Annotated in this window: 57 protein-coding genes and 1 riboswitch (1 of these 58 running past the window's edge); of the genes, 24 read left to right on the top strand and 33 right to left on the bottom strand. The window is 57.7% G+C overall.

What is annotated here, in order from left to right:
• From GFB49_RS13180 to pdeM, 9 genes are all read left to right on the top strand, one after another.
• On the top strand, window positions 1-550 hold the final stretch of the coding sequence (locus GFB49_RS13180; protein ID WP_153216355.1) for a TadA family conjugal transfer-associated ATPase. 893 nt of this gene lie to the left of the window's left edge; only the last 550 of its 1,443 coding nucleotides appear in the window; the start codon falls outside the window, past its left edge; its stop codon occupies window positions 548-550.
• A complete protein-coding gene (locus GFB49_RS13175; protein ID WP_153216354.1) occupies window positions 550-1,518 on the top strand; it encodes a type II secretion system F family protein in 969 nt (322 codons plus the stop codon). Before GFB49_RS13180 ends, GFB49_RS13175 begins: the two co-directional genes overlap by 1 nt.
• A gap of 12 nt (window positions 1,519-1,530) precedes the next feature.
• The gene (locus GFB49_RS13170) at window positions 1,531-2,511 is read left to right on the top strand and encodes a type II secretion system F family protein (protein WP_153216353.1); all 981 of its coding nucleotides are present in this window, start codon (window positions 1,531-1,533) and stop codon (window positions 2,509-2,511) included.
• A 72-nt stretch (window positions 2,512-2,583) separates the two neighbouring features.
• A complete protein-coding gene (locus GFB49_RS13165; RefSeq protein WP_246149722.1) occupies window positions 2,584-3,216 on the top strand; it encodes a tetratricopeptide repeat protein in 633 nt (210 codons plus the stop codon).
• Between the two features lie 25 nt (window positions 3,217-3,241).
• On the top strand, window positions 3,242-4,090 hold the full coding sequence (locus tag GFB49_RS13160; protein ID WP_153216352.1) for a tetratricopeptide repeat protein: 849 nt from the start codon (window positions 3,242-3,244) through the stop codon (window positions 4,088-4,090).
• Window positions 4,091-4,178: 88 nt separating this feature from the next.
• Window positions 4,179-4,616 (top strand): hypothetical protein, encoded by a 438-nt coding sequence (locus GFB49_RS13155; RefSeq protein ID WP_425505222.1) that lies wholly within the window; start codon window positions 4,179-4,181, stop codon window positions 4,614-4,616.
• Window positions 4,617-4,749: 133 nt separating this feature from the next.
• The gene (locus tag GFB49_RS13150; RefSeq protein WP_153216351.1) at window positions 4,750-6,069 is read left to right on the top strand and encodes a P-loop NTPase family protein; all 1,320 of its coding nucleotides are present in this window, start codon (window positions 4,750-4,752) and stop codon (window positions 6,067-6,069) included.
• 248 nt (window positions 6,070-6,317) lie between these two features.
• On the top strand, window positions 6,318-8,738 hold the full coding sequence (locus GFB49_RS13145) for a ligase-associated DNA damage response DEXH box helicase (protein ID WP_153216350.1): 2,421 nt from the start codon (window positions 6,318-6,320) through the stop codon (window positions 8,736-8,738).
• Window positions 8,739-8,769: 31 nt separating this feature from the next.
• A complete protein-coding gene (gene pdeM, locus GFB49_RS13140; protein WP_153216349.1) occupies window positions 8,770-9,420 on the top strand; it encodes a ligase-associated DNA damage response endonuclease PdeM in 651 nt (216 codons plus the stop codon).
• 86 nt (window positions 9,421-9,506) lie between these two features.
• On the opposite strand, the gene folD is transcribed toward pdeM, so the two are convergent.
• The 18 genes from folD to ruvC form a co-directional block, all read right to left on the bottom strand.
• Window positions 9,507-10,409, bottom strand: a complete 903-nt coding sequence (gene folD, locus GFB49_RS13135; protein ID WP_153216348.1) for a bifunctional methylenetetrahydrofolate dehydrogenase/methenyltetrahydrofolate cyclohydrolase FolD — start codon at window positions 10,407-10,409, stop codon at window positions 9,507-9,509.
• 49 nt (window positions 10,410-10,458) lie between these two features.
• Window positions 10,459-10,764, bottom strand: coding sequence for a chorismate mutase (locus GFB49_RS13130; protein WP_153216347.1), 306 nt, complete (start codon window positions 10,762-10,764; stop codon window positions 10,459-10,461).
• Window positions 10,765-10,830: 66 nt separating this feature from the next.
• Window positions 10,831-12,507, bottom strand: a complete 1,677-nt coding sequence (locus GFB49_RS13125) for a formate--tetrahydrofolate ligase (RefSeq protein WP_153216346.1) — start codon at window positions 12,505-12,507, stop codon at window positions 10,831-10,833.
• Between the two features lie 220 nt (window positions 12,508-12,727).
• Window positions 12,728-14,641, bottom strand: a complete 1,914-nt coding sequence (ftsH, locus tag GFB49_RS13120; RefSeq protein WP_153216345.1) for an ATP-dependent zinc metalloprotease FtsH — start codon at window positions 14,639-14,641, stop codon at window positions 12,728-12,730.
• 78 nt (window positions 14,642-14,719) lie between these two features.
• A complete protein-coding gene (gene tilS, locus GFB49_RS13115; RefSeq protein WP_246149721.1) occupies window positions 14,720-16,015 on the bottom strand; it encodes a tRNA lysidine(34) synthetase TilS in 1,296 nt (431 codons plus the stop codon).
• Window positions 16,006-16,824 (bottom strand): tol-pal system protein YbgF, encoded by an 819-nt coding sequence (gene ybgF, locus GFB49_RS13110; protein ID WP_153216344.1) that lies wholly within the window; start codon window positions 16,822-16,824, stop codon window positions 16,006-16,008. Before ybgF ends, tilS begins: the two co-directional genes overlap by 10 nt.
• A gap of 11 nt (window positions 16,825-16,835) precedes the next feature.
• The gene (pal, locus tag GFB49_RS13105) at window positions 16,836-17,357 is read right to left on the bottom strand and encodes a peptidoglycan-associated lipoprotein Pal (protein WP_343032582.1); all 522 of its coding nucleotides are present in this window, start codon (window positions 17,355-17,357) and stop codon (window positions 16,836-16,838) included.
• A gap of 118 nt (window positions 17,358-17,475) precedes the next feature.
• Entirely contained in the window at window positions 17,476-18,801 is a 1,326-nt protein-coding gene (gene tolB / locus GFB49_RS13100) for a Tol-Pal system beta propeller repeat protein TolB (RefSeq protein WP_153216342.1), read from the bottom strand.
• A complete protein-coding gene (locus tag GFB49_RS13095; RefSeq protein ID WP_343032570.1) occupies window positions 18,798-19,973 on the bottom strand; it encodes an energy transducer TonB in 1,176 nt (391 codons plus the stop codon). The genes tolB and GFB49_RS13095 overlap by 4 nt, the downstream gene beginning before the upstream one ends.
• Before the next feature lie 2 nt (window positions 19,974-19,975).
• A complete protein-coding gene (gene tolR / locus GFB49_RS13090) occupies window positions 19,976-20,458 on the bottom strand; it encodes a protein TolR (protein ID WP_153216340.1) in 483 nt (160 codons plus the stop codon).
• Between the two features lie 15 nt (window positions 20,459-20,473).
• Window positions 20,474-21,166: a protein TolQ gene (gene tolQ / locus GFB49_RS13085; RefSeq protein WP_153216339.1), complete on the bottom strand. Its 693-nt coding sequence runs from the start codon at window positions 21,164-21,166 to the stop codon at window positions 20,474-20,476.
• A gap of 105 nt (window positions 21,167-21,271) precedes the next feature.
• Entirely contained in the window at window positions 21,272-21,670 is a 399-nt protein-coding gene (gene ybgC, locus GFB49_RS13080) for a tol-pal system-associated acyl-CoA thioesterase (protein ID WP_153216338.1), read from the bottom strand.
• A 31-nt stretch (window positions 21,671-21,701) separates the two neighbouring features.
• On the bottom strand, window positions 21,702-22,247 hold the full coding sequence (gene thpR / locus GFB49_RS13075; protein ID WP_153216337.1) for an RNA 2',3'-cyclic phosphodiesterase: 546 nt from the start codon (window positions 22,245-22,247) through the stop codon (window positions 21,702-21,704).
• Window positions 22,248-22,255: 8 nt separating this feature from the next.
• Window positions 22,256-22,921 (bottom strand): hypothetical protein, encoded by a 666-nt coding sequence (locus tag GFB49_RS13070; RefSeq protein WP_343032569.1) that lies wholly within the window; start codon window positions 22,919-22,921, stop codon window positions 22,256-22,258.
• Window positions 22,922-23,222: 301 nt separating this feature from the next.
• Window positions 23,223-23,528, bottom strand: coding sequence for a nucleoside triphosphate pyrophosphohydrolase family protein (locus tag GFB49_RS13065; protein ID WP_153216336.1), 306 nt, complete (start codon window positions 23,526-23,528; stop codon window positions 23,223-23,225).
• Between the two features lie 8 nt (window positions 23,529-23,536).
• On the bottom strand, window positions 23,537-24,571 hold the full coding sequence (gene ruvB / locus GFB49_RS13060) for a Holliday junction branch migration DNA helicase RuvB (RefSeq protein ID WP_153216335.1): 1,035 nt from the start codon (window positions 24,569-24,571) through the stop codon (window positions 23,537-23,539).
• 6 nt (window positions 24,572-24,577) lie between these two features.
• On the bottom strand, window positions 24,578-25,267 hold the full coding sequence (gene ruvA / locus GFB49_RS13055; protein ID WP_153216334.1) for a Holliday junction branch migration protein RuvA: 690 nt from the start codon (window positions 25,265-25,267) through the stop codon (window positions 24,578-24,580).
• Window positions 25,264-25,761, bottom strand: a complete 498-nt coding sequence (gene ruvC / locus GFB49_RS13050; RefSeq protein WP_153216333.1) for a crossover junction endodeoxyribonuclease RuvC — start codon at window positions 25,759-25,761, stop codon at window positions 25,264-25,266. Before ruvC ends, ruvA begins: the two co-directional genes overlap by 4 nt.
• Before the next feature lie 239 nt (window positions 25,762-26,000).
• Here ruvC and GFB49_RS13045 point away from each other — a divergent pair, with 239 nt between their 5' ends.
• Window positions 26,001-26,219: a DUF1127 domain-containing protein gene (locus GFB49_RS13045; protein ID WP_214644962.1), complete on the top strand. Its 219-nt coding sequence runs from the start codon at window positions 26,001-26,003 to the stop codon at window positions 26,217-26,219.
• A gap of 144 nt (window positions 26,220-26,363) precedes the next feature.
• On the opposite strand, the gene GFB49_RS13040 is transcribed toward GFB49_RS13045, so the two are convergent.
• The 4 genes from GFB49_RS13040 to GFB49_RS13025 form a co-directional block, all read right to left on the bottom strand.
• The gene (locus GFB49_RS13040) at window positions 26,364-26,708 is read right to left on the bottom strand and encodes a hypothetical protein (RefSeq protein ID WP_153216331.1); all 345 of its coding nucleotides are present in this window, start codon (window positions 26,706-26,708) and stop codon (window positions 26,364-26,366) included.
• A 109-nt stretch (window positions 26,709-26,817) separates the two neighbouring features.
• Window positions 26,818-27,684, bottom strand: coding sequence for a 50S ribosomal protein L11 methyltransferase (locus GFB49_RS13035; RefSeq protein WP_153216330.1), 867 nt, complete (start codon window positions 27,682-27,684; stop codon window positions 26,818-26,820).
• A 67-nt stretch (window positions 27,685-27,751) separates the two neighbouring features.
• The gene (locus GFB49_RS13030) at window positions 27,752-28,987 is read right to left on the bottom strand and encodes an MFS transporter (protein WP_153216329.1); all 1,236 of its coding nucleotides are present in this window, start codon (window positions 28,985-28,987) and stop codon (window positions 27,752-27,754) included.
• 172 nt (window positions 28,988-29,159) lie between these two features.
• Complete coding sequence (locus GFB49_RS13025; RefSeq protein ID WP_153216328.1) at window positions 29,160-29,744, bottom strand: hypothetical protein; 585 nt, start codon at window positions 29,742-29,744, stop codon at window positions 29,160-29,162.
• 218 nt (window positions 29,745-29,962) lie between these two features.
• Here GFB49_RS13025 and GFB49_RS13020 point away from each other — a divergent pair, with 218 nt between their 5' ends.
• On the top strand, window positions 29,963-30,391 hold the full coding sequence (locus tag GFB49_RS13020; protein ID WP_153216327.1) for a hypothetical protein: 429 nt from the start codon (window positions 29,963-29,965) through the stop codon (window positions 30,389-30,391).
• Window positions 30,392-30,443: 52 nt separating this feature from the next.
• On the opposite strand, the gene GFB49_RS13015 is transcribed toward GFB49_RS13020, so the two are convergent.
• Complete coding sequence (locus GFB49_RS13015) at window positions 30,444-32,654, bottom strand: primosomal protein N' (RefSeq protein WP_246149720.1); 2,211 nt, start codon at window positions 32,652-32,654, stop codon at window positions 30,444-30,446.
• 180 nt (window positions 32,655-32,834) lie between these two features.
• On the opposite strand from GFB49_RS13015, the gene fsa reads away from it, so the two are divergent.
• From fsa to GFB49_RS12990, 5 genes are all read left to right on the top strand, one after another.
• Window positions 32,835-33,488, top strand: coding sequence for a fructose-6-phosphate aldolase (gene fsa / locus GFB49_RS13010; protein ID WP_153216325.1), 654 nt, complete (start codon window positions 32,835-32,837; stop codon window positions 33,486-33,488).
• Between the two features lie 274 nt (window positions 33,489-33,762).
• A complete protein-coding gene (locus GFB49_RS13005) occupies window positions 33,763-34,470 on the top strand; it encodes a DUF484 family protein (protein WP_153216324.1) in 708 nt (235 codons plus the stop codon).
• Window positions 34,467-35,402, top strand: a complete 936-nt coding sequence (locus GFB49_RS13000; protein ID WP_153216323.1) for a tyrosine recombinase XerC — start codon at window positions 34,467-34,469, stop codon at window positions 35,400-35,402. Before GFB49_RS13005 ends, GFB49_RS13000 begins: the two co-directional genes overlap by 4 nt.
• 111 nt (window positions 35,403-35,513) lie before the next feature.
• Window positions 35,514-35,729: a hypothetical protein gene (locus tag GFB49_RS12995; protein ID WP_153216322.1), complete on the top strand. Its 216-nt coding sequence runs from the start codon at window positions 35,514-35,516 to the stop codon at window positions 35,727-35,729.
• 122 nt (window positions 35,730-35,851) lie between these two features.
• Window positions 35,852-36,544 carry a CDP-alcohol phosphatidyltransferase family protein gene (locus GFB49_RS12990; RefSeq protein ID WP_153216321.1) on the top strand — a complete coding sequence of 231 codons (693 nt, stop codon included), beginning with the start codon at window positions 35,852-35,854 and terminating at the stop codon, window positions 36,542-36,544.
• Here the strand turns inward: GFB49_RS12990 and GFB49_RS12985 are convergent.
• Window positions 36,541-36,993 carry a methylated-DNA--[protein]-cysteine S-methyltransferase gene (locus GFB49_RS12985; protein WP_153216320.1) on the bottom strand — a complete coding sequence of 151 codons (453 nt, stop codon included), beginning with the start codon at window positions 36,991-36,993 and terminating at the stop codon, window positions 36,541-36,543. The genes GFB49_RS12990 and GFB49_RS12985 overlap by 4 nt on opposite strands.
• Window positions 36,994-37,209: 216 nt before the next feature.
• On the opposite strand from GFB49_RS12985, the gene GFB49_RS12980 reads away from it, so the two are divergent.
• Entirely contained in the window at window positions 37,210-37,614 is a 405-nt protein-coding gene (locus tag GFB49_RS12980) for a hypothetical protein (protein WP_153216319.1), read from the top strand.
• A 30-nt stretch (window positions 37,615-37,644) separates the two neighbouring features.
• Here GFB49_RS12980 and GFB49_RS12975 read toward each other — a convergent pair whose 3' ends face one another.
• The 4 genes from GFB49_RS12975 to ileS form a co-directional block, all read right to left on the bottom strand.
• Entirely contained in the window at window positions 37,645-38,712 is a 1,068-nt protein-coding gene (locus GFB49_RS12975; RefSeq protein WP_153216318.1) for a transporter substrate-binding domain-containing protein, read from the bottom strand.
• Between the two features lie 11 nt (window positions 38,713-38,723).
• Entirely contained in the window at window positions 38,724-39,803 is a 1,080-nt protein-coding gene (locus tag GFB49_RS12970) for a LysM peptidoglycan-binding domain-containing protein (protein ID WP_153216317.1), read from the bottom strand.
• Window positions 39,804-39,902: 99 nt separating this feature from the next.
• Complete coding sequence (locus tag GFB49_RS12965) at window positions 39,903-41,087, bottom strand: hypothetical protein (protein WP_153216316.1); 1,185 nt, start codon at window positions 41,085-41,087, stop codon at window positions 39,903-39,905.
• Window positions 41,088-41,301: 214 nt separating this feature from the next.
• On the bottom strand, window positions 41,302-44,298 hold the full coding sequence (ileS, locus tag GFB49_RS12960) for an isoleucine--tRNA ligase (protein WP_153216315.1): 2,997 nt from the start codon (window positions 44,296-44,298) through the stop codon (window positions 41,302-41,304).
• A gap of 367 nt (window positions 44,299-44,665) precedes the next feature.
• On the opposite strand from ileS, the gene GFB49_RS12955 reads away from it, so the two are divergent.
• The 4 genes from GFB49_RS12955 (at window position 44,666) to GFB49_RS12940 (ending at window position 47,440) form a co-directional block, all read left to right on the top strand.
• Window positions 44,666-45,367, top strand: coding sequence for an FMN-dependent NADH-azoreductase (locus tag GFB49_RS12955; RefSeq protein WP_194269343.1), 702 nt, complete (start codon window positions 44,666-44,668; stop codon window positions 45,365-45,367).
• 167 nt (window positions 45,368-45,534) lie between these two features.
• Window positions 45,535-46,119, top strand: coding sequence for a TetR/AcrR family transcriptional regulator (locus GFB49_RS12950; protein WP_194269342.1), 585 nt, complete (start codon window positions 45,535-45,537; stop codon window positions 46,117-46,119).
• A 149-nt stretch (window positions 46,120-46,268) separates the two neighbouring features.
• A complete protein-coding gene (locus GFB49_RS12945; RefSeq protein ID WP_153216312.1) occupies window positions 46,269-46,820 on the top strand; it encodes a carboxymuconolactone decarboxylase family protein in 552 nt (183 codons plus the stop codon).
• 71 nt (window positions 46,821-46,891) lie between these two features.
• Window positions 46,892-47,440, top strand: a complete 549-nt coding sequence (locus GFB49_RS12940) for a thioredoxin family protein (RefSeq protein ID WP_153216311.1) — start codon at window positions 46,892-46,894, stop codon at window positions 47,438-47,440.
• A gap of 98 nt (window positions 47,441-47,538) precedes the next feature.
• Here GFB49_RS12940 and GFB49_RS12935 read toward each other — a convergent pair whose 3' ends face one another.
• Window positions 47,539-47,979 carry an ion channel gene (locus GFB49_RS12935; protein ID WP_153216310.1) on the bottom strand — a complete coding sequence of 147 codons (441 nt, stop codon included), beginning with the start codon at window positions 47,977-47,979 and terminating at the stop codon, window positions 47,539-47,541.
• Window positions 47,980-48,055: 76 nt separating this feature from the next.
• Here GFB49_RS12935 and GFB49_RS12930 point away from each other — a divergent pair, with 76 nt between their 5' ends.
• On the top strand, window positions 48,056-49,303 hold the full coding sequence (locus tag GFB49_RS12930; RefSeq protein WP_153216309.1) for an efflux RND transporter periplasmic adaptor subunit: 1,248 nt from the start codon (window positions 48,056-48,058) through the stop codon (window positions 49,301-49,303).
• A gap of 3 nt (window positions 49,304-49,306) precedes the next feature.
• The gene (locus GFB49_RS12925) at window positions 49,307-52,360 is read left to right on the top strand and encodes an efflux RND transporter permease subunit (RefSeq protein ID WP_153216308.1); all 3,054 of its coding nucleotides are present in this window, start codon (window positions 49,307-49,309) and stop codon (window positions 52,358-52,360) included.
• Window positions 52,361-52,463: 103 nt separating this feature from the next.
• On the opposite strand, the gene nrdF is transcribed toward GFB49_RS12925, so the two are convergent.
• The 4 genes from nrdF to nrdH all read right to left on the bottom strand — a co-directional run bounded on the left by nrdF (window position 52,464) and on the right by nrdH (window position 56,318).
• Window positions 52,464-53,435: a class 1b ribonucleoside-diphosphate reductase subunit beta gene (gene nrdF / locus GFB49_RS12920; RefSeq protein WP_153216481.1), complete on the bottom strand. Its 972-nt coding sequence runs from the start codon at window positions 53,433-53,435 to the stop codon at window positions 52,464-52,466.
• Window positions 53,436-53,556: 121 nt separating this feature from the next.
• Entirely contained in the window at window positions 53,557-55,680 is a 2,124-nt protein-coding gene (nrdE, locus tag GFB49_RS12915; protein ID WP_153216307.1) for a class 1b ribonucleoside-diphosphate reductase subunit alpha, read from the bottom strand.
• Window positions 55,662-56,072 (bottom strand): class Ib ribonucleoside-diphosphate reductase assembly flavoprotein NrdI, encoded by a 411-nt coding sequence (nrdI, locus tag GFB49_RS12910; RefSeq protein ID WP_343032581.1) that lies wholly within the window; start codon window positions 56,070-56,072, stop codon window positions 55,662-55,664. The genes nrdE and nrdI overlap by 19 nt, the downstream gene beginning before the upstream one ends.
• A 21-nt stretch (window positions 56,073-56,093) precedes the next feature.
• Entirely contained in the window at window positions 56,094-56,318 is a 225-nt protein-coding gene (gene nrdH / locus GFB49_RS12905) for a glutaredoxin-like protein NrdH (RefSeq protein WP_153216306.1), read from the bottom strand.
• Between the two features lie 85 nt (window positions 56,319-56,403).
• Window positions 56,404-56,596, bottom strand: a riboswitch (cobalamin riboswitch).
• A gap of 50 nt (window positions 56,597-56,646) precedes the next feature.
• On the opposite strand from nrdH, the gene GFB49_RS12900 reads away from it, so the two are divergent.
• Window positions 56,647-56,934, top strand: a complete 288-nt coding sequence (locus tag GFB49_RS12900; protein WP_153216305.1) for a hypothetical protein — start codon at window positions 56,647-56,649, stop codon at window positions 56,932-56,934.
• Window positions 56,935-56,966: the final 32 nt, after the last annotated feature.

Below are 56,966 nucleotides of genomic sequence, written 5' to 3'. Positions count from 1 at the left end.
CCGGATGGAAAGCCGGCCGCCAAACGTCGAAGGCAAAGGTGAGGTTTCTCCTCGGGACTGTCTGAAAAACGCCCTGCGGATGCGCCCGGATCGCATCATCGTGGGTGAAACGCGCGGCGAGGAGGTCATCGACATGTTGCAGGCCATGAACACGGGCCACGATGGATCCATGACCACAATCCACGCAAACTCGGCACGCGATGGGGTTTCCCGACTAGAAAACATGATTGCCATGGCCGGGATCGAAATGCCGATCAAAGCGGTCCGTAGCCAGATTTCCTCGGCTGTGAATGTCATCGTGCAGGCCTCGCGTCTGCAGGATGGTTCGCGCCGGATGACATCGATCACCGAAATCACTGGGATGGAGGGCGATGTGATCTCGATGCAGGAAATCTTCCGTTATCAACGTGTCGGCCTAACCCCGGATAATAAAATTATCGGCCATTTCACCGCCTCAGGCGTGCGCTCGAACTATTCCGAGCGGTTCCGTCTGTGGGGTTATGACCTGCCCGCCTCCATTTATGAACCCACCACGATGGAGAGCTTCTGATGCAACTGCCCATCGAACCCATTATCTATGGTCTGATCTTCCTGGCTGTTCTTGCCCTGGTTGAAGGCGTCTATCTCGTCAGTTTTGGCAAATCCATCAGCCTCAACAGCAAGGTGAACCGTCGCCTTGATATGTTGGAAAAGGGTGGCAATCGCGAACAGGTCCTGGAACAGCTCCGCAAGGAGATGAGCCAGCACATGAACTCAAAGTCCATCCCGCTTTATTCTCTGCTGGCGGAGCGGGCTCAAAAAGCGGCCATTGCCTTTAGCCCGAAACAGCTGATGCTGATCATGGTTGGTGTAAGTGTTCTGGCCTTTCTGGGCCTGTCGGTGGGCACCCAAACCGGGATCGAGATCCGCGCCATGGGATCCGTGATTATCGGCGTTGGTGCAGTGTTCTTTTGGGTCAACAGCAAGGCCAAGAAACGCATCGCCAAGATCGAAGAACAGCTGCCAGATGCGGTCGAACTCATGGTGCGCTCATTGCGCGTGGGGCATCCGTTTACCTCGGCCGTCCAAATCGTCGCCAGGGAGGTCGAAGACCCGCTGGCCACCGAGTTTGGTATAATCGCCGATGAAAGCGCTTATGGCCGTGATGTCGGCGAAGCGCTCAAAGACATGGCGGAACGCCTCGGCATTCAGGACATGCGGTTTTTGGCCGTGGCCGTGACCATCCAACAGCAGTCAGGTGGCAATCTGGCCGAAGTTCTGGCTGGTTTGGCCAAGGTGATCCGGGCCCGGTTCCGCTTGTTCCGCCGAGTGAAGGCGATTACGGCCGAAGCGCAATGGTCGGGTCGTTTTCTCTCAGCCTTTCCGCTGCTCGCCCTGATCGGGATCCTGGTGAATGACCCGCATTACTATGACGGCGTGTTGGACCACCCGTGGTTTATTCCGGCCTGTTTCATCGTGGGTGGTATGTTGACCGCCAACCTTTTTGTCATGCGTATGCTGACCAATATCGAAGTCTAAGGAGCGGCTATTATGGAGCTGTTGAACGCGCTGCAAAACGCCCTGATCGCCCGATTTGGTGAGCTTGGCCCTCTGATCGCAATTGGTGGGCTCGGTCTGATTTGTGTCCTCGTTGCAGCTTATATGCTGCTGAACGAGCAGGAAGATCCCCTGAAAAAACTGCAGCGAGATCTGGCCAGCCAAACACCCAAGAAACAGCGCGAAAGCCTACGCCAGACGAATCGCAATGAACAGCTACAGAAATTTGCGTCCTTCTTGGAGCCACAAAACGCCGAAGAATTGTCGGCGATGGAGCTCAAACTGCGCCAGGCGGGGTATCACTCGCGCGATGCTGTGCGCATTTTCTTCTTTGCGCAGATGGTTTTGGGTCTCATTGGTTTGGTTCTGGGGCTGGTGTTTGTCTATGTGCTAAACGCAGATGTCGAATATGACAGCCAGCAGATGGCAATCCGTATTCTTGGACCTGGTGGCGCTGCATATTTCTTGCCCAAATATTGGGTGACGCGCCGAGTGGAAGAGCGCAAGAAAGAGATCACCAAGGGCTTTCCCGACGCGCTGGATATGATGCTGGTCTGTGTTGAGGCTGGTCAATCGCTTGAACAATCCATCATCCGCGTTTCGACCGAGCTTGCAGCCTCCTACCCTGCATTGTCCGAAGAGTTTCAGATCGTTTCTCAAGAGATGAAAGCGGGCAAAGACAAAGAGCGCGTTCTGCGCGACATGGGCACGCGGTGCGGTGTTCAGGATATCGCGTCATTTACAACCGTAATGATCCAGTCTCAAAGCTTTGGTACCTCCATTGCCGAAGCCCTGCGTGTCTATGCCGGAGAGATGCGGGACAAACGCGTGATGCGCGCTGAAGAAGCCGCGAACAAACTGCCCGTGAAAATGACACTGGCGACCATGATGCTGACGGTTCCACCGCTCTTGATCATCCTGATCGGCCCCTCGGTCACAAGCATTCAGAACCTGGGCGCCCCTCCAGGCGGCTAAAGAGCTTGTCATCGACATATGAGGCCCGCATTCTGTCTCAGAGCGGGCCTTTCTCATGGCGCATGCGCATTGATGCTTCACCCTTTGGTCGCGGATGCGGTAGAAGACGGGCACCGAAGTCATGACATCTTGGACGCTATGCCCCGCAGCGCTTTTTGGACCCTCACTTTCCTGTGCCTTGGCCTTTTGGGCTGCAGCCGTTCTGACTTTGACGAGCTGCCCGACAACCCTTTTGCCCCGGGTGTGGACATTCGCAAAGAGAACACACAGCCCCTGGAAGCCGGCCACCGGCTGATGGCAGCAGGGGAATACCAGCTGGCCTATGAAAGCTTTACACTGGCCGCCGTCGATGAAGGGCTGACGCCTGAAATTCTCTCAAGCCTGGGGAGCGCCAATTTGGGACTTGGCCGTTTAGGACAAGCTGAAGAATTGCTACGCGCGGCGGTCAAGAAACAGCCGGACTGGCCCGAAAGTCTGAACAATCTGGGCGTTGTTCTAATGGAACGGCAAAAATTCGCCGAAGCAGAGCAATTCCTGCGCCGTGCCGTGGCTTTGGACAATGGCGAAAGTGACGCAATTCGTGAAAATCTGCGTGTGGCCCTCGCAAAACTTGACGCGACAGATCATAGTGAGCCGCAAGAGACACAACCATATAACTTGGTGCAGCGCGGCGGGGGCAGTTACCTTCTGCGGAGAACACCATAAGTCTGAGCAGTAAAGGACGCGCCCCATGCGCCAGCATCTCGTGCTTTTGGCATGGCTGATTGCCGCTTTTGGCCTGTCGGCCTGTGCCCCAGGTGAGAAAATCGATGTTAACGAAACGCTCGAAGAGCTAAACGTCATCGACGAGACCAACCTCAATGACGTTTATCTGACCGTTGCGGACCCCAACGAGGCCGTAAGCTATTTTGCCCGCGCCGCCCAACAGACCCCGGACCGTATCGATCTGCAACGTGGCCTGGCGCAATCCTTGATCCGCGCCAAGCGCAATTCAGAAGGTGCAAGCGCCTGGACCCGCGTGGTCTCTATGGAAGGCGCCACGCCGCAGGACAGATTGGGGCTGGCGGATGCGCAGATCCGCACCAACGACTGGGAAAACGCCAAGACAACATTGGACTCTGTGCCTCCAACGGTTGAGACCTTTCAGCGCTACCGGCTGGAAGCGCTGGTAGCGGATGCCAACAAGGATTGGAAACGCGCCGATAGCTTTTATGAAACCGCCGTCGGCCTCACCACCCGCCCGGCGCGGGTTCTCAACAATTGGGGTTATTCAAAACTGACACGTGGCGAATTTGTTGAGGCGGAAAAACTGTTTCAAGACGCGCTGCGCCAGGATCGGGATCTGTTCACCGCCAAAAACAACCTGGTTCTGGCCCGTGGCGCCCAGCGCAGTTATACATTGCCAAATGTGCCCATGACCCAGACCGAACGCGCACTGTTGCTGCACACGCTGGGTCTGACGGCGGTGAAACAAGGCGACGTTCAAACCGGGAAAACCCTGTTGCGCGAAGCCGTTGCCACCCATCCACAGCATTTCGAGGAAGCCGCGCGCGCGCTCCAGACACTCGAAGGGGCCTGATGTGAGCTTTCTCGACTTGGCGATCAGCCTGCAGATCCCGTCCCATACGGCGCTGTGGTTCTTACCCTTTGTCGTGCCCGTGTGCCTGATGGTGGTCCACTCGGACCTGCGTGGTATGCGCATCCACAATTGGTGTGTGGATCTGCTGGCGGCGATCTTTGTTGTGGTTGGGTTGGTCGCAATGCCCACCTGGTCCGCCTATGGTTGGCAGTTGTTGCATCTGCCCATCGGTATCGCACTTGGCTTTCTGTTCTACGCAGGGGGCGCTGTCGGTGCAGGTGATGCCAAATTTGTGGGCGCGGCTGCGCCTTTTGTGGCCCTGGGCGACTTACGTTTGGTGGCAATCCTGTTCACCATGACCCTGTTGGCAGGATTTGCCACCCATCGGCTGGCCAAATACACGGCCCTGCGTCAACTGGCCCCCGAATGGAAGAGCTGGTCGGTGGGATCAAAATTTCCCATGGGGCTCTGCTTGGGCGGCACGCTTGTGATCTATCTGATGCTTGGGGTGCTCTACGGGCGCTAACCCGGACGCATTCAGCCGATCTGGCCCGAATTTGCGCGAATGACGCCGTTGTGTTGCCACAGTCCTGAATAATCTGTTGCAGGCGGCTTTGGGCCATGGTCCGGCTGCCTGAGACAACAGATCGGTGCGCTCTATGAATATGCAAGCTTCCCCCCAAGCCGCCACAGTTTTGGCCCCGCCTGCTCCAAAGGGTTTGGTCGAAATGCGCCTGCCGATTGTGATGATGCGGGATATTCTGCTGAAGACGATGTTCCGCAAAAACGTGGATATGGTCAGCGAAGTCGCCGAGGCTATCTGCTTGCCCGCGTCGGTGACGCAAGAGCTGATCGATATGGCGCGCGAGCAGAAACTTCTGGAAGCCACCGGGACGCTGAATGCCAACAATGGCAATGAAATGGGTTATCAGCTGACCGATGCTGGCAAGGCGCGCGCGCTTGATGCGCTTAGCCAGTCCGAGTATTTTGGCGCGATGCCGGTGCCTTTGGATGTTTACCGCGAACAGGTCGAACGCCAGTCCATCCGCAATATCTTGGTGACCCGGCAACAGCTGACATCGGCCATGGGCCATCTGATCCTGCCAGAGACCCTGCTGGACCAGCTGGGCCCCGCCGTCAGCGCCGGGCGATCGATCCTGATGTATGGCCCACCCGGCAATGGTAAATCCTCGATCTCCAACGGGATCCGGGACGCGCTTGGCGATCATGTCTATGTGCCGCGGGCCATCGAATATGCGGGCCAGGTGATTACGGTCTATGACCCGATTGTGCACAATGCACTGGAAGAAGAAGCCGACGCGCCCAATCAGCTGCGCCGCGCCAAACGGTTTGACAGCCGCTATGTGCGCTGTGAGCGCCCCACCGTGGTCACCGGGGGTGAGTTATCGCTGTCGATGCTGGATCTGGTCTACAATCCCACGGCGCGTACCTATCAGGCCCCATTGCAGCTAAAATCCACCGGTGGGATTTTTATTGTGGACGACCTTGGCCGTCAGGCGGAACCGCCTCAGGCGCTGGTGAACCGCTGGATTGTACCCTTGGAAGAAAGCCGCGATATCCTGGCCCTGCAATCGGGTGAAAAGTTCGAAGTGCCCTTTGACACACTGGTGATTTTTTCCACCAACTTCCACCCTAATGAGATCTTCGATCAGGCAGCGCTGCGCCGGATCTTCTTTAAGATCAAGATTGACGGGCCCAATCAGGAAAACTTCCTCAAGATCTTTGCACTGATCGCGCGCAAAAAAGGCATGCCCCTAGACGAAGCCGCGTTGGTACACCTTCTGCGTCATAAATACCCGACGATCGACAATGTTTACGCGAACTATCAGCCCGTCTTCCTAATCGACCAGATGATAGCAATCTGCGAATTTGAAGGGATCCCTTACCAAATGACCCCAGATCTGATTGACCGGGCCTGGGCGAACATGTTCGTCAAAGACGAGAAGATCGTGAAATAATGCCACTGTCCTGAAGGACCAATTCCAAAGTGCTCCCGCCCGTCGCCAGATCCTGTAAACAGGATCCGCTCCCGTTGGGCCGGGCACCGAACGCTGCGCGTTCGGTGCCGCAGCCTGCCTGAAAGGCAGGCTGCCATGCCCAAGGCCGCAAAGGGGGCTTTGCCATTGGCAAAGGCACCTGCGGGCGCGGGAGGGCCTGCGCCAAATTTGCGATTTGCCTGCGCCGCAAATGGGACTAAACAGAGAACATGACAGCTTTGCCTGAATGTATCTCTCACTGGTTTTCCACGCGCGGTTGGTCCATCCACCCCCATCAACAGGCAATGCTGGAACAGGCGGATCGCCCTGCAACCTTGCTGATCGCAGCCACGGGCGGTGGCAAGACCATGGCAGGTTTTCTGCCAACACTTGCTGATCTGGCAGATGGGGACCACGAGGGTCTGCACACGCTGTATGTGTCCCCTCTCAAAGCCCTCGCCGCTGACATCAAACGCAACCTGAGGACCCCTATCGACGAAATAAGCCTGCCTATCCGCGTCGAAGACCGCACCGGTGACACCTCATCCGCGCGCAAGAAACGCCAGCGGGCGGATCCTCCCCACATCTTGCTTACAACGCCTGAAAGCCTGGCACTGCTGGTGTCCTATGCAGATGCGGCGCGGACATTCAAAGGCCTCAAGCGGGTCGTGATTGACGAAATCCACGCGCTGGCCGACAGCAAGCGCGGCGACCAGCTGATGCTTGCGCTCGCCAGGCTGCAGAGCTTTTGTCCCAACTTGCGACGCGTTGGTCTGTCGGCAACTGTCGACGATCCCGGCGCAATTGCCAATATGCTGGCCTGCCACCCGGATCCCTGCAACATCCTGCAAGCCGATCCAGGGCCGACACCCGACATCGCGATGCTAACCGTTGACCAGCCTCCGCCCTGGTCCGGAGGCGGCGCGGCCTATGCGATCCCGGCGGTGCTGGAACAGATCAAACAGCACAAGACCACCTTGATCTTTCACAACACCCGCGCCCAGGCAGAGATTTTTTTCCACAACCTTTGGCTTGCCAATGACGAAAACCTGTCTATTGCCATCCACCATGGCTCGCTGGACCACCAGCAGCGTGAACGGGTGGAACAGGCCATGGTACGGGGCAAGCTGCGGGCGATTGTTTGTACCGGTTCGTTGGACCTTGGCATCGACTGGGGAGATGTGGATCTGGTGATCCAGATCGGTGCCCCCAAAAACGTCAAACGTCTGGTCCAACGCATCGGTCGCGCAAATCACCGCTATAACGCTCCGTCCAAGGCGCTCTTGGTACCTGCCAATCGGTTCGAAGTGGTGGAATGCCAAGCCGCCCTCGAAGCAACCCATGCGGGCGACCTTGACGGCGACACCCGCCCGCGTGGCCCGTTGGACGTCCTGTGCCAACATATCCTGATCACCGCCTGCGCGGGCCCTTTCGCAGCCGATGATCTGTTTCAAGAGATCCAAACCGTCGGTGATTATGCCGCTCTCCCGCGTGCCGCGTTTGACGCCTGTCTCGAATACTGCGCAACCGGTGGCTATGCGCTCAAAGCATACGACCAATGGCAGCGACTGATCCAACGTCCGGACGGTCAATGGCAATTGCGAGACCCTCGCTCCGCCGCTCGGATCCGGATGAACCTTGGCACCATTCAGGATGCAGACCTCCTCAAAGTGCGCCTGAAACACAGCCGCGGCGGCAAACCCTTGGGCGAGGTCGAGGAAGCCTTTGCCGCCTCCCTCTCTCCCGGCGATACCTTTTTGATCGGCGGACGGATCGTGCGCTATGAAGGCTTGCGCGACATGACGGTGGAAGTCAGCCGCAATGCCAATCGCAAACCCAAGGTCGCCGTGTTCTCGGGCACCAAATTCGCCACGTCCACGCAGCTCAGCCACCGAATTTTGGCAATGTTCAAGCAAGAGGACTGGCCCGATCTGCCTGCGCATACCGCCGATTGGCTGCATCTTCAGCGTCGGGTTTCTGACCTGCCGCGAGCCGGGCATTTATTGTTTGAAAGCTTCCCACATGACGGGCGCGCCTATTCCTGTCTCTACGGGTTCGCAGGCCGCAACGCCCAACAGACGCTGGGCCTGCTGCTGACCAAACGGATGGAAGATCTGGGGCTTGATCCATTGGGATTTGTGGCCACGGATTACGCCACGCTGATCTGGGGCCTGACGCCCATCTCAGACCCCGCTCAACTGTTGGATCCAAATGGCCTGCGTGACGGCCTTGACGGTTGGCTCGCGGGCAATCAGGTCATGAAGCGCAGCTTTCGCGCCGTGGCCACCATTGCAGGCCTGATTGAGCGCAACCAACCCGGCGGGCGCAAAAATGGACGTCAAGCCACGTTTTCTTCGGACATTCTCTATGATACGTTGCGCAAATACGACCCGGACCACCTGCTTTTGAAGGTCACGCGAGACGAGGCAATGGCGGGCCTCGTGGATTTTGGCCGGATCGAAGATCTTCTGACTCGCATCCAAGGGCGCATCACCCACAAGCAGCTTGACCAAGTCACCCCACTGGCGGCACCGCTCTTGTTGGAGATTGGCAAAGTCCCGGTCAAAGGTGCCGCCCAAGAGAAGCTGCTGCAACAAGAGACAGAAGCCTTGATGCGCACATCCGGTCTTGCTGCGCTGGCATCAGATTGACAGACGAAACAAGGCATCCCAAAAGGCTGACATGACCACCTTCCCCTTTCCCTTTTCCGGCACCACGCTCACCGCGCTTGGCACAGGCGCGCTGTGGTGGGAAGATCAAAGCCTCCTCTGTATCTCGGATCTGCATTTGGGAAAATCAGAACGCCACGCGCGCCGCGGAGGCGGCCCCCTGCCCCCTTATGAGACGAAGGACACGCTGGCGCGCCTGTCAGACCTTATCGATGATCTCTGCCCGAAATCGGTGATCTGCCTCGGCGACAGTTTTGATGATGGGGCCGCGGCCCAGAATATGACAGCAGAAGACTGCGCAACCCTCCACCACCTTGTGAACCACAGGCCGTGGATCTGGATTACCGGCAATCACGACCCCCAGCCCTTGGCCTTTGGTGGCACCTACCATCATCGATACAGCCAGGGACCGCTGACCTTCTGCCATATTGCAACATCCAAAGGGTCCGGTGAAATCTCCGGCCATTACCATCCCAAAGCGCGGATCAAAAACACCACACGACCGGCCTTTCTGGTCGATGAGCACCGCATCATCTTGCCTGCCTTTGGCACCTATACAGGCGGGTTGAACTGCACCAACCCAATCCTTAGCACTTTGATGCAACCTCAGGCACTTGCAATCCTCACAGGGCCCCGCCCCCTGCCTGTTCCGATGCCTCGGTGACAATTCAAAAGGGCCGCGCCCTTCGGCACAGCCCTTTCATCTTTTCAAAAATACTTAAATCCGAACGCCGCCTGATCCGCTGCCGCTTAGGCGGTCAAACCCTCGGGCTCAGCCAGATTATTGGCCCGGCAGCAAGCAGTGACCGTGTTTGCCAAAAGGCAGGCAATCGTCATTGGACCCACGCCACCTGGAACCGGTGTGATGGCACCGGCACGCGCGGCTGCGCTGTCGAAATGAACGTCGCCAACCAGACGGGTCTTGCCCTCGCCCTTTTCAGGTGCATCAATGCGATTGATACCCACATCAATCACGGTCGCGCCTTCTTTGATCCAATCACCTGGCACCATCTCAGGCCGTCCAACAGCCGCCACCACAATATCTGCGCGGCGCACCACATCGGGCAGATCCTTGGTCCGGGAATGCGCGATTGTCACTGTGCAGCTGTCGCCCAGCAACAGCTGCGCCATCGGCTTACCAACAATGTTTGAACGGCCAATAACCACCGCATCCATGCCCGACAGGCTTCCATGATGGTCGCGCAGCATCATCAAACACCCCAGCGGCGTACAGGGCACCATGGATTTTTGCCCGGTTCCCAATAGACCGACGTTTGAGATGTGAAACCCATCCACATCTTTTTCCGGCGCAATCGAATTGATCACCAGATCTTCGTTCAAATGTCCCGGCAATGGCAGCTGAACCAGAATGCCATGCACAGCGGGATCCGAGTTCAATTGGTCAATCAACGCCAGCAAATCGGCTTCCGAGGTGTCAACATCCAGCTTATGCTCGAACGAGTTCATACCCACCTCAACGGTCTGCTTGCCCTTGGAGCGCACATAGACCTGGCTTGCCGGGTCTTCGCCCACCAAAACCACCGCCAGTCCCGGAGTGATCCCATGTTCTTCTTTCAGGCGGGCCACATGTTCGCTCACCTGACCGCGCACCTTGGCGGCAAAGGCTTTGCCATCAATCAGAGTTGCTGCCATTTCTTCGTCCTTTCCTGCAAAACGCGCCTGTCTGGTTATGGCACGCCTGTCACTCTTCCCGGATCACCTGCGCCTCGCGCTGGACCGACCATTCCACCAACAACCGCCAGACCGTTTTGGCGATCTCGGGATCCAAACCCCGTGTTTCCGCTTCGCGACCGGCGTTCTCGATCACCTCTTCGACCCGATCAGGGATCCGCGCCGGCCAGCCGTTGTCTTTCTTCAATTCAATGGCACGGTCAATGTACCCCGCGCGCGCCACCAGGAGCTCCACCAGCTCAACGTCCAGACGGTCGATCTGCTTGCGCAGCTCCGCCATGTCCAAACAATCCTGCGGCAATACGGGCGTTGTCATTCTCTCTCTCCTGTGGGCGGCGGGGGATCCAATTTCCCCGCGCTCGCAGATGACGCAAATTCAGGACTAGAACAAGCCTTCGATGTCGCCTTTGTCGTTCAAGTGAATGCTTTCCGCCGCGGGGTGGCGCGGCAAGCCCGGCATGGTCATGATCTCTCCGCAGATTGCCACCACAAACCCCGCACCTGCCGACAGGCGCACCTCGCGCAGCGGCACCGAATGGCCGGTGGGCGCACCACGCAGGTTTGGATCGGTTGAAAACGAATATTGCGTCTTGGCCATGCAGACCGGCAGATTGCCATATCCGGCCGCTTCCCACTCCTTCAGCTGATTGCGGATCTTTGCGTCCGCTAATACCTCATCTGCGCGATAAATACGTTTGGCAACCGTCACAATCTTCTCAAAGAGCGGCATTTCATCCGGATAGAGCGGCGCAAAATGCGCCGCGCCGCTGTCAGCCAGCTCCGCAACCTTTTGGGCCAGTGTTTCCGCCCCGGCACCCCCTTCGGCCCAATGGCGCGAGACAATCGCCTCCACCCCATGCCCCTCAGAATAGGATTGAACCGCAGCCACCTCTACGTCCGTATCAGCCACAAAATGGTTGATCGCCACCACCACTGGCACACCAAAGCTTTTGACGTTTTCGATATGGCGACCCAGGTTTGCACATCCTCGCTCAACCGCGGCCACATCTTCCTGGGTCAATGCCTCCTTGGCGACACCACCATTCATTTTCAGTGCCCGGATGGTGGCCACAATCACCACCGCTGCAGGTTCCAGCCCCGCCTTGCGGCATTTGATATCCATGAATTTTTCAGCGCCAAGATCAGCGCCAAAACCAGCTTCGGTTACCACATAATCCGCCAGCTTCAACGCTGTGGTGGTCGCCATCACCGAATTGCACCCATGCGCGATATTGGCAAACGGCCCTCCATGCACAAAGGCCGGATTTTGTTCCAGGGTCTGCACAAGATTGGGCTGCAACGCATCTTTCAACAGTACTGCCATTGCGCCTTGTGCCTTGATGTCCCGTGCGTAAACCGGGCTTTTGTCCCGGCGATAGGCGACAATGATCCGCCCCAGGCGGGTCTCCAGATCATCTAGGTCACGCGCGAGGCACAAGATCGCCATCACTTCGGACGCCACGGTAATGTCAAAACCTGTTTCGCGCGGAAACCCGTTGGACACACCGCCCAGGGACGTCGTGATCTGACGCAGGGCCCGATCATTCATATCCACGACCCGGCGCCAGACCACGCGACGCGTGTCGATGTCCTCTGCGTTGCCCCAATAGATGTGGTTGTCAATCATCGCCGACAACAGCGCATGGGCCGATGTAATCGCGTGGAAATCGCCGGTGAAATGCAGGTTCATATCCTCCATCGGCACAATCTGCGCGAAACCGCCCCCTGCGGCCCCACCTTTCATGCCAAAATTCGGCCCCAGTGAGGCTTCGCGAATACAGATCATCGCCTGCTTGCCAATCCGGTTGAGCCCATCGCCCAGCCCAACGGTGGTGGTGGTCTTCCCCTCCCCTGCAGGCGTCGGGCTCACCGCCGTCACAAGGATCAGCTTGCCGTTTTCTCGCCCATTGAGATCCTGGATAAACCCCTGCCGCACCTTGGCTTTGTCATGGCCATAAGGAATCATATCCTCCGCCCCGATGCCAAGGCGCTGGCCGATCTCCACAATCGGAGCCTTCTTGGCATCGCGGGCAATCTCAATGTCTGTCTGCTGCGGCATCTCTCTCTCCCGGGTCTTTTGTTTAAAAAGCTGTTCCCACAAGATGACCCAGCCCCAACGGAAATCAATAGCCCAGCCCGCCGCAGGTGATCCTGTCGCAGGGCCCGCCCCAACGCGCCCACCGCAGACCGGGTCGCGCCAGCGACACGGGGCTGCTCAAACAGCAAACCCCGCGCCACAGGCGCGGGGTTTTCAATGTAACAACAGTTGAGCTCAAGGATCAGCTGGTGGGCTCCGGCTCCAGATCCCCATCAGGCGAAGATTTCTTTGGCTTTGCCTTCGGGATCGCCGTGACCGATGCGTTGCCCTGATCGGCCCCGTCATCTTCGTCATCGCCTGAATGCGGCGGCTCACCCCGCATCACCCGCTTGATCTCTTCACCGGTCAGTGTCTCATATTCCAACAGACCCTGCGCCAGGCGCTCAAACTCTTCCTTGTTGCTCTCAACGATCTCGCGAGCCTGTTCATAGGCCTCCTGGATAAAGCGTTTCACCTCATCCTCGATCATCTCTTTGGTATTGGCCGACACCGAGAAGCCGCCGGTATTGCCGGAATAGCCCTCATGCGCTTCCGCGTAATCGATGTTGCCGACCTTATCGGACATGCCCCAGCGCAGCACCATAGCACGGGCCAATTGGCTGGCCTGCTGAATATCACCAGCCGGACCGTTGGACACATGGTCTTCGCCATATTTCAGAATCTCGGCAGCTTTACCCGCCATGGTCATCGCCAGTTTCTGCTCGCACTCATCCTTGTGCCAGTTCAGACGGTCCATTTCCGGCAAGCTCATCACCATGCCCAAGGCACCACCGCGTGGAATGATCGTCGCCTTATAAACCGGATCGCATTTTGGCAGTTTCAAACCCACCAAAGCGTGGCCCGCTTCGTGATAGGCGGTCATTTCTTTCTGCTCTGGCGTCAAAACCATGGATCGGCGTTCAGCGCCCATCATGACCTTATCCTTGGCGTTCTCAAAATCTTCCATGGTGACAAACCGGCGCCCCACACGGGCAGCCATCAGCGCGGCCTCGTTCACAAGGTTCGCCAGATCCGCACCGGAAAAACCAGGTGTCCCACGCGCAATGATACGCAGATCCACATCCGGGCCCAGCGGTGTCTTGCGGGCGTGGACACCCAGGATCTTCTCCCGGCCTTTGATGTCTGGGTTCCCAACGGTGACGTTTCGGTCAAAACGACCAGGACGCAGCAGAGCCGGGTCCAGAACATCGCGACGGTTGGTCGCCGCCAGAATGATCACGCCTTCATTGGCTTCAAACCCGTCCATCTCAACCAAGAGCTGGTTCAGCGTCTGTTCCCGTTCGTCATTGCCACCGCCGTAACCGGCACCACGATGGCGACCCACCGCGTCGATCTCGTCGATGAACACAATACACGGCGCGTTTTTCTTGGCCTGTTCGAACATGTCGCGGACACGGCTTGCACCAACACCGACAAACATCTCGACAAAGTCAGAGCCAGAGATGGTGAAAAACGGAACACCCGCCTCACCCGCGATGGCTCGGGCCAAAAGGGTTTTACCGGTGCCCGGAGGGCCCACCAGCAGCGCGCCTTTAGGGATCTTGCCGCCCAGACGAGAGAACTTCTGCGGGTTGCGCAGGAATTCAACAATCTCTTCCAATTCCTCTTTGGCTTCGTCGATCCCCGCGACGTCATCAAATGTGACACGACCGTGCTTTTCGGTCAGCATCTTTGCCTTGGATTTGCCAAAGCCCATTGCGCCGCCTTTACCGCCGCCTTGCATCCGGTTCATGAAATAAACCCAGACACCGATCAGCAAAAGAAACGGCAGCAATGTGATGATAAAGCTCTGAAGCCCTGATTGCTGCTGTTTCTCAGCCCGCACCGGAATGCCTGCTTCGATCAGCATCGACGTGACTTCTGCGTCCGTCGGCTTGATGGTGACAAAGTTCTGACCATCCGAAGTTATGTAACGTACCTGTTCGCCATCCAGCGTCACGCTCGCAACCTCAGCATTGTCGACAGCGCTCACAAAGTCGGTGTAGGTGCGTTCACGGCTTTGCAGTGTGCTGCCGGATCCGCTGAACAGGTTGAACAGCGCCATCACCAGCACAAACAAAACAACCCAGAAGGCGATATTTCTTGCATTGCCCAAAGGAAAGATCTCCCAAAATTTCAAAGCACGCGATCGCGGCCCTGCCTTGTCTCTAAAATAGGGATACTGAGCAGAGGTTCAATGCGTTAAAAACGACGTGTACAATGCTTCTTCGGATCTTGTAAGGGCCGCGTTCCATCCATTTTCAAATCCAGCGACCGGCGCGGCGATTAATTGATCCTCGTCCCAGATGGCAGGTGTGGCGTGCAGCACCTCTCTGGGGCATCCCAAGTCGCGCCAGTTGGTACAGTCACGCAGCCCCTCGTCCGCCAGAGCGCGCACCTGATAGTTATCCGCCACCCCACCATAGACCAGCCATCGCGCATCCCAGGGCTGCCCGAGCGGCACCGCGCAATTGCGCAGGGCATTCAACTCGCGAAACAGCCAGGCTTGTTCATCCTTGATCAGAATCCGGCAGCCCGCCACCGTATGTCCGCCGCCCAGTTTGACCACCTCGCGCGCATCCACCATGGCCTTGCGGCGCGGCACATATTCGCCGCCCGTCAACCATTGGATGGACGCGGCCAACAAGCGATGCGCAATCTCTACCGGCAGGACTCGAAATGCCCTGCGGCAAATCACAACCGCCCCAAATTGCACGTCCAAGACTTCGCGCGCCGCAAGAAAACTGTACCATTCCAGAGCCTTACGAGCCTGCGTCAGATTTTCCGCAACCGAAGCAAAGACCGTCGGTGAGACGCCGATACTCTCCAGAACAGCCAAGGCCTTGCGGGTGCGCACACGTTCGAACTGGTCATTTTCATTGCTCGGATCATCGATCCAACCAATCCCTTCGGCGCGCAAAACCTCGCGCAGCTCGTGGCGGCGCAGCGACAACAAAGGCCTGCGAAACTCCACGCCACCCACAGTGCGCCGCTCTGGGATGCCCGCCAGACCATTCACCCCCGCCTCGCGCCGCATCCGCATCAAAACCGTTTCGGCCTGATCATCCGCCGTATGCCCCAATGCCACGATCGGGATCTTTCTCTGCTGCGCCCAATGGCTCAGCAAGTTGAACCGCGCATCTCGCGCCTGACCCTGTAGGTTGCCAATCCGCCGCACATGGTCCCACGTCAGAACGGAGTGTTCAAAACCAAGCTCGGCGGCAAAGCGCGCCACCGCGTCAGCCTCAGCCGCCGCTTCGGATCGCAAACCATGGTTCACGGTTGCGACAGAAATTTTTACGCCCCGATTACAAAACGCGGTCTTTAGGCCCAACAAAAGTGCTAACGAGTCGCTCCCGCCAGAGACAGCTGCGCCAATATGCTCCGGCGGATGGGCCATCGAGTCGGTGATGGCGGCGACCAGCTTGTCTTTTGCGGCCACCGTCTCATGTGTGGGAACAGGGATCGGAGAGCGCGGACTTAGGGGCAAGCGAGTTTCACCCTTTCCGCTTCGGCTGTTGTGACCACCGGAGACGTCGGGAACCGCACAGCAATCTCGCTCAGGGTAATGCAGGCCTGTTCCTGCTGGTCCAAACGTCCGAGCGCCGCACCCAGCTCAAACAACGATTCTGCCGCCTTGGGTCCAGTTGCATTGCCGCTAAAGGCGGCCAGATATGCCCGCGCAGCTTCCCGCGTATCGCCCAGCCCGTCCAACGCTTTGCCGCGCTGGAACGCTGCATCCACGGCCAAGGGGCTGCCAGGATACGTCTCGTTAAACAGGGCAAATTTCTCCGCCGCATCCGCAAACGCACCGTCAGCCAATGCCTGTGTCGCCGCGTCAAAGTCCAGACGTTCCCCGACGGCAAGCTCATCACCAGCGTCTTCAACAACAGGTTCCGGTGGCGTGGCCGTTGCGGCCTCTTCACCGCCAAGTGTTGAGGTTTCGCCCAATTGGCTGATATCGCCCCCTTCCAGCTCGACCAGGCGGAACTCCAGATCACCGATCCGGTTGGTGCCATCCGCGATGACCCGATTGACGCGAAAATCCAGCTCTTCGGTTTTGGCCGTCAGGCGCTGCAACTCGGCCTCAATTGCCGTAACACGATCCAGAACTGTATCGCCGACCAAACCGGTTGACGGTGCACCTGTTGTGGACAGCTCACGTTTTAACTTTTGGATCTCAACATTTAGGACAGTAAGCTCTTGGCGGATATCCGCCAATGTCTCTGCATCTTGTGCAGAGACAGGCGCAGTAAACGCTACGCTTAAAGCCAGGGCCAAAGAAGGAAACAACCGCATCATCACCGCTCCTAGCTGGTAAAGCCGCCCGCGATCACCGTCACTGCACGACGGTTTTTCGCATAACACGCCTCTGCCGAGCAGATCTCAAGCGGGCGTTCTTTGCCAAAGCTCACGGTTTTGATCCGACTTGCGGCCACCCCGTTGGACACCAGGAATTCTTGGGCTGCGTTGGCGCGACGCGCGCCCAGACCCAGGTTGTACTCCCGCGTGCCTTGCTCATCCGCGTGACCTTCGATGGTCAGCGTGTATTCTGGATTGGCATTCAACCAGCCGGCTTGTGCTGCCAGAATCGTGCGCGCCTCGGGGCCTAGATCATGCTGATCCACAGCAAACAGAACCCGGTCCCCAATCGTTTGCTGGAAATAGGCAGGGCTGTTCGGAGCTAACGCCCCTGCGCCAGTTCCCGCGCCTGCTCCGGCTCCGGCAGCAGAGCCGCTGCCAAATCCATCATCGCTCCAGCCGGTGGCGTTGCTACATGCCGCCAGCCCCAAAACCGCGAACAAGCAAATCGCCCGCTTTGCACCACTGATCCCCATTTGCCTCACCTTAAATGCCATTGTTTCCTTTGTCCCCGCCACGTTAACACGACGGGTTACCGTTAACTATCTTTACTGCGACCCTAGCCCCAAGTGGTGCAAAAAGTCGCCCTTAATTTTGCAGCGGTGACCATGCCGGATCCGAAGCCCCATCAGGCGTACGCACTGGACGCAAATTACGTCCCGAGATATCCACCGAGTATAACGTCGCGCGCCCGTTGGCCCCTTGGGTTTCCCGGGTGAACATAATCACCCGCCCGTTTGGAGACCAGGTCGGCCCCTCATCCAGGAAAGATGACGTCAACAATCGTTCTTCGCTGCCGTCGGTCCGCATCACACCAATGTGGAACCGGCCTTTGTTCTGTTTGGTAAAGGCGACCAGATCCCCCCGCGGCGACCAGACCGGCGTGCCGTATCGCCCGTTGCCAAAGCTGATCCGGCGCGCTTCGCCGCCATTTGCAGGCATGACATAAAGCTGCTGACTGCCCGAACGGTCGCTTTCAAACACAATCTGGCTGCCATCCGGCGAATACGACGGGGCCGTTTCAATTGACGGCGCGCTGGTCAGCCGCACCAGCTGCCCGGACGTGATATCCATCCGGTAGATATCCGTATTGCCTCCTTGGGACTGCGAAAACACAACCGTACGCCCATCCGGCGCAAAGCGGGGCGCAAAGCTCATTATCCCGTCATTTGGCGACAGGATCCGCCGCTGCAGCCGCGTGATATCCAGCACATGCACCTGCGGAAAGCCGCTTTCGTAAGAGGTATAGAGCACTTGATCCCCATTGGGCGAGAACCGCGGCGCCAGCACAATGGCGGAAGAGTTGGTCAGATACTGAACATTCGCCCCATCATAATCCATCACCGCCAGACGTTTACGCCGCTCGTTCTTGGGACCGCTTTCGCTGACAAAGACGACGCGGCTATCAAAATAACCGCTTTCGCCGGTAACCCGGGAATAGATCGCATCTGACACTTTATGCGCCATGCGCCGCCAACCGTCGGTGTTGCCGGAAAACTGCAAACCCTCTCCCAGCGTGTTCTCTCCAAAAACGTCATAGCCGTTAAAGCGCACCGTCAGGCGGTTGCCGTTGACACTGACACCGCCGGTGACCAGAGCCTGCGCATTGATCGCCTTCCAATCGGCATATTGCACCGGTGCATCAAAGCTTGTGACGCGGGAGATATGCGCGCTTGCCGGGATCTCGCGAAACAGGCCCGTGCCGGACAGATCCGCCGCCACAACACGTGCGATCTGCATCGACAGATCCGCAGCCGCACCGGTTTCCGCGACAAAATCAGGAACCGCAAAGGGCAAAGGCTCAATCACACCATCGGTGATTTCAATCCGCAAGGGACCGTCCTGCGCCAAAGCCACAGGGGCGGGCAACAGCGCCGCTGCTCCAACCAACACAGCTGCCAGAAATTGTTTCATCTGTTGCGCATCCTCTCTGGATTGAACGTCATTTCTATATCGCGCCATTGCGCGTATTTTTCAGGGGGAAGATCAAACCCCCGTGCCCCGCAGCGGATAATTGCCCGCCGAGCGGTCTGAAAGGCCTGTTGCGCCGCCGCGGCGGATCCGCCGGTGCTTGAGAGCATGCGGATACTGCCTTGATCCGGTTTGCCATCCTGCGACAGGGATACACCAACAATCACCGTGGTTCGCAGCGCTTCACTGGAAAGTGATCCAACGTTCCAACAGCCTGAAACCGCAACGCGCAACGCATCCCGTTCTCCACTGGTCAAGGGCGGCCCCGAGGGTTCGGGGGCTTCGACATCTGCGCCACCGGCCAGAGCTTCGGCCAAAGCATCACCAACAGCGTCCGCACGATCGGCAGGCGCATCCGGTTGTGGCTCTGGCTCAGGTGCTGTTTCCGGCGCAGGGTCTGCCGGAGCTTCGGCCACCGTTGGTTCGGGCTCGGGGGCCGGGGTCGGCCGACGCGGGCGGGCAATCGGGCGAACGGACTGCGTTGGTGCAGCGCTGGCCACTGGGGAGTCGCTTTGATTTTCCTCGGTCACAATGCGGTCACTGGCCGCCTCAGGCGCCGTTGCCTCTTGGATCTCCTGTGGGGTCTCGGACCCTTCTTCAGGCGCAATCTCAGGCTGGGCAACCTCGGCCGGAGCCACATCCGGCGGTGGCGGGGCCACAGGTACAGGGGCCACCCGGTCCACCTGCGGCCCTGCATCCGGGCGTTCCGCCGGTCGAATGGGCGTTGGCAGATCCGGCACCTCGACAGGAGCTGGTGGTGTAATTTCGGTGAGCGCTTCTGGCTGCACGTCCGGCAAAGGGTCCGGGCGCTCATCAACCACAGGGTCTGGCGCAACTGGGGTCACCGGATCAGGCGTCGCAACGTCGAGCTCATCCGAAGGAGGCGTCGCAACCTCCGGCAGGCTGGCCGTGTCTGGCACCGCCAATGTGGCAGGTTCAGGCGAAAGATCGGGGGCCGCCACTTCTTGGCTCAGCCGTGCGAACTCAGCCGCGCTGATCAAGCTGACTTCTTGTACCTGGCTGGGCAGCGGTTCTGACGGAAACCAAGCGCCAAAGAACACCCAGCTCATCAAAAGCCCATGTGCCGCAACAGAAATTTTGGTTCCGGTCTGCACCGTTACTGACCCGCCGTATCCGCACCATCAAGCGCAGGGCCGCCCGTATCGGTCACCAGCCCCACATTGGCAAATCCACCTGCGTTCAGCGCACCCATCACCTGCATCACATCCTGATAGGCAATCGCGCCATCCGCCCGTAAAAATATCCGGTCGCTTTCGCGTTCCGCCGCAATGGCCCGTAAGCGCACCACCAGTTCATCACGCGCAACCGGAGTTGTCTGGATCTGCACCTCGCCGGTGGCTGTCATAGTCACCGTCAGCGGTTCCTCGTCATCACCGGGCAACGCGCCAGCGGCGGTTTTGGGCAGCTCCACCGGCACGCCCACGGTCATCAACGGTGCCGCCACCATGAAGATGATCAACAAAACCAACATGACGTCCACAAATGGCGTAACGTTGATCTCCGCCATGGCTTGGGACCGCCTGCGTTTGCGCCCGCGCCGCCGGTTGCCCTCTGACTTGCCCTGAACCGCTGCACCCATCGTTTCCCCTCCGGCTCAGCTGTCAAGCTGACGGCTAAGGATGGTCGCAAACTCATCCGCAAAGGCTTCATAGCCGCCAATGATCCGATCACTGTCTGCGCTCAGCTTATTGTAGAAAATCACCGCCGGGATCGCAGCCAACAGCCCCAGGCCGGTGGCCATCAGCGCCTCGGCAATGCCAGGGGCCACAACGGCCAGATTGGTGTTTTGCTGCTCAGCAATCTCGATAAACGAGGTCATGATGCCCCAGACCGTGCCAAACAATCCGATAAACGGCGCGGTGGAGCCGACAGTGGCCAGAACCGACAGGCCACCCTGCAACTCTTCGACCTCTTTGGCGATGGCCACATCCATCGAGCGGTCAATGCGCGCCTGCGCGCCCGCAATCAGCCCACCATCGTCCCGGTGACTGCGGTGCCATTCGCTCATCCCCGCAGCAAAAATCCGTTCAGACCGCCCAGCCGGATTGGCTCCCAAGGTCTCAAACAACCCATCCAGCGGCTTGCCCGACCAAAAGGCCAAGTCAAACTGCGCCGCCTCGGCACGGGCCGCGCGATAGGTGATGATTTTCTGAATAATGATGCCCCAGGACCAGATCGATGCCACGATCAGCATCAACATCACCAGTTTCACCGTCACGGTTGCCCGCGCAAACAGCCCCCACATGGAGAAATCAATCTCCTGTGCCAGCGCCAAAGAATGTTCCATAGACCTGCTCTATCTTGTGTTGGCCATATTTTCGGCCTTATTTGGCCACAGGCTACCGCAGATCAATGGCAAATTCCATCCACAGCAGGGCCGCGCCGAAATTTGTTACCGCAATGCGCGAATCTCTGCCGGAAGCCGTGTGGGGCGGCCTGTTTCCAATGCAAGCGCCACAATTGTGACCTCTGCCTCAAACAAGGACGTCTCAGCCCGCTTCACGGTTTGTTTCAGGATCAGCCGCGCCGGGGTGATCTCTTGCGGTCGGGTCTCGACCACCAGTTCCTCGTCGAACTTGGCCGGGGCCAGAAAATCCGCATTGACCCGCCGCACCACATAGACCTCTCCGGCCGCGCGCATGGCATTTTGATCCACCCCAAGGGCGCGCACCCAATCGCTGCGGGCCCGTTCGATAAAGCGCAGGAAATTCGCGTGATAGACAATTCCGCCCATATCGGTGTCCTCATAATAGACACGGATCGGAAACTGGTGAAGGGCGTCTTGGGACATGGGCATCGCTCTTGAATTGGGTGCGCCTGTTTTATCCGCCCAAAGGATATTCCGCCAGAGGTGTATAAGTTGGCCCCTCGGGGGACAGTACTGACTGGTAAAGCGTGAACTCTGTGATCGGCTGCAACGACCAACTGGTTGCCCCCCAATCCGTCAGGTACCGCGCCAACTGCTGATCCGCGTCGATGTCCATTCGACGGGGAAAGCGCACCAGGGTCATATGCGGGCGAAAGCGTTCTCGGGGCAAGTCGATCTCAGCCCGCCGTGCCGCCTGCCGAACCGCGTCCCGCAAGGCGGACAAGGTGGGGTCTTCGGCAACCATTGCGCATAACACGCGGGGGCTGTTTCCTCCCATCACATCAATATGGTCAACCCTGAGCGCCAGCTCAGGCGCGACGATCTCCGCCATTTCATGATGCAGCGCTTCCAGCGTTGCAGGCTCTTGGTCGTCCAAAAAGGCCAGCGTCAGATGGAGGTTCTCCGCCGCCACAAGCCGCCCAATCCGCAGTGCGCCCTGAAGCCGTTCGCATTGGTCAAGATCCGTGTCAGACAAGGGCAGGCCGACAAAGGCGCGCATGGCTTAGGCTACTCCCCTTCGCTTGGTTCCACCTTGACCGGGGCTTGCAGCCGGGCGAACAGCCGCAGCGCATGGCTCTTGTCATCGGCGGCAGGCGGCATCATCCGATCATAGGCTGCGGCAATCACGCCAGCAATCTCGGGCCGCAGGATGGTGGCACCTGTTTCGGGCAACACCGCCAACGGAGACATATCGGCAAAGGCCTGATCGCCCCACATCACAATGGTTTGCACAGCTTGGGTCAACGCCAACGTTTCTGCCGGGATTTTAGCCAGGTCACTGTTCATACAAAGAAAGACAAAAGCCGCCTGGATCGCGCCCTGGTCATCAAAGCGAAAGGCCCGATATTGGCTGGCCTTGGCGGCCGATAAACGCGCGACCAACGGACCAAGATCCGGGATCATCCGCCCCAGGTCCGGCACCTCCAGCAATTCCTGCCAGTCGCGGAAGAAAAACACCATCAGGTTTGCGCCCAGCTCAGGATCCGTCTCAGCCATCTGATGCCCGGCAAGGGTTGCCACCGCCTCAAACGCGCCTTTCACGGTGACAAGGGTTTCATCCTCAACCCCAAAGACAATCGGTGCAATAGGCCGCCCCCAGCGGGCAAAGGCGTATGATCCATCCGCGCGGGTGAACAGCTGTTCGATCTGGTCCGGGCTATAATTGGGTGTCACGGGCTATGGCTCCATTGGGGTCGGGCAAAACTGGCTGTTGTCTATGCACGGCACCTTGCAAACCTGCAAGGGGTGAACAAAGAGAGGTACCGCAAATACTCCCGCCCCTTCCCCATGCCCGGCTGCGCCGGACCCGCAGAAGCGTTGGGCCAAGCGCCGCTAACGCGGCGCGGTTGCGTCTCTGCGCCAATGGTGCGGCAAACGCCCCGCCGCGCCGCAGGCGCGGCGCCTGGCCCAACGGGAGGAGATCATCCAAAGATGATCCCCGACGGGCGGGAGAGCTCGTCACCAAGGGTACAAACTACTCTAAGTACTGGCCCCATTTACGCATGACCGCCTGCGAAACATCAATGTCCTCCCACCGGGCAAATAGCAAAATCTGGGCAAACAAATCCGCAACTTCATCCTCCAGCGCCCTGCGCAATTCGTCGGGCGCAGCCTCGCTTCGACCCTGTCCCTTGAGCTTTAGATAGGCAGCCTGCAATTCCCCCAGCTCCTCGCCAAGCTTGGCCAAATGCCAGACCGCATCACGCTCAATCTCAAAGCGCGCCGCATATACATCCGACACTTTCTGCGCCACCTCAGACAGCTCTTCCAAATTACCCATTTCAAACCCTACCCGGAAAACAAATCGCTTTGCGACTTTGGCGGTGCGATCCCCAAATGCATCCAGGCCTTTTGCGCCAACATCCGCCCTCGCGGGGTACGCTGGATCAAACCTTGCTGCAACAGATAAGGCTCTATCACCTCCTCCAGCGCATCGCGGCTCTCTGATAGGGCCGCTGACAGGGTCTCAATCCCCACAGGTCCACCACCGTAATTCTCGGCGATCAGTTTCAGATACCGCCGGTCTGCCCCATCCAGCCCGAGCTTATCCACCCCCAACCGGGTTAAAGCCCCATCGGCCAGCGCCTGGGTGATCCTCCCATCGCCCTCGACAACCGCAAAGTCCACCACGCGGCGCAACAGCCGGCCTGCGATCCTTGGGGTGCCGCGCGCGCGCCGCGCGATCTCTCGAGCACCGGCATCATCTGCAGGCGCGCCCAATTTTCGCGCATTGCGGCTGACGATCTCAAACAGCTCATCCACCGTATAAAACTGCAGCCGCGTGGGAATGCCAAAGCGGTCACGTAAAGGTGTCGTCAACAGGCCCATCCGCGTGGTCGCACCGACCAGTGTAAAGGGTTGCAACTCGATCCGCACCGTGCGCGCCGCCGGCCCTTCGCCAATCACCAGATCCAGCTCAAAATCCTCCATCGCTGGATAGAGCACCTCCTCAACCGCCGGGTTGAGGCGATGGATCTCATCGATGAACAGGACATCCCGTGCTTCCAGGTTGGTCAAGATCGCCGCCAGATCGCCAGCCTTGGCCAAGACCGGGCCCGAGGTCATGCGGAAATTCACCCCCAGCTCACGCGCGACGATCTGCGCCAGCGTGGTTTTCCCCAGACCCGGCGGCCCATGAAAGAGCGTGTGATCCATCGCCTCCCCGCGCTGCCGGGCGGATTGAATAAACACACGCAGGTTCGCGCGTGCCTCTGCCTGGCCAATAAACTCCCCCAGACCTTGGGGGCGCAACGCGCGGTCTGCCTCCACCGCGCCATCTTCGGGCAAGGGTGCGGCGCGCAATGTGGGATCTGCATCAATCATGGCTGGTTATCCCTTTGGCGCCAAAAGCTTCAATGCAGCCCGGATCAAACCCGGCTCATCCGCATCAGGATTGTCACCGGCAGCCTCCGCCACGGCCGCTGCCGCCTCAGACGGGCCATACCCCAGATTGCCCAAAGCAGACAGCGCGCCGGCCGAAGCTGCGGCCGCCCCAGTGGGGGCTTTGGGCTTGGCAGCTTTGCGTTTCTTCGGCGCGGCCACGGTATCGGCGGGATCCACCACCTCCAGGTCCACCCCCTCCATTGCTTCGGTGACCGTGCCACCCATGGCCATCACACCGGGTGCTTTATCCTTGAGGTCCAGCACAATCCGCTGCGCCGTTTTGGGACCGACCCCTTTGGCGGCTTTTACACTGGCCCAGTCGCCCAAGGCGATTGCCCGGCTCACCCCGTCTGGCCCCAATGTGCCCAGGATCGCCAATGACACCTTGGCCCCCACCCCCTGGACCGAAGTCAACAGCCGGTGCCATTCCTTTTCCACCAGCGACGGGAAACCATAAAGCTGCATCAGATCCTCGCGCACCACCATATCAGTGTAAAGCGCCACGGCCTCGCCCACCGGCGGCAGGCTGGCCAGAGTCCGATCCGAGCAAAAGACGATGTATCCAACACCGCGCACGTCGATCAGAACGTGGTCCAGCGCCTTGTAGTCCAGCCGCCCTGTCAGCTTGCCAATCATGCGCGCACCTCTTTCAATTGTCGTTGCTGGGTGCCGCCATAGTAGGCATGGCAAATCGCAATCGCCAGCGCATCCGCAGCATCCGCCCCTTTGGGCGCACAGCCCGGCAATTGCAGTTTTACCATATGCAAAACCTGCTCCTTTTCCGCATGGCCCACGCCCACAACCGTCTTTTTGACCCGGTTTGGTGCATATTCCCCAACGGGCAAACCCGCCTTGGCCAGCGTCAACAAAGCCACGCCCCGCGCCTGCCCCAGCTTGAGCGTACCCGCGCCATCTTTGTTCACAAAGGTCTGTTCAATTGCAGCCTGATCCGGTTGGAACGCATCGATAACTTCGCTCACCTGGTTATGCAGGGACAGCAGGCGTTCCCCAAGGTCATCGCCGTCCGAATGGCACAACCCGTTGGCCACATGGCTCAAACGTGTCCCTTGTGCGGTGATCACACCCCACCCCAGGGTGCGCAACCCCGGATCAATGCCCAATATCCGCATCTCTGCCCGGCCTTATATGTTTGTTTTTGTTGTCCTACGATAAGCACAAAAAGAGAACATGTCCAATTGCTTTTGCCGCACCAGCCTCCAGAGACATGCACAGTGATCATAGGAGACATGACATTTCTACCGCTTGTTCAAACCCATAATCGTCCTTATCTCCGGCCGATCTGAATTTGTAACGTTTTTATGACGTCGCGATGACACTCACGGCGCGACGGACAAGAAAGGACACGGCAATGGCAGCCTTGAATTATGCCTCCTCGACCCGTGGCCCTGCGGGACCACTCACTGTTCTGGCAACCGCCGCCCGCGGTATTGCGCATTGGATTCTTGCAGTGCGCAAAGACGCGTTGTCGCGCCAGCAGTTGTTGGCAATGAACGAACGCGAGCTGGACGATATCGGTCTGACCCGATGCGACATCGACCGCATCGGTCGTCACCGCAGCCCGTTTTAAGCCCGCAGATCGATCCCCAAATCGATGCAACCGATATGCAAAACGCCGCCCCCGGCTTCTCCGGGAGGCGGCGTTTTTGTAATGTGGTGCAGCACTTTGCGATGCACGAAATGAAAGACTTTTGACAAATTCCTTCAAGTAAACTTATTGCAGCACGGTACCCATCTTATTGGCGACCAGAGTGCTGAGCGGATCGGCCTGCATCACAAAGGCCCCAACCTGTTCAACCCCGGTTCCATCTTGTAACCGCGCAACACGCTCGTCATAGCTGGACGTCCCCAAAGACACCATCAGGAAGCCTTTGAACACGACAAAGCCCAGCAGAAACACGGCCATTGGCACCCAGGCAACCCGACGCTTGGCCTTGCGCGGGGTAATCACGATCAACCCATCAGAGCGCAGCTTGGCATCATAGCCAGCGCTCATGCCTTTATACTTACGCTCCAGACGGGACAGTCGGGACCGGAACTCACCAATGTGTTCACCCATATTTGCCTCCTAACCTGTCGCACAAAGGACGTGACGTGCGAAATCTCTAACGGTTAAGCGACTATACCAAAGTTTGTTAAAATTCGGAGCGAATTAGGTTCAAACGGCCTTACTTCTGCAAAAGCAGCGTCGTCCATTCACCAATCACATCGCGCTTCACAAGATTAATTCTATTCTGAGAATAAACCTCGATCACCTCATCGGCCTGTTCGTTAAGAATCCCGGAGAGAATCGCATAACCACCTTGGCGCAGATGCGCCGAAACATCCGGAGACAGCGCCACCAGCGGCCCTTTGAGGATATTTGCAAAGATTAGGTCAAAGGGCGCTTTGGCGGCCAGATCCGGATGGTCAAACCCTGCGGCCTCCACACATTGGACCGCACCATCCATATCATTGGCTTTGAGGTTGGCAATCGCCACTTCCACCGCAACTTCGTCAATGTCGGATGCGATAAATTCACCGTCCCAGACCCGCGCGGCAGCCATGGCCAGAACAGCCGTGCCACAACCGATGTCGGCCACTTTCTTGCCCGCGAACCCCTCGCTGACCAGATGATCCAGCGCCAGAAGGCAACCCAAGGTGGTCCCGTGATGGCCGGTGCCAAAGGCCATCGCCGCTTCGATCAACAGGGGCACACTGCCCGCGGGCACCCGGTCCGCGTCATGGCTGCCATAAACAAAGAACCGCCCCGCCTCGACCGGCTGCAGCTCGCGTTTGACATGCGCGACCCAATCGGTTTCCGGCAGTTCAGATACGGCAAAGGGTTTTGCGCCGTGAATGGTCGCCAACAGAGCCAGACCCGCTTGATCCGGGGCCTCGATAAAGTAACCGCCCACTTCCCACAGGCCCGACCCATCTTCGACCTCAAACACGCCCACGCCCGTGGGTTCCGGGGTCAATGTTTCCATCGCATCCCCCAGCGCCTCGGCCTGGGCTTTTCCGGTCAATGTGGTCAGGGCAGTAAAAGTAGGCATGGCGGATCTCCTGAAACTCTGCCCCCGCGCCTAGGACGCAGCGGGGCAGAGGTCAAGCGGATTTGCCTTATTCCGCAGGGGCCGTGCGCTGCCACATGGCAAAAACGGTCTCATTGCCCGGTTCCGGGTGACGCGGGATCAACAAAGCCAGCGACAAAGAGACCAGCGCCATCCCCGCAGCCAAGGCAAAGACCCAGCCGGGCGCAAAGACCCACAGGATCCCCAAAGGCACCGGCAGCGCCACAGCCGCAATGTGGTTGATGGTAAAGGCCACCGCGGCAGTAGGCGCAATATCGGCCGGATCCGCGATCTTCTGGAAATAAGTCTTCAACGCCAGCGCCATGGCAAAGAAGATGTGATCCACAACATAAAGGAACGCTGCAACCAATACGCCCCAGCCAAACCAATAGACCCCACCATAAGCCGCAAAGACGATGGCAAGGCCCGCGTATTCAACAATTAACGTCCGCCGTTCGCCAAATTTGGACACCAGTTTCCCCAGCATCGGCGCAGCCACGATATTGATAATCAGGTTGATCAGATAGAGGCGCGTGATTTCATGCACTTCGAACCCGAATTTCTCCACCATCATGAAGCCTGCAAAAACCACAAAGATCTGCCGCCGCGCGCCTGCCATGAACTGCAGCGCATAATAAAGCCAATAGCGTTTGCGCAGGATCAGCTTCTTGGTCTGCGGTGTGGGGGCTTCAAACTGCGGAAAAGCAAAAAGACAGAACAGCGTCAGCAGCACGGTTGCCCCGCCTGCTGCCATGTAAACAATGTCATAACTCAGGTCCATCGGCTTCCACAGCCGTTCAATTGCCAGATAGACCACCAGTGTGGCAACCGATCCTGCCGACAATAACCACCCCAACACCTGCGGTGCGCGCTCCTTGCTGAGCCACTGCAACTGCAGCGATTGGTTCACCGTCTCATAGTAATGAAAGCCAATCGACGACAGGAGCGTGATCATCAAAATGCCGCCCATCGAGGGGAACCAGGCTGTCACCGCCGTCGCGGCCCCCAACAGCAGCAATGAGAGCACCGCCAGGATCTGTTCGCGCATGAAGAGGATGATAAAAATCACCCCGATCGCCAAAAAGCCCGGGATCTCCCGCACGGTATGCAACAGACCGATATCGCGCCCATCAAACTGCGCCACTTCGATGACAAAGTTGTTCAAGAGCGCAAGCCAGGCGTTAAAGGCCAAGGGCATGGCCAAAGCCATCAAAAACAGCAGCACAACCGGCTGACGCCACCGCGGCAGCTGATCTACATCAGAGAGGGAGACTTGTTTAAACATGGCTCCCCCATACGCCCTTTTTCAGATACTGGCGAGAGGGGGACGCCTGCACAGCCCTCTCTGCAAAAACGCGCAGCGGGTGCCAATGCCCCATAAACCAAGATCTTACAGCGACTTGGCCAATAGGCACTTAACACCACAAACATTGTACCGATACGCGCGCGGCGTAGTTTCATGATGCCAAGTGAGGAAATCTCTTAACAATGACAGCTACGATTTCTTTTGCTTCTGCTAGAGAGATCTCGGAGCCGAACCTGAGTAATTCTCCAGAAAAATCCAGCGTTCCGGTTTTTGAGCACTCAAACTCTATCCTCCCATCAGCAAATGGTGGCCACCATTTGGGCCCGCGAGACCAATATCCATGCTGCAAATCACCTGTGCGCACCCTGGTTGAATGGCAACAATCCCTTGAAAATCGGCGTCCGGATGAAAACAGACCGGCTTGTCGACGGAGATGAATGTCTTGGTTGGCAAACTCTGCAATCTCATACCCCCAAAAAAACCAGCTACAATTCCATACAAATGCAATCAGAGAAGAGCTCCAAAGCGCAGAGATCACCACAACCTCTCCCCACCCTTTTCCCAACAGCGCGCTTTCAACTAAGGAGACCGCAAACCAACTTGTGGCAACAAGACTACAAAACGTCGTCACCAATCCCATCCAGTGGCGTCGCGCCGGCGCAATCACTTCAATTTTCTCCTCGAACTCCACCATTTTTACCCGACCGATCTGACGCGTTACGACGGTGTCACTCATGACAGTTCCAATGCTTCGCTGCTAAAATCACCAGTCACTTCATGTCATTCCACCCGAGCCTACAAGTTAAGAAACCGTAAACGACAGAGCATCTGTTGCAGAAAAGGATTTACAGCATACCCACAGGCTGTCTCCCTGAAATAAAACGGAAAACAACTATGCGTTGACAACCTGTCAGGAATTACACGAGGGTACACGCAATCATTGGGAGCAAAGTCATGAAGCTATTGATAAACCTAACCGCAGCCGGTTGCACTCTACTTGCAGCAGCAAGTCACGCTGAAGGCACAAAACCCCAAGCAACACCGCCCTCAACGTCTGCGGAAACACATTCCCTAGATCGACAACTTGCGATCGCCGCCGCAAACCGAGACGCGGTGACTCTTGCCAATTTGTTTGGAGAAAATGGGAAAACAGACACGGATTATATGGTAACAGCCCACATTCAGGGCTTTAAACCCTATGAAGACAAAGTCGCGCGCGCCATCGAAACCGGAAAGGTTTCTGTGGAAGAAGGCGTCGCTGCAATTTTTGCAGCCCGCGTATCGACCAAGGCCTGTTTGTTAGAACACCTTCAAGCAGAATGCGAAATTGTCGGAAAACAACCTCAGGCTGAACTCAACGAACTGGCAAATCGTTTAGACTAACGAGCGGTGCGCCGTAAATAGAGATGCCTGAGCTGTTGCCCCTGGGCAGGCATCAAAAGAAATTCTGCGGGTCGATGTCCACGTTCAGGCGCAGATCTCCCTTTAATCGGACCGGTGCCAGCCAGCGGGAAATGGCATCTTGCAGCGCCACGCCCTTGTCCGCCTTGATCAAGAGCCGCACACGGTGTCGGCCTCTGACGCGGGCGATGGGGGCTGGGGCCGGACCAAAGAGCTGCGCGCCGGCTTGCATTAACGGACCATTGTTTCGGGCCAGATGATTTCCCAGATCAAAGACCTGCGCCAAGTCGGTGCCGGACAAAACAATGCCCGCCATTCGCCCATAAGGCGGCACGCCTGCGATGCGGCGTTGTTCGGCCTCGGCGCGCCAGAATTCTTCTTCGTCGCCTGACAGGATCGCGCGGATCACTGGGTGTTCGGGCTGAAAACTTTGCATCAGGGCAACGCCCGGACGTTCTGCCCGACCCGCACGCCCCGCCACCTGGCGCATCAGTTGAAAGGTACGCTCGCCTGCGCGCAGGTCGGACCCTTGCAATCCCAGATCCGCGTCAATGACACCCACCAGAGTCAGGAGCGGAAAGTTATGCCCTTTGGCCACCAGCTGCGTGCCCAGAATGATATCCGCCTCCCCGGCCGCGATCTCCTCGATCCGGGCCTTCAGCGCGCGGGCCGACCCAAAGAGGTCCGAAGACAGCACCGCAATCCGTGCGTCGGGAAACAGGCCGGCGGCCTCTTCGCTCAGCCGTTCGATGCCGGGGCCCACAGGGGCCATCTTGCCCTCGACCCCACAAGATGGGCATTCGGTGGGGACAGGCTTGGTTGCGCCGCATTGGTGGCACATCAACCGCTTCATAAAACGGTGTTCAACCATGCGGGCATCGCAATTGTCACAGGCCACCTGGGTCCCGCAAGCGCGGCAGATGGTGACCGGTGCAAAGCCACGGCGGTTGAGGAACAACAGCGATTGCTCCCCCCGTTCCAGCCGTTCTGCCATCGCCTCTTTCAACGTTGGCGAGATCCATGTGGAGGGCTGCAGCGCCTTGCTGCGCATATCAACCGCGCGCATTTCCGGCAGAACCGACGCGCCAAAGCGCGATTTAAGATCCAGCCGTTTGTACTTCCCAGCTTCCGCATTAGCCCAGGTCTCCAACGAGGGCGTGGCCGAGGCCAGAACCACCTGCGCCGAACACATGGCGGCCCGCAACACCGCCATGTCACGGGCGTTATACATGACGCCTTCGTCTTGCTTATAGGATGTGTCGTGCTCCTCATCGACAATAATCAGGCCCAGATCCCGATAGGGCAGAAACAATGCGGAGCGCGCACCAATCACCAGCTGCGCCGCCCCCTGCCCGACCATCCGCCAGACCCGGCGACGTTCCGTCATCGTGGCCCCGGAATGCCATTCCGCAGGGGTTGCGCCAAACCGTGCCTCCACCCGCTTCAAAAACTCGGCCGTCAGGGCAATCTCCGGCAGCAGCACCAAGGCCTGCCGCCCCTTGCGTAGGCAAGCGGCCACGGCTTCCAGATACACTTCGGTCTTGCCCGACCCGGTGACCCCTTTCAAAAGCGTCGTGCCATAGGCGCCGCTGTCGACCGCTTTGGCCAAAGCACCCGCTGCGGCCTCCTGATCTGCTGTAAGCGTTTTGCCAGGCAGCTCCGGGTCCAGATGCGGATAGGCGGTGTCGCGCGGGGTCTCCACCTCGATCAGGGCCTGTTGTTTGACCAGACCTTTGACAACCGACGGGGTGACGCCTGCCATCTCTGCCAGCTCTTTGGGTGTGAATGCCATCCCGCCGAACTCTTCCATCACCGCCAGAACCCGCTGGCGGGCATCGGTCATGCGATCGGGCGCGGCGCTGCCAAGCCGCAGGATCTTGCGCATCGAGGGGGGATCCGACAGGCCCGGCGCACGGGTGGCTAGCCGCAGCATTGCTGACAGGGGCGTCAACGTGTAATCCGCCGCTTTGCTCAGAAAGGCACGCATTTCATCGCGCATCGGGGCCACATCCAGCACCCGGATCACGCTGCGCAGTTTTGCCAGGTCGAAATCACCGCTGCCCGGCCCCCAGATCACCCCCAGAACTTTGCGCGGGCCCAATGGCACCTCAACAAAGGCACCGCGAAAACAACCATCCGCAGGCGCTTTGTAGTCCAATAGCCGGTCCAACGGTTGGCTGGTCAGAACCGCCACGCGGGCGCCTTCTGGGAAAAACTCAGGCGTATCTGCGGTGTTTGGGGCCAAGACGGGTCCTTTTCTAACAGTTTCACGGCGGCCGCATGAGATCATCCCCTCAACTATCCCTCATTCATGTTTCCGCTAACGGAAAAACACGCTGGGACAGCCAAACGGGGTTTTCGCAGGGCTCTCTATCAGGTAAAGGCAAGTTGAACCGAGGCCAAGCCACGAGAAGGACCTGAAGGTATGAAATTCTTTGTAGACACCGCCGAAATCGACGCGATTGCCGAGTTGAACGACCTGGGCATGGTTGATGGTGTAACCACCAACCCATCGCTTATCAAGAAGTCGGGCCGCGACATTATCGAAGTGACCAAAGAGATCTGTGATCTGGTTACAGGCCCTGTCTCTGCTGAGGTCACGGCTGTGGACGCCGAGACCATGATCGCCGAAGGCCGCAAGCTGCTGGAGATCGCAGAAAACATCACCGTCAAAGTGCCGCTGACCTGGGATGGCCTGAAGGCCTGTAAGACCCTGTCGGACGATGGCCATAAGGTCAACGTGACCCTGTGTTTCTCGGCCAACCAGGCGCTGTTGGCGGCCAAAGCGGGTGCAACTTTCATCTCGCCCTTCATCGGTCGTCTGGATGACATCAACCTGGATGGTATGGAGCTGATCGAAGACATCCGCACCGTTTATGACAACTATGGCTTTGAGACCGAGATCCTGGCGGCTTCGATCCGGTCGGTGAACCACATTCTGGACAGCGCCCGCATTGGTGCCGATGTGATCACCGCCCCGCCCGCCGTGATCAAAGCAATGGTCAACCACCCGCTGACCGACAAAGGTCTGGCTGCGTTCCTGGCGGACATTAAGGCCGCCGACATCAAGATCCTCTGATCCGCAGCAAACAACCGAGATTTGAACGGCGCGCAACTATCGGCTTGCGCGCCGTTTTGATTTGGACATCCGGCCGCAACCATGCCCTCCCGCGCAGCGCTGGTGTCAGCCATCCCTTCGGTCTGCCTGCCCGCGACCCTTGGGCCTGGCAGCCCGCGCCAAGGCGCAGGCTGCGGTTGCGCCCAGAACCAAAGGGGACAGACAATACAAACCCTCGCCCTTGTTTGCTCGGCTGTGTTATAGGTCTGCTTAAGTCAGAAATAGAGGCAGACGAATGAGCAGTTCAGCCCAATTGGAAGAGCGCCTGCGCGCCGTCATACTGGAGCAGCCGGATGTGGTGCTGGATGACCCCGGTGTCATGGAGGCTCTGGTGGCCGCAAATGATCGCGCTTTGGGGGCAAATGTTGTGGATATGCGTGGCATCGCCATGTCGCGCCTGGAAGCACGCCTTGACCGGTTGGAGGACACCCATCGGTCGGTGATTGCGGCGGCCTATGAAAATCTTGCGGGCACCAATCAGATCCATCGCGCGGTTCTGGCGCTGTTGGATCCGCAGAGCTTTCAGGCGTTCTTGACGGCATTGGAGACAACGGTCGCCGAAGCGCTTGGGCTGGATGCGCTGACCCTTATTTTGGAAAGCCATCAGGCCGATCAGGCTCAGGATGTGGCACAAGCCAGCCGCGTGTTGCGAGTGATGCCAAAGGGGGCAACGCAGCGCTACCTGGGCCACCGGCGCGACACCCCGCCTGCACCTGTCACCCTGCGGCAGCTGCATGAAGGGGATCCGGAGGTCTTTGGGAACGAGGCCGCCTGGCTGAGGTCCGAGGCAGTCATGGCTTTGGATCTGGGCCCTGGCCGCCTGCCGGCTCTGTTGGTGTTTGGCTCAGAAGATCCGCATCAATTCACGCCGCAGCATGGCACCGATCTGCTTTCGTTCTTTGCGGGGGTGTTTGAACGCGCCTTGCGCAAATGGTTGGCATGAGCGGGGCTGCCCCACCGCTGATTTCGGGCGCATGCCGGGACGCCTTGGAGACCTGGCTGTCCCATATCCGTGCGCTGCAGGGTGCGTCCGACAATACGGTCACCGCCTATGGCGGCGATGTGCGCGACTTTCTAGCCTTTATGACCTTGCATCTTGGCGGGCCGCAGGGACTTGGTGCGCTGGCGCAAATCTCCACGGGTGACATGCGGGCCTGGATGGCTGCAACCCGCGCGGATGGCGTGGGCCCTCGGTCGCTGGCGCGCAAACTGTCGTCAGTTAAAACCTTTTACCGCTGGCTTGCAGAGCGTGAAGGGTTTGAACCCACCGCGGTTTTGTCCGCACGCGCGCCGAAATTCACCCAGAAACTGCCGCGCCCCCTGTCTGAGGATGCCGCCAAGGCGGTTTTGGATACCGTGGCACTGCAATCCCAGACCCCCTGGGTAGCCGCACGGGATGTGGCTGTTGTGACATTGCTTTACGGATTGGGTCTGCGCATCTCCGAAGCCCTGTCGCTCAAAGGGCGCGACGCGCCATTGCCGGACGTGCTGCGGATCCTTGGCAAAGGCCAGAAAGAGCGCATGGTGCCCGTCCTGCCCGTCGCTCGGGACGCGGTCGCGCATTACCTGAAACTCTGCCCCTTTCCACTGGAGGCCGATGGGCCAATGTTTCGCGGCGTGCGAGGCGGCGCGCTGTCTCCCAACCTGATCCAAAAGACGGTCGCCCAGACGCGCGCGCAGCTGGGATTGCCTGCAACCGCCACCCCACATGCGCTGCGCCACAGCTTTGCCACTCATCTGTTGGAAGCGGGCGGTGACTTGCGGTCAATCCAAGAGTTATTGGGCCATGCGTCCCTGTCGACCACCCAGAACTACACGGCCGTGGACACGGCCCATCTGATGGACGTCTACCGGCGCGCGCACCCAAAAGCGTGACCTCATCCCAAGACCCTTAAAATGCAAGGTAAATTGGCAAACCAATATACCGAGATCATTAACCTTGTCCGGGCAGATTGGCGGCATCGACTTTCCAGAAAGGAATCGCAAATGCTGCCCTCAAACGTCCCTGTTGCAGTTCTGATCCAAATGACCAGCGGTGCACCGACATCGCCCACGCCGCCGCTGCCAGGCCCGCTGCGCGCGCCACGTGGACGCCGGATCGAACTGCCCACCACAGAGGTTCCGTTTATCTCTTTTGACGCACGCGATGCCTTTGGCGACATTGACCCCTTTCCGCCGAAACAGGCCGCGCGCCTGCATTAAGCCGGAAACTCCCCACGCATGAGCAGGAAGCAGCCGCCGAGCGTTGACTTGGCGGCGCTTTGGCACGTTTTGAGCGTCCATTCCCCCTTGAAGCCCCGCGCGAAATTCGTCATCACAGTTTGATGACACCACAGTTTCGCGCCCTCTCCGTCCATCTTCTGACCGCAACCGGAGCCGTCTTTGCCATGCTAGCCATGCTGGCAGCAGTTGACGCCCAATGGGACATGATGTTCCTGTGGCTTGTCGTGGCCTTTGCCGTGGACGGTGTGGATGGGCCACTGGCGCGCCATTACAATGTGCGCCGCTTTGCCCCAGAATTTGATGGCGTTCTGCTTGATCTGATCATCGACTATCTGACCTATGTGTTTATCCCCGCCTTTGCGCTGTTTAAGTCGGGGCTGATGGCCGGGTGGACCGGTTGGGCTGCGATCATCGTGATCACCTTTGCCTCAGCGATGTATTTTGCCGACACCCGGATGAAGACCAAAGATAACTCCTTTTCGGGCTTTCCGGGCTGCTGGAATATGCTGGTTCTGGTGATCTTTGCGCTGGAGCCGAGCCATTGGACAAGCCTGGTGCTTGTCACCGCGCTGGCGGTTGCCATGTTCCTGCCGCTCAAATTCATTCACCCGGTGCGCACCGAACGCTGGCGTAAGCTGTCACTGCCGATGGCCTTGGCCTGGACCTTCTTTGCCGGATGGGCGGCCTGGGTCAATTTCCACCCTGAAAGCTGGGCTCACTGGGGGTTGGTGATCACCTCGGTCTATCTTCTGTTGGTTGGGGTCGCCCAGCAGATCCTACCCCAACGCCGTTAAATCAACAGGCCCGCTGCGCCCTCGTGGCGCAACAGGGCCACCTTGGTCTCGACGCCCCCCGCGCCGGAAAACCCGCCCAAACCATTGGCAGCCAAAACCCGATGGCATGGGATCAGCACCGGCAACGGGTTGGCCCCACAGGCGTTGCCCACCGGCTGCGCTGCAGATCCCAGATCGCGCGCAAGATCGCCATATTGGCGCGTCTCCCCAAAGGGGATTTTCATCATCAGGCGGCAGACCTCTTTCTGGAACACACTCCCCTCGACCCGCAGCGGCAGATCAAAGACCTGCAAACAACCTGCAAAATACGCTTCCAGCTGAGATTGCGCCTCATCCAGGACATCTGACCCTTCTGATTCCGTGCCACTCCATGCCAGATGCGTGATTTCCCCATCGATCTCGCTGACAAACAACCGCCCGACGGGGGTCAAAAGTGAAGAAGTCTGCATAGATTCCTCTAAAATTTTATGTTGTTTTTAAACGACTTATTGCCGAAATAGGCAAGCCAAGGCGCGCAACCACAATATATTGTAGCTCGCCTTTTGGGTAGGGAAAACAGGGTTAACAAACTATCCGAATTTGTTAACCACCACCCGGAAGCGCAGGCCACTTTTCCTAAAATTCGCGTAAAACGTATTTAAGAGTTGTTAGGAAAGGTAAAGAACATGAACCCGATCAGCGCCGCCACAAATGTTCAAAGCGTCAGTGTTTACCGCAAGCTGAACGGTCACCTGAACGGCCGCTCTGTCACACAGGTCAACAAGGCGGAAAACACGCCCAACGCAGACAATCGCAAGATGGGTCTGAAAAACGCCGAGATCCGCGTGGCCCGTCAGGAAAAAACGCAAGAGCTGTACGAAGCCCGCACCGCACATCACATGCCCTTCAACATGGCCATGGAACACGCCGTCCAAAACCGCATTAACAATCCACAGCAGCGCAACACCACTCAGAAAACCATCGACGCTGTTCGCGACCTGCGCGGCGGTGTGCACGCAGGCCCGCTTCCCACAAGCGCCGTTGCGGCACAGAACCGCTACCACAGCATGCGCATTAACGGTTACGTCTGATCCAAACACAAGGGCCCGGCTGAGCGCCCGTTACTGAAGCTCAGACCAGAACGTTTCCAGATGCCGGGTCATGATTTGGTCGAACTGACCACTTTGCCGCAACGCTTTCAGCCCCGCATTCAGCCGATACAGATGAGACGTCCCACGCCAGTGGCTTTTTGAAATCACCGCATGCAGGCCGATTTCACCAACCGGACGTTCCAGCGGCACGACTTGGCTGCGCAGCCCTTCTTGCACAATGGTTTCCGCGCCCAAGAACAGGTTCATCGCTACCGCATCCACGCGCCCTTGGCCCAGCATGCTGAAACACTCACGCGGGTGACGGGGGGCCAGGACTTTGATGTCGGCCTCGGCCATCCAGGGTTGATCCGCTGTATCCAGATCATGATTGAAATACCCATTGGGACGGCAGATCGTCTTGCCGCTCAGGTCAGACATCTGCTCAAACGCAATCGGGCGCTGCGCATCCACAAACAGCATCACCGGTAGGCTAACCACCGGGTCAGAGAAATGAAAGCTGACACAGCGCTCATGACCGGGGTTGGCGGCGCAATCCGGTTTGACCCAGGGAAAGCCGATATCAAAGGCCTTTTCATCCAGCTGCGGGAACAAATGCTCGGTCCAATCATCATCCCAGGCCAGAGCAAAGGTGACTTTTGACGGGCTTGCCTCCAGCGCGGCGGTGATCAGCTCGGTCACCATCCCCTGCCCCGGCAGATCCTGGCCGGAAAATGGTCCAAAGTTGCCCCCGGTCAACAGAGTCATATCCGCCTGAGCCAACGGCGTTGTCGCGACGGGTTTGACGGCTGCTGGTTCTGGCTGTTCCGGTGCAGCCGCGGCCTGCGTTTCTGCTTCGGGCGGGCATGGGATAAACAGGGTCCGACCTGGAATGACGGTCGAGGCCGCCAACAGGCGCTTATTCTGTTCGAAGATCAGCTCCCAGTGTTCGCGGTCGCCGTAATGCTCTTCGGCGATGGAAAACAGGTTGTCTCCGGGTTTGGACACGTAGTCCACATTGCAAATCGCCAGCGCCGCCGAGGGGCTGAGCCCCAGGGCAAACGCGGCACTCATGACGGGTCGGTTCACGAAATTCCGCATTTCACGCCCCATTAGAACCCGGCCCAGATCCGAGCCATGTGACCCTCGATGATGGACTGATAGGCACCGGTCTCGTGGATCTTGCGCAGACCATCATTGACCATGCCCAGGATTTTGGTCGCCTCAGGGTGGGATTTATGCACGATGACATGCAGCGCTTGGATCGAAATCGGCTCGGGCACAACCGCAAACTCATCCGTCAGTCCAAGTTCGGCAATATGGGCGCGACCTGTGAATTCATTCATCACGGCCGCATCGGCTTCGCCGGCCAAAACCATCTCGTAGCACTCTGTCGGCGTAAGCGGTTGAACCAGCTTCACTTTGCCATCACGCAACCAGTGGCGGCCATCCTGTTCAAACAGATAGGCTTCGTAGCCTTGGGGGCGGCAGAAGGTTTTACCAAACAGATCTTCGTCTTTGGAGAAGGTCAGCGGGCGGTCTTTATCGGTAAACATAAGCACCAGCACCTCGAACATCGGATCCGAGAAGTGGAAATTCACACAGCGATCCGCCTCGGGGTTGCTGGCACAGTCGGGTTTGTACCAGGGAAAGCCAGCATCCAAAAGCGCGTTGGACAACAGCGGCTCCTCATGCGCGGTCCACAGGTCCACCCAATGGATCGCGTACCCATCTGCCGGGTTTACCGCCTTCATCGCCGCATCCACGATTTCGGTCATGATGCCGCCGGCGTGCAGCTGTTTGCCAGTGAAAGGCTCAAAATCATCTGCTGTCAGCAGGTTGATCTTGTGGCGCACCTCTGCGTTGCCCTTGGCGATCTCCACTGGACGCGCAACAACAGGTTCTGCTGCGGCAATCTCTTTGCCGCCTTCCAAACCTTCGGGCAGGCCCGCGATACAAGGGATATCCAGCTTCATGCCAACGCGGATTGCATTTGGACTGGACCCAATTTGCGTGATGTTCTGGGTATGGATCAGGCTCCATTTGCCCACATCCTTATATAGGCGATCCGCAATCAACGAGAGGCTATCGCCGGATTGAACGGTGTAAACACCCCCGCAGGTCTGGGCAGCGGCAGAGTGAGCAGCCAGGGCGCTGAGCCCAAGGGTGGCAGCAGTCAGTAGTGTCTTCATAGGTCCCTCAGAAAACATGGCAGCGTATCGCCAAAAGAGGCGACACAAAGGGTAAAATTATGGGGAAACTGCGAGCACAGATCACCCGCAGCCAAGTTGTTATTGTGCGATAAACAGGCTCAGGATGGTGTGCGTATCCACCTGACCATCCGGCAGGATAAAGCCTTGCGGTACTGTAATCCGCCCGTCGCTGTTGGCTGCAATAAGCATTTCGGCAATCTCAGCTTCGGATTTCCCGGCGGTGGTTGCATCGCTGACCAGACGGTAGATGTCGCTCACGGCAGCGCGGGTTTCTGTCTCAGCTGAAGTTGCAGGCGCGCGAAGCGCATCCAATGTGCCAGTGGTCAGCCGCGCCACAAGATCCGCGCTGGGGGCATTGGGCCCAGATGATGGCAGCACCAAAACTTCCTTGCGCGTTTGCACCGGCGTTTCAACGGGATCGACCGGAGCCTCAGCGGCGGTCGACTTTGCTTCTTTGGCAAAAGCTGCAACCTGCGCCGGATCGGCCTGAAACAGGCTTGCGGCTTTGAATTTCAACTCTTTGACTTCCGGTGCCGGGGGCACTGCCTGTGGCTTTGGCGCTGCGCCTAGTTTTGCAATGGCTTGAGCAATCGCATGGGCCATTGCGTCGTCGCCAGCTTCTGCCTCCTGCTGCGCTGGCTCAACAGCCGCCTGGACTGGGACAACCACCGCCGCCTTGTCCGGCTCCACTTCTGGCGTCACAATCCGGGCCGCTACGGTTTTTGGGGCTGCAACCACAGGCTGGGATTCAACCACAACTGGCGCAGGCGCCGATACCGGCTCAACCTTGGTGATCTCAACAGGCTGCTCAACCGGGGCAGGCACAGGTTCGGACAGTGTTGCAACGGGTCGCGGTGCAGGAGTTTCTGGCTGCGCTTGCGCAACGGCTTCAGAGCGCCCGCCTGAGAATTGCAAAACCCCAAGCCCCAGCGCCAAAACGCCCAGCGCGGCAGCGGCCAAGCCCAACGGCTTCAAGGACGACCGTCCAGAGCTGGTTGAAGGTTCAAACAAAACATCGCCTTGGGCGCTGGCCGATGACAGGCTATGTGGCGGTCTTTCGGGATGCGGCGCCGTCTTGGCCTTCTGCGGCGCTCCGCTTGTTGCCGCAGCCGGTGCAGGCTGGCCGTCTGGCGGTGTCTTCAGCGCAATTTTGATATTGCCGCCTGCAGAAACGCTTTTGACTTTTACAGTTCCGGGTTTTGTTGCGCCCTGCCCCAATTGGCTTGTGTCGTGCGCACCACCGCTCTTTAATTCCTTTTGCATTAAAACCGCATCCCCCGCAAAACAGGTCCTCATTTATGAGGTACCGCCGAAAATCTACATTTCGTTAAGGGTTTGTTAACCACTGCTAGTGAATCGGTCAACATTTAGTGCAAACGATCTGGCCGAACACAGCTTTTGGCGGATTTAGGAACACAGAAAAAAGGCGCCCCAATCTGCAGAGCGCCTTTGTCTTGTTATTCCACACGGAAGGAAATCACCCCAACGCGTCGTTGCAGCGTCCGCAAACGCCCACATTGGCAAACATCCCGACGTCCGGCAGGATTTTCCAGCAGCGCTGGCATTTCTCACCCTCTGCCTTGGCAAAGACAACGCCCACACCAGGCACGTCTTCCAAGGTGAAGGCCCCTTCGGGGATCGGATCCGTGGACAACTCCAGCTGCGAGGTGATGCAGATATCTGCAAACCGTTTGGGGTTGTTGATCTCTTCCAGGATTTCCGGTGTCACAAAGACCTTTGGATGGGCTTCCAGCGAGGACCCAATGGTTTTCTCTTTACGCTCAAGCTCCAGACAACCGGTCACCACACGACGCACCGACGCCAGCGTCTGCCAACGCGCCCGCATCTCAGGGTGTTTCCACTCAGGCTGCGGCTCTGGGAAATCTTGCAGATGGATAGAACTGTCATCACCCGGGAACCGCTCCAGCCAGATCTCTTCCATGGTAAAGACCAGGATCGGAGCCAACCATGTGGTCAGACGGTGGAACAGGATATCCAGAACCGTCCGGCAGGACCGGCGCAGATCAGAATCCACCGGATCGCAATACAGAACGTCTTTGCGGATATCGAAATACATCGACGACAGGTTGATGGTGGCAAAGTTGAAGATCTTGTTGAACACGCCAGAGAAATCGAACTTGGCGTAGCCTTCGCGCACCTCGTCTTCCAGCTGGGCGACGCCGTCCAGCATCAACTTTTCCAGCTCGGTCATCTGCGCATAGGGCATGCGCTCTTCCTCGGTGAACCCATCCAGGTTGCCCAGGATAAAACGCATGGTGTTGCGCAGACGACGGTAGCTGTCGGCGGTGCCTTTCAGGATTTCCGGACCGATGCGCTGGTCGGCGGTGTAATCCACCTGCGCCACCCACAGACGCAGGATATCCGCGCCGTATTGCTTCACAACCTCTTCCGGCACGATGGTATTGCCCAGGGACTTGGACATTTTCATGCCCTTCTCATCCAAGGTAAACCCATGCGTCACAACATTGCGATAGGGCGCACGGCCCTTGGTGCCACAGGCCTGCAACAACGACGAGTGGAACCAGCCACGGTGCTGGTCGGTACCTTCCATATAGACATCCGCAATGCCGTCTTCGGTCCCGTCTTCTCGGTCGCGCAGCACAAAGGCATGGGTCGAACCGGAATCAAACCACACGTCCAGAACGTCAAACACCTGATCATAGGCTTCAGGGTCGGCAATACCGTCGAGAACCTTCGCCTTGAACCCGTCTTCATACCAGACATCCGCACCGTTTTCTTCAAAGGCGGCTTTGATGCGGGCGTTGACCTCATCATTGCGCAGCAGGAAGTCCGCATCCGTCGGCAGCGCGCCTTTCTTGGTGAAACAGGTCAGCGGCACACCCCAGGCGCGTTGGCGCGACAGGACCCAGTCAGGACGCGCTTCGATCATGGAGTAGAGGCGATTGCGGCCGGTCTGCGGTGTCCATTTGACCAGTTCGTCGATGGAGCGCAGCGCACGTTCGCGGATGGTGTCGCCCATCTCGCCCATGCCGTCATCCAGCTTGCGATCCACACCGGCAAACCACTGCGGCGTGTTGCGATAGATGATCGGCGCTTTGGAGCGCCAGGAGTGCGGGTAGCTGTGTTTGATCTTGCCACGAGCCAAGAGGCCGCCAACCTCGACCAGCTTGTCGATCACCGCCTTGTTTGCATCGCCCTCGCCGCCTTTGCGGTTGAGGATATACTTGCCGCCAAAGAACGGCAGATCCGCTCGGAAACCCCCATCATCCATAACGTTATAGGTGATGACCTGCTCCAGCATGCCCAGATCGCGGTAGAGCTCAAATTCTTCCATACCGTGGGAGGGCGCGCAGTGTACAAAACCGGTCCCTTCGGTATCAGTCACAAACGGGGCAGCGCGGAAATCGCGGATGTCGTCCCATTCGCCATTGGAGCCTTCGGCCCCCGCCAGCGGGTGGGCCAGCTCGAGTTTCTCAAGTTCTTCAACCGAAATATCAGAAATCCGCTTGTACTGATCCTCTGCCAAACGGGCGCGTTTGAATACATCCGCAGCCAGATTATCGGCCAACAGGTATTTTTCACCCACTTTCAGCCAGCATTCCTCGGGCGTGCCTGTCACCTCATAGAGGCCATAGGCAATGTCTTCGCCGAAAACGACCGCTTTGTTCGATGGCATGGTCCAAGGCGTTGTGGTCCAGATTACAACATAAGCGTCTTCTGTCAGATCATGCAGGCGCTCCATATGAGGAGTCATCTGAACCCCATCACCACCACGTGAGGTAGGTTCGATCACAAACTCACTCTGATCAACAGACACTTTGAACTTCACATAGATGGTGAAGCTTTCCTTGTCGTGATACTCCACCTCGGCTTCGGCCAGGGCGGTTTTCTCCATCGGAGACCACATCACCGGTTTGGAGCCCTGATACAGCGTGCCGTTCATCAGGAACTTCATGAACTCATCCGCGATCACAGCCTCGGCGTGATAGTTCATGGTCAGATAGGGATCTTCCCAATTGCCGGTGATGCCCAGACGTTTGAACTCTTCACGCTGGATCTTCACCCATTCATCGGCAAAGGCGCGGCACTCCTGACGGAACTCAACAACCGGGACGTTGTCTTTGTTCTTGCCCTTCTTGCGGTATTTCTCTTCGATCTTCCATTCGATCGGCAGACCATGACAGTCCCAGCCCGGAACATACCGCGCATCAAACCCCATCATCTGGTGGCTGCGCACGATCATATCCTTGATCGTCTTGTTCAGCGCGTGACCAATGTGCAGATGCCCGTTGGCATAGGGCGGTCCGTCATGCAGCGTAAAAGGTGTGCGACCTTCTTTTTCACGCAGGCGGTCGTAAACGCCGATTTTCTCCCAGCGTTCCAGCCATGCGGGCTCGCGCTTGGGCAGGCCTGCGCGCATGGGGAAATCGGTCTGCGGCAGTTTCAGCGTGTCTTTGTATTCAGGTGTTTCAGTGGTCTTGTCGGCGCACATCAGCGGGCGTCCTCTGGATATCTGATCTGAGATGATCTGGTCGGAAAGTGAAATATTCGGAGCAGCGCGAAGTCTCAAGCGCCTTTGCCCGGCGTCTCGCATGGTCCCAAATGGGGATCAGAGCGCCGGGTATATAATTCGAATAATGATGGCCGCACGGTGGGACATGAGCGGGGTTATAGGCGCTCTGTCACAGGGCGTAAAGTGGCGATCCACCCCTTGCGACAGACCAATTTGCACATAGGGTCGCAGGTGACAAGCACCGACATAAAACTCACGATCATGTAACTTGCTTGGACATCACGGGGCAGTTACATGTTCAGTAACCCACAAAGTGACACTTAAACGGTTACGACGGAGACCTATGATGAAATTCCTCAACTTCCTCTTTGGCAAACGCGCCACCACGCCTGCCGCCGCTCCTGCAAATGCTGCGCCCGCAAAACGCATTCTGCATATCGTGGCCTCACCGCGCGGTGCGGACTCGCAGTCCTCCAAACTGGCGCACGCTTATCTTGAAGCTGCCAAGGCCGAGAACCCAAATGTGGTGATCGATGTGCTGGACCTGTGGGAGGCTGACCTGCCGGAATTCGACGGCGACAAAGCAGCCGCCAAGATGACATTCTTTGGCGTGGGCGAAATGGACGGCCAGCGCCAGACCGCATGGGACCAGATCGTGGCCATCACAGATCGGTTCACCAGCGCAGATGAATATGTGTTGTCAGTGCCGATGTGGAATGGTGGCATCCCTTATCGTCTGAAGCAATACATTGACATCATCACTCAGCCGGGCCTGACCTTTGGCTTTGGTCCCGAGGAAGGTTACTTTGGCCTCCTGAAGGATAAGACCGCGCGCGTGTTCTATACCGCTGGCGTCTACGCGCCGGGCGCGGATGCAAAATACGGCGAAGACTATCACTCGGCCTATCTGACCTGGTGGCTGGAGCTGATCGGTGTCAAAGAAATCAAAGTTGTCCGCTTCCAGCCGTCGCTGATGACCGCAGACCAAGCCGGCGATCAAAGCGCCGCGGTGCAACGCTCTTCTGCTTTGGCACAAGCGGCAAAGTAAGCCGGGCTTTTTCCTGCGCGACCTGGTTCCGCGGGATCAAAGTAAACGAACAAATGCATCCCCGGCGCTCCACTTGCGTCGGGGATTTGTCGTCCCAATTTCCCAAGCACCATAGGCAACCGGCCCTGCAATCGTTAAATTCCCCGCAGACCAAGAGATTGAGCACCATGGCCCGCAGCAGAATTTACGACGAAGACCTCGCCACAGAACGCGCCATGACGTTGTTCTGGCGCAAAGGCTATGAGCCCACATCGATCACCGATCTGACCGAGGCGATGGGGATCAACAAAGGCAGCCTCTATCATTCTTTTGGCAGCAAGCAGAACCTCTTTCACACTGTCTTTCTGAAATACAACAACGACTATCGCCGCGAGACTTTGAACCGGATGGCCCAAAACCCGGACCCTTTGGCCGCCATTGATGATCTCTTTGCGGAAATGGTCGCACAAAGCCTCAATGACACGGAAAAGAAGGGCTGTTTTGTCATCAACACCGCTCTGGAGTTGGAGGCCCACAGCCCAGAGGTGCAAGCGATGGTCCGCGAGGGTCTGGCCGAGTTCGAAGATTTTTTTGCAGACAAGCTGACATTGGCCCGCGACCAGGGGCGTCTGCCCGTAGATTTTGATGTGCGCGGCACCGCCCAAGCCCTGCTTGCGTTAGAAACGGGGCTACGGGTGCTGGCACGGGGTGTTTTCGACGCTGCCGCGCTGAATACCTTACGCCATCAGGCGCGCCGATTGACCGCAGTTTAACCTCACGCAAAAACTTTCTTGACCGATCGTTATAATTTCTCGCGCCTCATTCTTGAACGATCGGTTTAATATTCCTATCTGCGGATCACCTGTCGGTAAAACCCGTTCAACCGGCCGGTATTTATGACTGCTCAAATAGGAAAACCCTGATGTCCACCTTTGAACTCCACACCATCGAATCCGCCCCCGAAGCCGCCAAGGGGATGATGGAAGCCTCTGAAAAAGCGTATGGTTTCTTGCCGAACCTCTATCGCAACATGTCCGAAGCCCCGGCCCTGCTGGAGGGGTATCTGACGCTTTCCAAGATCTTTGACACCACCAGCTTTACCGAGACCGAGCGTCAGATCGTTCTGATGACCAACAACCGCCTGAATGGCTGCACCTATTGCATGGCGGCGCACACCACCTTGGCGCAGATGGGTGGCGTGGCCGATGACGTTGTGGCCTCTTTGCGCGACGGCAGCGCGATTGCGGATACCCGCCTTGAAGCGCTGCGCCAATTTGCGATTATCGTCAATGAAACCCGCGGTTACCCAAGCGACGGTGACATCTCTGCCTTCCTGGAAGCTGGCTTTACCAAGCAAAACGCCTTGGAAGTTCTGGTTGGCACCGCTTTGAAAGTGCTGTCCAATTACACCAACCACATTACGCATACTCCGCTGGATGCCGCGTTTGTTCCGAACAAGTGGTCAAACGACTAACCCCACGTGACCTGAGGTTCGGCCCTTACTCTGGGGCCGAACCACCTAGACTTACCCACTGGAGGCTCAAAATGCTGTTGAATACCCCTGCCTGTGATCTGGGACGCCCTGCCCCGCTGTTTGAGCTGCCAGACCCGGACGGTCAGATCCATGCCTTGGCGGATTACCTGCAAAGCGGCCCAGTTTTACTGGCGTTTATCTGCAATCACTGCCCTTATGTTCAGGCCATCGCGGAGCGATTGGCGGCGGATGCGGACACATTAAAAACCGACGGCATCCATACATTGGCGGTTATGTCCAATGATTATGACTATGTCCCAGCAGATCGCCCTGAAGAGATGAAGCGGTTCGCCGCAGCCTATGGGTTCCGCTTTCCATATCTGGTGGACCGTGACCAAACCGTTGCGCAGGCCTATGGCGCAGTGTGCACGCCGGATTTCTTTGGCCTGGATGCACAGGGCACGCTGCAATATCGCGGTCGTCTGGATGATGCAGGGCGCGGTTCTACACAGGGGCGCAGGCCTGAGCTGTTGGAGGCCATGCGCGAAATCGCGGCAACGGGCAAAACAACGCAAGCCCAACACCCCAGCATCGGCTGTTCCATCAAATGGCGCGGCTGAGTTCTGGCAGACACGGCCTTTAAACGTTTCGCACGCGAAACAATTGACCGTAGGATCGAGACGCAACAGAGCGTAAAAAGTGGGACCAGAATTTGCAGTTACCGAGGGTCTTGTTGGATATTCGGGAACAGCCGGACAATAATACCCAACAGAAACGCGGTACTGATCCCAAAGCACAAAAGCCCGGTTATAGAGGCAAACGTACCGTAAATGCGGTGCCCCTGTTCCAATGTGATGTCGCCGTAGCCCAGCGTTGTATAGGTCACGAGGGAAAAGTAAAAAGACGTCTCAAACTCTTGTACCGCACCGGTCCACATAAAGGACAATGCCCAAAGCCAGATTTCAAAGGCATGGGCCAGAACCATCAGCATAACGCCGACCGCTAGAATAACGTTCTCCCGTAGCAGGTGATGAGCGTGTTCAAGCTTTTGGGTCAGAGAGACAATAATCTGGATACTGCCCGCCAGAATAACGACGTGCAGTAAGGCGCATGCAACCAAGAGCGTAGAGCCGTAGAAAATTTGCCCTAAAAAGATCATGGATAAAGGATTCCGCTTTCGTTGTTTTTAGAGTGGTTTATGGTGCTCGTAGACATCCCACAATTGGAGCTGTTAAATGTTTCCCTGCAAATTTATTTTCGCCACCGCGGTTGGTCTGACCTTGCCAGCAGCGGCAGTTCTTGCGCAGGATGCTGCCAGACCGGCAAAAGTCTTTCAAGTCGAACAAGCCAAAGGCGAGATTACCCGCACCTATCCGGCCATCGTTCTACCGTCGGAAGAGGTTGAACTGTCATTCCGTGTCAGCGGTCAGGTGCTGGAACTGCCGATCCGAGCCTCCACACAGGTGGCAAAAGGAGACGTGATCGCGCAGCTTGATCTGCGGAATTTCCAGAGCCAGGTGGCCCAGCTGGAAAGTCAGCGCGATCAAGCGGCAGCTCAGCTGGATGATCTCAAGGCTGGTCTGCGCCCCGAAGAAATCGCATCTTTGGAGGCGGCTGTTGCCTCGGCCCAAGCACAGTTCGACCAAGCACAGGAACAAGCCGACCGGACCCGCGAATTGGTGGCGCGCAACGTCAGCGCCCAGGCCACATTGGATCAGGATGAGGCCAATCTGCGGGTGGCTGAGGCAAACCTGGAAGCGCAAAAAGAAGCTTTGTCTCTGGGCCTTGCCGGCGCGCGCGACGAAGAGCTGGCAGCCGCGAGCGCGGCCCTCGCTGGAGTTGAAGCACAGCTGCAAAAGGCGCAAGACGATCTGGATGACGCCACCTTGGTTGCGCCCTTTGACGGGCTGATTGCACGTCGGGACATCGACAATTTCACCAATGTTCAGGCGGGTCAAACCATCGCGCTTTTGCAAAAGCTGGAACCTTTGCACATGACCTTTGACGTGCCGGGCCCGGATGTGACCGCTTATTCGCTGGCAGGTATCGAAAACATCACGATCCAAGCAGAGTTTGACTCGCTGCCAGGCCTGCTCCTTGAAGCCGAAGTGGTTGAGTTTGCGCTCCAGGCGGATGCCAGCACTCAGACCTATCGCGGTCGGGCCTCGGTTCCCCAGCCAGAAACCGTTCGAATGCTGCCTGGCATGGCAGGCCGGGTGAAGACATTCGCTCCGACTGCAGTGCCCGACATCCTCGAAATTCCGCTGACAGCCGTGGCCGCCGCTCCGGACGGGGCTCCTTTTGTCTGGCTGGTGGACGCGCAGAACGCCGTGTCCAAACAATCAGTGAGCCTGGGAAATGCTGCTGGCGACAAGGTCACCGTGACCGATGGCCTGAGCGTCGGGGATCGGGTGATTGCAGCCGGGGTCAGCCAGATCCAAGACGGGATGACAATCCGCCCCTTCACCCGTTTTGGAGGCTAACAGATGGATCTTGCCCGTTTTGCCATTACCAAACGGCTGATTTCAGCTGTTTGTACCTTTCTGATCCTTTATGCCGGCTATTTCGCCTATAACGCGCTGCCGCGGTTTGAAGATCCTGAATTTATCGTCCGCCAGGCCCAGATTATCACGCCCTATCCCGGTGCCTCTGCCGAAGAGGTTGCCGATGAGGTCACCGAAGTCATTGAAAACGCGCTGCAACAGCTGCAGGGCATTGATGAGGTGCGCTCTGTCTCCTCTCCCGGCGTGAGCACGGTGACCGTGGAATTCACGATCAAATCCACCCCGGACTACCCGGCGCTTTATGAACGCTTTGCCCAGATGCGGGCCAAAGTGGATGACGCACAGTCCCTGTTGCCGCCCAATGCGCTGCAGACCCAAGTCTATGATGATTTTGGCGATGTATATGCGATCTATCTGGCCGTGGTTGGTGACGGCTATACGATGACTGAACTCTATGAATACGCCAAGGATCTGCAGCGGGAGCTGGTGACTGTCGATGGCGTCTCCAAAGTGGTTCTGAACGGGGTGCAGGATGAGGTGATCCATGTGGATTACTCCCCTGCTCGTCTGATTGGTCTGGGCCTGTCCACCAGCCAGATTGCGCAGGTTCTGGAGGGGCAAAACCTGGTGACACCCGGCGGCTCTATCCAGGCTGGACGCACCCGGCTTGAGGTGCGTGCCCGGTCCGGCGTGTCGACGGTGGATGCAATCAGCAATCTGTTGATTACCAACCCGCAAACCGGCGCTTCGTTTCGCTTGATGGATATTGCGACGGTGACGCGCGGCCTCAAGGAACCGGCCTCCACGCTCTTGTATCGTGATGGACGTCCTGCCGTGGGGATCGGCATTTCCAACACACGCGGCGGCAATGTTGTGAATATGGGCAACGCCGTCCAGGCCAAGATGGACAGTCTGATCAGCGAACGTCCCATCGGCATGGAGGTTCTGGCGATCTCGGATCAATCCGTTTCGGTCAAAGAATCCGTCGATGCCTTTGTGATGAATGTCATCGTGGCGCTGGCCATTGTGGTGGGCACGCTGCTGATTTTCATGGGGCTGAGGTCCGGTATCCTGATGGGGGGCATCCTCTTGGTGACCGTCGCAGGCACTTTGATGGGCATGTATCTCTATGGGCTTGATATGCAGCGGATCTCGCTTGGGGCGTTGATCATTGCTCTGGGCATGCTGGTCGACAACGCCATCGTGGTGGTCGAGGGCACATTGGTGCGGGTGCAAAAGGGAGAAAACCCGGCTGAGGCGTCGATCGCCATTGTGAACCAGACCAAATGGCCCCTGTTGGGGGGCACCGTGGTGGGGCTGCTGGCCTTCTCGCCCGTTGGGTTTTCGCCGGATAACACCGGTGAATACGCAGGCAGCCTGTTCTGGACCATCTCGATCTCGCTCCTGTTTTCCTGGGTCGTGGCGATCTGGCTGACGCCCTATTTCTGCACGCTGCTGCTGAAACCCGGCAAAGACACCGGTGAGGAACAGGAGAACATTATCCTACGCCTTTATCGCCGGTTCCTCGATCTGGCGGTGCGACTGCGATACGCCACTGTGGCGATTGTTGTGGGGCTGTTTGTTTCGGCCATCTTGCTGTTCTCTTTGGTGCCGCCGGGCTTTTTCCCCAGCTCAACCCGGCCGCAGTTTGTGGTGGATTTCTTCCTGCCCCAGGGCAGCGATATCGCAGCCACCGAAGCAGACATTACCGAAATCGCAGATCAAATCCGCACCCTGCCCGGCGTCACCTCGACCAATACAATGGTGGGTGGCGGCCATTTGCGGTTCATGTTGGTCTATGAGAGCGAGACGCAGAACAGCTCTTATGCGCAGATCCTGATTGATGTGGAGGAATTTGCCCAAATCGACGGGCTACAAGCCGAGCTGCAAAGCTGGATCGACGAGAACTATCCAGAAGCAAACACCAAAGTCTGGAAATTCGTTCTGGGTCCCGGAGGCGGTTCCAAGGTTGAAGCGCGTTTCCTGGGCCCCGATCCTGCGGTGCTGCGAGGATTGGCGGATGAGGCCAAGGTCATCATGGCCAATGCCGGGGCCGTAGCGGTCAAGGACGATTGGCGCGAACAGGTGCCGGTGATCCGCCCCGTCATCAACACCGAAAACGCCCGCCGTCTGGGCCTGACGCAGGGAGAGATCTCAAACGCGATCTACACCCATCTTAATGGCGCCAACCTTGGCGTGTATCGCGAGGGCGAAGAGTTCCTGGACATCGTGATGCGCGCGGTTGAGGCTGAGCGCAATGACGTTGGGGAATTGCACAACATCCAGATCTTCTCGCAGGTGATCGGAGGCTATGTGCCGATGACGCAGGTGGTCGACCGATTTGATGTTGTGTTTGAGGCTGGCAATCTGCGCCGGATCGACCGCAAGCTGGCAATCACAGCCCAGTCGGACAATGCGCCCGGCGTGCGGTCTGGCGATCTGTTCGAAGAGGTCCGACCTGAAGTGGAAGCCATCGAACTGCCACCGGGATATACGCTGGAATGGCACGGAGAATATGGCAACTCAGCCGAAGCCAATGCAGGCCTTGCATCAACCATGCCCCTTGGCTTTGGTGCGATGGTGCTGGTGGTTATCTTCCTCTTCAACAAGGTGCGCCAGCCGTTGATCATCTGGTTGACGGTGCCCCTGGCCTTGATCGGCGTTGTTTGGGGGCTCGCGGTCACACAGACCCCGATGGAGTTCATGGCGATCCTTGGCGTTTTGTCTCTGACAGGGATGTTGATCAAAAACGCAATTGTTTTGATTGATGAAACGGACAGTCAAATCGCCGGAGGAAAAGCGCGTATGCAAGCGGTGGTGGACGCCGCCGTCAGCCGGGTGCGCCCTGTGTCTTTGGGGGTTTTGACCACGGTTCTGGGGGTTGTGCCACTGATCTGGGATCCGTTCTTCAAGTCCCTTGCGGTGGTCATCATCTGCGGTCTGAGCTTTGCGACGATCCTGACCCTGATTGTGGTGCCAACCCTTTATGCGATCTTCTTCCGGATCCGCATGGATGAGGTTGAAACGCAAGCGTAAAAAAAACCGCTCAGACCTGTTTCTATACAGGTCTGAGCGGAACAACCGTTGAATGGCACTGAAACCGCTTCAAGTGCTTGCCGCCAAAGGCCGCGACGCAGGATCAGAAATCCCAGTCTTCATCCTCAGTCGCAACCGCCTTGCCGATCACATAAGAGGAACCAGAGCCCGAGAAGAAGTCATGGTTTTCGCTGTCAGGGCTTAGGGCTGCCAAAATGGCAGGGTTGACCTCTGAAACCTCAGGCGGAAACAACGCTTCAAAGCCCAGGTTTTGCAAAGCCTTGTTTGCATTGTAATGCAAAAAGACTTTGACATCCTCCGTCAGCCCGATCTCATCATAAAGCTCTTCGGTGTATTGGTTTTCAATCCCATAAAGCTCGAACATCAAACCAAAGGCATAATCCTTCAGCTCCTGTTGCGCCGTCTCGTCGAGCTTCTCGTAGCCACGCTGGAATTTATACCCGATGTAATACCCATGCACGGCCTCATCGCGAATAATCAGGCGGATGAGGTCAGCGGTATTGGTCAGCTTGGCACGGCTGGACCAATACATAGGCAGGTAAAAACCCGAATAAAACAGGAAGCTTTCCAGGAATACACTGGCGATCTTGCGTTTCAGGGGATCATTGCCTGGCGCATAGGTCTCCAGGATTGCGCGAGCCTTGGCCTGTAGATGTGGGTTCTCCTCAGACCAGCGGAAAGCCTCGTCGATTTCCTTGGTGGAACACAGCGTCGAGAAGATCGAGGAATAGCTGCGCGCATGCACCGCTTCCATAAAGGCGATATTGGTCAGAACCGCCTCTTCATGCGGGGTAATTGCATCGGGCATCAGCGCCGGCGCACCGACAGAGTTCTGAATCGTGTCCAACAGCGTCAACCCTGTAAACACCCGGATTGTCAGCTCTTTTTCGCGTTCGGTCAGGGTGGCCCAGCTTTGGATATCATTGGACAATGGAACCTTTTCCGGCAGCCAGAAATTGACGGTCAGGCGGTTCCAGACCTCCAGGTCTTTTTCATCGTCAAGGCGGTTCCAATTGATTGCACGCGGGATCGTCACGGGTTTCAGGCCAGTCATTTCATTCATGATCTGTGTCTCTTCAGCTTGGGCCACGGGACCCTTTCATCTTTTTCAAAATACTTCGGGGGAGGCCGCTTGGCGGCCGGGGGCAGAGCCCCCGTCCGAGTCAGGCTTCACCTTACAATGTGCAGGACACGCAGCCCTGAACCTCGGTTCCCTCCAGAGCCTCCTGGCGCAGGCGCACATAGTAGATGGTCTTGATGCCTTTCTTCCACGCATAGATCTGTGCTTTGTTGATGTCGCGTGTGGTGGCTTCGGCGGGGAAGAACAGGGTCAGGGACAGGCCCTGATCCACATGTTCCGTTGCCGCCGCATAGGTGTCAATCAGCGCTTCCGGGCCGATCTCATAGGCATCGCGATAATACTCCAGGTTCTCATTCGACATAAATGCCGCCGGGTAATAGACGCGACCGATCTTGCCTTCTTTGCGGATCTCGACTTTTGAGACAATCGGGTGGATCGACGAGGTTGAATTGTTGATATAGGAGATCGACCCGGTCGGCGGCACCGCCTGAAGGTTCCGGTTATACAGCCCGTGCTCCATGACATCGGCTTTCAGCGCCGCCCAATCCGCCTGGGTCGGAAGGTCCATACCCGCAAACAGCGCAGTCACCTTTTCGCTCTCAGGCAGCCAGCTGCGGCTGGTGTATTTGTCAAAGAAACTGCCAGATGCATAATCAGAGTCGGCAAAGCCTTTGAACGATGCGCCCTGTTCCTGCGCCAGGTCGCAGGAGGTGCGAAGCGCGTGATACGCCACTGCCGCAAAATAGACGGATGTGAACTCAATCCCTTCGGGGCTGCCGTAATGGATGTGCTCACGCGCCAAGAACCCATGCAGGTTCATCTGACCCAGACCAATGGCGTGGCTGTCGTCATTGCCCTTACGGATGGAGGGCACAGAATCGATTGCGGACATCTCGGACACAGCCGTCAACGCCCGAATGGCTGCGCCCACCGTTTGACCCAGATCCTTGCCGTCCATGGTCTTGGCAATGTTGAGCGAGCCAAGGTTGCAGGAAATGTCGCTGCCCATCTTGGAATAGCTCAGATCATCATTGAACTCGGACGCTTCGTTCACCTGCAGGATTTCTGAGCAGAGGTTGGACATATTGATCCGACCCGCCACCGGGTTCATCCGGTTCACAGTGTCCTCAAACATCACATAGGGGTAGCCTGATTCAAACTGGATCTCGGCGATGGTCTGGAAGAACTCCCGCGCGTTAACTTTGGATTTGCGGATGCGTTTGTCATCCACCATTTCGTCGTATTTCTCGGTGACCGAGATTTCCGAGAAGGGCACGCCATACACTTTTTCCACATCATGTGGCGAAAACAAATACATGTCGGCGTTTTTCTTGGCGAGTTCAAAGGTGATGTCCGGGATCACAACACCCAGTGACAGAGTCTTGATCCGGATCTTCTCGTCCGCGTTTTCCCGCTTGGTGTCCAAAAACCGCATGATATCCGGGTGGTGGGCGTTCAGATAGACCGCACCGGCCCCTTGTCGCGCGCCCAACTGATTTGCATAGGAAAAACTGTCTTCAAGCAGTTTCATCACCGGGATCACACCCGAAGACTGGTTTTCAATCCCTTTGATCGGCGCGCCATGTTCGCGGATATTGGTGAGCAACAAAGCCACACCACCGCCGCGTTTGGACAGCTGCAGGGCCGAGTTGATGCCGCGCCCGATGCTTTCCATATTGTCTTCAAGCCGCAGCAAGAAGCAGGAGATCAGCTCACCACGGGACTTCTTGCCTGCGTTCAAAAACGTGGGCGTTGCGGGTTGGAACCGGCCATCCAAAATCTCTTCCATAAAGGAGGTGGCCAGCTTTTCGTCACCGCGTGCCAGGGTCAGGGCGGTCATCACAACACGGTCTTCGTAACGCTCCAGAAAGCGTTGTCCGTCGCGGGTTTTCAACGTGTAGGAGGTGTAATATTTGAACGCGCCCAGGAATGTCGGGAACCGGAACTTCTTGGCATAGGCCGCATCCCACAGCGCGCGTTGGAAGTTCTTGGAGTACTGGTCCAGAACATCCTCTTCATAATAGCCTTCGCTGACCAAATAGCGCAGTTTTTCATCCAGCGAGTGGAAGAAGACAGTGTTCTGATTCACGTGTTGCAGAAAATACTGCCGCGCCGCCATCCGGTCTGCGTCAAAACGGATGTGCCCGTTTTCATCATAAAGATTCAGCATCGCGTTGAGCGCGTGATAATCCAGACCGTTCAGGTCACTGTCGAGCATAACTCAGTCTCCAGGCGGCGCAGCCCGTCGCGGGTGCGGATAACATCGGTTTCGGTGCCTGCCAGCTCAAACGAATACAGCAGCGGCACGTTGCATTTTTGGGAGATGATGCGGCCAGCCAAAGCGTAAGTCGCACCAAAATTTCGATTTCCAGATCCGATCACCCCAACCAGTTTTTCACGGGTTTCAGGGTTGTTCAGAAACCGGATGACCGGCTTTGGAACCGCGCCGCGCCCTTCGCCATCTGCATAGGTGGGGCAGATCAGCACAAACGGTCCCTGCGGCTTGTCTGTGGGTGTTTCCACGTCAGGAATGCGATGGGCCGGATGGTCCAGGCGGTCCACAAACCGCGCGGTATTGCCAGAGCGGGAGGAGAAAAAGAACACCTCCACCCCGTCTGTGCGCACCACGGGTCAGGACGCCAATTGCGCGATCATATCCGGGCGAAAGCCCGACCAATGCGCGTCACCAGCCACAACAACAGGCGCTTGGCGGTAGCCCAATTCGGTCACAGTGTTCAGGGCGTTATCATCCTGACTCAGGTCCACGAGATCATAAGAGATCCCTTTGGCATCCATGGCGCGGGTGGTGGCAGTGCATTGGACGCAGGCGGGCTTGGAGTAGACGATAATGCTCATATGATCCTCTTTCTTTTGTCAAAGCCGAGGACGCAGAGCGGAAGTGGACACCTTCCGATCATTCGCCCCCGAACCCTCCGTTCGTGGTAGTCGTGGCGCTCGGGCAGGTCTCCTGACTTGCGGTTCGACGTTTGGCTGGCCTTCCCGGAAACGAAAAGCTCCAGTGGCTTAACAAGCCGCACTCACCGCTTACAGTTGCGGGGGCAGTACCGGATTTTCACCGATTTCCCTCTTAGCCTGAGATCGGAATCACAGGAACCGAAGCGCCCTCATATTGGGGCTTAACTCTTATTTAAGTCAATATGTAGTGGCTGCTCGGTTTTGAAAAATGTTCGACCATCGGCCTTTTCCAGAGAAGCTTTCAAAACGACGATCTATGCACGAAGCGGCTTTTAGCGTTGCAGACTGCTCTGGCGATGAGCTTCACGAGCTGCTGGATCGGGTTGTCGTTTCTTACGATCAAGATGCCAAGAACCACATCCTGGACATTCCGGGCAATTTGATCACCATGCTCAAACAGACGAAGCCCGCCGAGGAGGCGGGCATTTATGATGCTAAAAGTTCGCTGATATTGGTTGCGGGAGTAGGATTTGAACCTACGACCTTCAGGTTATGAGCCTGACGAGCTACCTGGCTGCTCCATCCCGC

The organism is Tritonibacter litoralis (genome assembly GCF_009496005.1).
GTDB lineage: Bacteria > Pseudomonadota > Alphaproteobacteria > Rhodobacterales > Rhodobacteraceae > Epibacterium > Epibacterium litoralis.
This window is presented reverse-complemented; position numbering and strand designations above follow the sequence as displayed.

Coding starts and splice junctions, on each gene's coding strand:
- GFB49_RS13175 (WP_153216354.1), top strand. CDS start 550: ATGCAACTGCCCATCGAACCCATTATCTATGGTCTGATCTTCCTGGCT.
- GFB49_RS13170 (WP_153216353.1), top strand. CDS start 1,531: ATGGAGCTGTTGAACGCGCTGCAAAACGCCCTGATCGCCCGATTTGGT.
- GFB49_RS13165 (WP_246149722.1), top strand. CDS start 2,584: ATGCTTCACCCTTTGGTCGCGGATGCGGTAGAAGACGGGCACCGAAGT.
- GFB49_RS13160 (WP_153216352.1), top strand. CDS start 3,242: ATGCGCCAGCATCTCGTGCTTTTGGCATGGCTGATTGCCGCTTTTGGC.
- GFB49_RS13155 (WP_425505222.1), top strand. CDS start 4,179: ATGGTGGTCCACTCGGACCTGCGTGGTATGCGCATCCACAATTGGTGT.
- GFB49_RS13150 (WP_153216351.1), top strand. CDS start 4,750: ATGAATATGCAAGCTTCCCCCCAAGCCGCCACAGTTTTGGCCCCGCCT.
- GFB49_RS13145 (WP_153216350.1), top strand. CDS start 6,318: ATGACAGCTTTGCCTGAATGTATCTCTCACTGGTTTTCCACGCGCGGT.
- pdeM (WP_153216349.1), top strand. CDS start 8,770: ATGACCACCTTCCCCTTTCCCTTTTCCGGCACCACGCTCACCGCGCTT.
- folD (WP_153216348.1), bottom strand. CDS start 10,409: ATGGCAGCAACTCTGATTGATGGCAAAGCCTTTGCCGCCAAGGTGCGC.
- GFB49_RS13130 (WP_153216347.1), bottom strand. CDS start 10,764: ATGACAACGCCCGTATTGCCGCAGGATTGTTTGGACATGGCGGAGCTG.
- GFB49_RS13125 (WP_153216346.1), bottom strand. CDS start 12,507: ATGCCGCAGCAGACAGACATTGAGATTGCCCGCGATGCCAAGAAGGCT.
- ybgF (WP_153216344.1), bottom strand. CDS start 16,824: ATGCGGTTGTTTCCTTCTTTGGCCCTGGCTTTAAGCGTAGCGTTTACT.
- tolB (WP_153216342.1), bottom strand. CDS start 18,801: ATGAAACAATTTCTGGCAGCTGTGTTGGTTGGAGCAGCGGCGCTGTTG.
- tolR (WP_153216340.1), bottom strand. CDS start 20,458: ATGGGTGCAGCGGTTCAGGGCAAGTCAGAGGGCAACCGGCGGCGCGGG.
- tolQ (WP_153216339.1), bottom strand. CDS start 21,166: ATGGAACATTCTTTGGCGCTGGCACAGGAGATTGATTTCTCCATGTGG.
- ybgC (WP_153216338.1), bottom strand. CDS start 21,670: ATGTCCCAAGACGCCCTTCACCAGTTTCCGATCCGTGTCTATTATGAG.
- thpR (WP_153216337.1), bottom strand. CDS start 22,247: ATGCGCGCCTTTGTCGGCCTGCCCTTGTCTGACACGGATCTTGACCAA.
- GFB49_RS13065 (WP_153216336.1), bottom strand. CDS start 23,528: ATGGGTAATTTGGAAGAGCTGTCTGAGGTGGCGCAGAAAGTGTCGGAT.
- ruvB (WP_153216335.1), bottom strand. CDS start 24,571: ATGATTGATGCAGATCCCACATTGCGCGCCGCACCCTTGCCCGAAGAT.
- ruvA (WP_153216334.1), bottom strand. CDS start 25,267: ATGATTGGCAAGCTGACAGGGCGGCTGGACTACAAGGCGCTGGACCAC.
- ruvC (WP_153216333.1), bottom strand. CDS start 25,761: ATGCGGATATTGGGCATTGATCCGGGGTTGCGCACCCTGGGGTGGGGT.
- GFB49_RS13045 (WP_214644962.1), top strand. CDS start 26,001: ATGGCAGCCTTGAATTATGCCTCCTCGACCCGTGGCCCTGCGGGACCA.
- GFB49_RS13040 (WP_153216331.1), bottom strand. CDS start 26,708: ATGGGTGAACACATTGGTGAGTTCCGGTCCCGACTGTCCCGTCTGGAG.
- GFB49_RS13035 (WP_153216330.1), bottom strand. CDS start 27,684: ATGCCTACTTTTACTGCCCTGACCACATTGACCGGAAAAGCCCAGGCC.
- GFB49_RS13030 (WP_153216329.1), bottom strand. CDS start 28,987: ATGTTTAAACAAGTCTCCCTCTCTGATGTAGATCAGCTGCCGCGGTGG.
- GFB49_RS13025 (WP_153216328.1), bottom strand. CDS start 29,744: ATGAGTGACACCGTCGTAACGCGTCAGATCGGTCGGGTAAAAATGGTG.
- GFB49_RS13020 (WP_153216327.1), top strand. CDS start 29,963: ATGAAGCTATTGATAAACCTAACCGCAGCCGGTTGCACTCTACTTGCA.
- fsa (WP_153216325.1), top strand. CDS start 32,835: ATGAAATTCTTTGTAGACACCGCCGAAATCGACGCGATTGCCGAGTTG.
- GFB49_RS13005 (WP_153216324.1), top strand. CDS start 33,763: ATGAGCAGTTCAGCCCAATTGGAAGAGCGCCTGCGCGCCGTCATACTG.
- GFB49_RS13000 (WP_153216323.1), top strand. CDS start 34,467: ATGAGCGGGGCTGCCCCACCGCTGATTTCGGGCGCATGCCGGGACGCC.
- GFB49_RS12995 (WP_153216322.1), top strand. CDS start 35,514: ATGCTGCCCTCAAACGTCCCTGTTGCAGTTCTGATCCAAATGACCAGC.
- GFB49_RS12990 (WP_153216321.1), top strand. CDS start 35,852: ATGACACCACAGTTTCGCGCCCTCTCCGTCCATCTTCTGACCGCAACC.
- GFB49_RS12985 (WP_153216320.1), bottom strand. CDS start 36,993: ATGCAGACTTCTTCACTTTTGACCCCCGTCGGGCGGTTGTTTGTCAGC.
- GFB49_RS12980 (WP_153216319.1), top strand. CDS start 37,210: ATGAACCCGATCAGCGCCGCCACAAATGTTCAAAGCGTCAGTGTTTAC.
- GFB49_RS12975 (WP_153216318.1), bottom strand. CDS start 38,712: ATGCGGAATTTCGTGAACCGACCCGTCATGAGTGCCGCGTTTGCCCTG.
- GFB49_RS12970 (WP_153216317.1), bottom strand. CDS start 39,803: ATGAAGACACTACTGACTGCTGCCACCCTTGGGCTCAGCGCCCTGGCT.
- GFB49_RS12965 (WP_153216316.1), bottom strand. CDS start 41,087: ATGCAAAAGGAATTAAAGAGCGGTGGTGCGCACGACACAAGCCAATTG.
- ileS (WP_153216315.1), bottom strand. CDS start 44,298: ATGTGCGCCGACAAGACCACTGAAACACCTGAATACAAAGACACGCTG.
- GFB49_RS12955 (WP_194269343.1), top strand. CDS start 44,666: ATGAAATTCCTCAACTTCCTCTTTGGCAAACGCGCCACCACGCCTGCC.
- GFB49_RS12950 (WP_194269342.1), top strand. CDS start 45,535: ATGGCCCGCAGCAGAATTTACGACGAAGACCTCGCCACAGAACGCGCC.
- GFB49_RS12945 (WP_153216312.1), top strand. CDS start 46,269: ATGTCCACCTTTGAACTCCACACCATCGAATCCGCCCCCGAAGCCGCC.
- GFB49_RS12940 (WP_153216311.1), top strand. CDS start 46,892: ATGCTGTTGAATACCCCTGCCTGTGATCTGGGACGCCCTGCCCCGCTG.
- GFB49_RS12935 (WP_153216310.1), bottom strand. CDS start 47,979: ATGATCTTTTTAGGGCAAATTTTCTACGGCTCTACGCTCTTGGTTGCA.
- GFB49_RS12930 (WP_153216309.1), top strand. CDS start 48,056: ATGTTTCCCTGCAAATTTATTTTCGCCACCGCGGTTGGTCTGACCTTG.
- GFB49_RS12925 (WP_153216308.1), top strand. CDS start 49,307: ATGGATCTTGCCCGTTTTGCCATTACCAAACGGCTGATTTCAGCTGTT.
- nrdF (WP_153216481.1), bottom strand. CDS start 53,435: ATGACTGGCCTGAAACCCGTGACGATCCCGCGTGCAATCAATTGGAAC.
- nrdE (WP_153216307.1), bottom strand. CDS start 55,680: ATGCTCGACAGTGACCTGAACGGTCTGGATTATCACGCGCTCAACGCG.
- nrdH (WP_153216306.1), bottom strand. CDS start 56,318: ATGAGCATTATCGTCTACTCCAAGCCCGCCTGCGTCCAATGCACTGCC.
- GFB49_RS12900 (WP_153216305.1), top strand. CDS start 56,647: ATGTTCGACCATCGGCCTTTTCCAGAGAAGCTTTCAAAACGACGATCT.